Consider the following 55547-nt stretch of genomic DNA (forward strand, 5'->3'; position numbering starts at 1 on the left):
AGGCTTAGTTGCCATGCAACAGACATTCCTGCAGGTCCTGCGCCAATTACAGCTACTTTATGCCCTGTTGGTTCTGCTTTTTTTGGAGGAGGAAGTAAAGCCGAGGCTTTACCAAACTCTTTTACAGAGATTGGCATATCAATTCTGCCACGGGTACATGCCTGCATGCATAGATTTGGACATATCATTCCACATACAGTTGCAGGAAGAGGACTGTATTCAAGCACGAGTTCAAGTGCTTCTTTTATTTTACCGAGTCTGATAAGTGCTGTTCTTTTATGGGTTGGTATGTTTGTTGGACAGCTGTATGCACAGGGTGGTGCATATTTTTCATTTGCCCATACTGGCTTGTATCTACGATATTTGCCAGTTACTATATATGGAATAACAGTGGGTTCATGGTCAATGTATTCAGCAAATATTCCACCCTGACCAACTTCTTTTTCCCAGTAGTTTTTTCTGAATTCTGAGATTTCAATCTTAAACCATCTTCTCCTTCTTCTTTCCTGTGGTGTATACGGAACAAGTTTGTGCCATTGCCCAATATCTTTTGTGAGTTCATCATAGTAATCCATTCTGTCAATGGCAGTAAGAAATGGCTTAAGATTTTCACATAGCCACTGCCAGTCCTGTTCACTGAGTTCAAGAAGTTTTACATCTCTTTCACTGTAACCCTCAATTCTGCCACGGAAATAGATAACTCCTCCAACCATTCCAACGCAGGGTCTGTATCCAAGTACTGTTCTTGGATTTCTCGGGTTTACTCCACAGACAACTGCAATGCCACCAGCTTTAAACTCAGCAAAGGAGTCTCCTACATCCCTAAAATACCAGGACTGAGGGGGATCAAATCTTGGATTGTGTTTTGTCATAGTGTCACATCTTGCACCACCACTTCCTTGAACATAAAGAATACCCTGTGCAGCAGCATTCCATGCTCCATTTGTAGCATCTCCAAGCACTGTGATTTTAGCACCGCAGTTAAGCCATCCCACATCATCGGAAACTCCATTTTTTACCACTATCTCTGTTCCAAACATTCCCATTGAACCACATCTCTGCCCAACAGGTCCTTCAACTGTAATTTTTACAGTTTCACCTCTTGGATATATTCTTCCACCAATTCCATGCTGACCATCAGCATAAATATGCAGATTTCTTGCACCTTCTCTAACAGCCTCCTGAATGTAATCCTCAAGAATTCTTGAAGGTATTCTTCTTCCTTTTACATTTCCATGAATAATCACAGATTTTCCATCAACCCATTTTACCACTTCTTCATACGGGATAAGGGTTTCGTGTAAGCCTATTTTTGGCATTTCTCTTTGTTTTGTTTTCTTAACAGGCATAGCTTATCTCCAACCTTTCTGCCATTGCTTTATCATCTATACTTAATCCATCAGACATTCCGATTGGAAGCTCTGTGCTTCTTCCCATTGGTGCGAATATTTTACGAAGCTCTACATCAGCAGCTTTAAATACTTCCACAAGCCTTTCAGCAACTTTATCAGGATCAAGACGCCTGTAAAGTTTAGGGTCTTGAGTCGTTATTCCTCTTGGGCACTTTCCTGTATTGCATATATTGCAACGGTTGTATTCATCGCCAAGGCAATCAGCAGTTGCCTGCATTATGTATTTTCCAACAGCTACTGCAGAAGCACCAAGCATTATGAGGGCTGCTGCATTTGCTGCGAGATTTCCTTTTTTGCCGATTCCTCCAGCAGCAATAAGTGGAAGCTCATTCTGTTTGCCCTGTTTTACAAGATCAAGATAACATTCTCTGATGTTTGATGCAATGGGATGTCCCATTTTATCAAGAGAAACATTATATGCTGCACCTGTGCCACCGTCTTCTCCATCAATACATAGCGCTGCAGCATAGGGATTTCTTGCAAGATTGTTAAGAACTGCTTTGGCAGTGCGGGTTCCTGAAATTTTAGGATAAACAGGCACTCTGAATCCAAAAGCCATTGACATTGACTGAATCATCTTCATAACAGACTCTTCAATTGAATATTTTGTTTGATGAGTTGGCGGTGAAGGAAGATCTACAAATTGAGGAACTCCTCTTATTTCTGCAATCAATTTTATAACCTTTGGAGCCATTAATAAACCACCATCCCCTGGCTTTGCACCCTGACCATATTTTATTTCTATTGCTGCAGGGTCTTCAGTCATATATGGTAAAGTATGAATTATGCTGTCCCAGCCAAAATAACCTGAGGCAATCTGAAGCACAAAATATTTCACATATCTTGATTTAAGAAGTCTTGGTGGAAATCCTCCTTCACCAGAACACATAACAACTGGAATTCCCTCAACCTCATTTAGATAGGCAACTCCCATGGCAAGTCCTTCCCACATTGTTGGAGAAAGTGCACCAATTGACATGCTTCCAATCATTATAGGAAATATTTCTCTTACTGGCGGAATAAACTTTCCTGAAGATTTATCAACAACAAGTCTGCCGTTTTCAACTTTAAGGGGCAGTTCTTCTGGAGGAAGAATTCTTCCAATATATGAACGAACTCTAAATTCATGTCTTCCAGCATCAAGGGCAGGATCTGTAAGCATTGAGATTCTTGTGAATTTAAGCCTGTCAAGAGTTGAAACACCGGGGTCATTTCTTCTTCCACCTCTTTTGTATCCTTCTCCTCCACGATTTTTATAAAAGAGGAATTTATTCTGAGGATTGTATTCAGGCTCTATAGCATTATTTGGACATACTAGCGAACACATGGCACAGCCAGTGCAATAGTGTTCAATATCATTGACCTGTTCAATTACATGAACTATTCTTCTTACAGGTCTTGGCTTTGGAGTATCTCCACTTGATTCAATAACTCTCATGTATTTAACAGCAGGTCTGATCGCTCCCTGAGGACATACTGCTGTACATTGCCCGCAGCGTTTGCAACGGTCTTCCCTCCAGCGAATTATGTAAGGAAACTCTTTTAGTGTTAATTTATGATTAAAATCTAATCTTAAACCTGTAGCTGGTTCCATATTTTTACCTCCTTTGCACCAGGTGATACAATCACCATGTCATACTTCATTGGATATATATCTTTGGATCTATCTCTTTCAGGAATAACCTTATCAAGTCCACAAAGCTCTGACATAAGTGCATATTTCCCTTTTATGCCTCCAACAACTCCCGGTCTTAGTTTTTTTGCATCCTGAACCATAAAGCATGTTCCATCAGGAGTAAAACCTATAACCATATTAGGACCGTCAATACAAAGAGGGCGAAGGGACATTTTTAAAAGTGATAAAGCTTCTCTATCAGGTCTTTGTTCTATTTCTTCCCATTTTAACGGAGTAATTATATCTTTATAATAAGTAAGTGGAAATCCAAGTTGTCTCATAGAATAATGAAGTATATGGCAAAATACCTCACTATCTGAGTTATATCCAATATATCCGGGAAATCCTCTGCTCATAAGAAACTCTCTTATTGGGACAAAGGCAGTATTTTCACCATTTGTCATTGTACAGTATCCCTGAATAAAGAAAGGATGACAGGCATAAAGATATATCTGATAATTAGTATTCTGCCTTCCCTGAGCAAATATTATTTTCGCTTCAAGGTTATCTTTATCAAGTCCAAAAAATTCAGCAAGTTCAAGAGGATCACCCACTTCTTTAATGGTTATAATATCAGGATAAAAAGAAAAAACAAAAATGGATTCATCGGCTTCGCCCATTTTTCTCAGGGTTAATCTTATATTCATAAGAAGGTCTTCTTTTTCTCTGTCTGATTTATCATTCCAGTCATCAGGATAATCATAAACTCTTGCAAAATAATAATCCCTTCTAATGATACCTTTTACAGGCTTGATCTTAGGTGTCCATTCATGCATTAATTTAAATCCGGATGCTTTCATGTAATCGTCAAGAATCTCTTTACCCTTTCTTGAGCAAATTCCTGAGAGTATAGGATAGTTTTTTAAATCTTTAAACTCTCCTCCAAGGTCCTTAAGCGTAAGCCCAAGCCCTGATCCATCATGCCCTTCTTTCATTGTTTCAAGGGCAAGAATATTCTCCATTGGTGAAAAATATTTAGATGATGTTATAGCTGCTAATCTACACATTAATACTCTCCCGTCGGCAAATGGTTACCTTACATTTTTTAGAATATTACCAAAACTACATTTTTGTCAAATGTTTTTTGATATGCAATTGCCGATAGAGTATATATTTTTTGAAACTGTCCTACTTTTTGCAAGGAGCGAGGGAATTATTCCTAAACACAGACCATCAACTTTGTCTGATACCCATGCAGAGAAACATAAAGAGGAACATGAGCAAAGAAGATGTAAAGGCATTTTATGAGGAATTGTTAATAATAAAGAGAATAGATGATTTTGAAAAGGCAGTTGCAAGATTTGAAGAATTATGTAAGAGATTTGAGAAAAAATATCCAGCCTATATAAGAAACCTTCTTGCAAAGAAGGAGCAATATTTTCAGTATCTAAAATATCCAGAGAAAGTGAGAAAACATATATATACGACAAACATAGTGGAGAACATAAATAATTTTTTGTGTTCATTTTCTGTTCATCTTCCATTTTATAAAATGAAAGCAGAAGTAAAACAAATCAGCAAAGAAAGGAGGTGAAAAGGGATGAAAAAATTTATAACAACAGCATTTGGACTTACCATGGCAGGTTTAATTGGAGCAGGTTTGCTTTTCGCACAGTCACACGATGCAGGAAGCATTCGTCTTGCGAGTGATGACGAGGCTCGGTATGCAACTCTTGCTAAAATCTCAATGGATAATGCAGTAAACGAGGCTCTAAAAGTAGTTCCTGGTAAGGTTATAAAAGCAGAGCTTGAAAATGAAAACGGATACCTTGTTTACGGAGTTGAGATTGTAAAGGCTGACAAGCAGATAGCAGATGTGAAGGTTGATGCTGGTAACGGAAAGATTTTAAAGATAGATTTAGACCATCAGGATAAAGGTCATGATGTGCATGAAGAAAGAGATTCTGAAAATGACAGAGAAGATGAATAGGAAGTAACCTCAGGGGGCGGGAATTATCCCGCCTTTTATTGTTCATTATATTAAAAAAAAGGGTAAAATAAACTATGCGTTTGTTAATTGTTGAAGATGAAAAATCTCTTGCCAATATTATAAAAAAAGGACTTGAGGAAGAAGGATACAGTGTGGATGTAGCATACAACGGAGAAGATGGACTTTTCATGGCTGAAAATGAATCTTATGATCTTATAATTCTTGATATCATGCTACCAGTTATTGATGGGATAACTATTGTTAAAAAAATACGCAAAAAAGAATTAAAAACTCCAGTTCTTATGCTTACTGCCAGAGACAGCATAATGGATAAAGTTTCAGGACTGGATAGCGGAGCAGATGACTATCTTACAAAACCTTTTTCTTTTGAAGAATTACTTGCAAGGATTAGAGCACTTCTTAGAAGGCAAAAAGATATAAAATCTTCAATAATTGAAATTGCAGATTTAGTTATTGATACTGCCTCTCATGAAGTCAAAAGAGGTGGGAAAACAATCAATTTATCATCAAAAGAATATGCTTTACTTGAATACATGGCTTATAATAAAAACAAAGTTCTAACCAAAACAGATTTAATAGAGCATCTCTATGATTATGATTTTGATTGTGACAGCAACATAATTGAGGTATTTGTATATCGTCTGAGGAACAAAATAGATGATGGATTTGATAAGAAATTAATTCATACAATTCGTGGCACAGGATATGTTTTAAGAGAATAAAATGATCTCCTCAATTAAAGCAAAGGTTCTTCTTTTTTATATAAGCATTTTTTTTATCATTTTGCTGATCTCAGGCATAGCTTTATATTTTACGCTGAACAAAATTATAATGAAGAGTATTGATGATGCTCTTCTTTCAAAAGCTCAGGCTTTAGCCACCCTTATTGAAAATGATAGTGAAGGAGGAGATTTCAAATTTTCTGATGAAATAATGTGGGAATACAGCTCTATAAAATCAATAAGCTATTTCCAGATAAGAAAACAGGATGGCACAACAATTGAAAAATCACCCTCTTTATCGCATTTTAATCTTCCCTTCAATAATAGCATTGACAGAACAACCTTTGATACATTTTATTTAAATGATAAACCTGTAAGAGTTGTAAATTTTTATTTTCAAGAAAAATCTCTCATTATTCAGTGTGCTCAGAACATTGCAAAAGAGATAAATCTTCTTAAAAACTATAAAATAGCCCTGTTAATTTTAATTCCTTCAATCATAATGGTTTCAGCAATAGGAGGTTTTTTAATTGTTAAAAAATCAACAGCTCCAATAATAAATTTCTCTAATACTGTAAACAGAATCTCAGAGGAAAATCTTTCTGAAAGGATAGATATAACAGACCTACCTGACGAATTGAGAACTCTTGCCATTTCATTTAACAGAACATTTGAAAGACTTGAAAAAGCTTTTAATATTCAGAAACAATTTATTGCAGATGCAGCTCATCAATTAAGAACTCCTCTTACAGTAATAAGAACTCAATGCGATGTAATGCTCAGAAAAAGAAGACAGCCCGATGAATATGAAAATGCTTTGATAACAATTAAAAATGTTGCAGATACGATGTCCTCAATGGTTAGAAAACTTTTAACTCTGGCAAGGCTAACAAGAAATGAAATAGAATTTAAAAAAGAAGAAGTAAATTTGAATGAAATTATTCAGAATGTTGTAACTATGTTGAGTTTTCTGGCAGAACAGAATGGATTAACAATGACTGTTCATTCAAATAGAGTATTCTGGGTGCATGGTGATAAGGCTTTGCTTACAGAACTTTTTGTGAATCTTGTAGAAAATGCCATCAAGTATAACAAACCTTATGGTAAAATTGATGTTCTGATTTCTTCTGATTCTGAAAATTCTGAATTTATTTCAGTAAAAGTAAAAGATACAGGAGCAGGAATACCTAAAGAAGATATTGAAAAAGTTTTTGAAAGGTTTTACAGAGTTAACAGAACAAGAGCAACGGAGGATGGTAGCAGTGGCTTGGGCTTGAGCATATGTAAAGAAATTGTTAAATTGCACAAAGGTAAGATTTATATAGAAAGCGAGCTGGGAAAAGGAACTACAGTTACAGTTTATTTAAAGCGAAAGCAGGTGAAGACTTAAACTTTCTTACTGTGTTATGAATTTCAATGAGAATTTTGAGAAGACTTTTGAAGTCTTTAAGAGGAAGCATGTTCGGACCATCGCATAAGGCTTTATCAGGTTCTGGATGTACTTCAAAAAATAATCCATCAACTCCGCAGGCAACAGCTGCCCGAGAAAGATATGGAATAAACTCTCTCTGGCCTGATGAGCATGTTCCAGCACCTCCAGGAAGCTGAACTGAGTGTGTGGCATCAAAAACTACAGGCACTCCCATTGAGCGAATTATTGGAAAACTTCTGAAATCAACTACAAGATTGTTATAGCCAAAGCTTGTTCCTCTTTCTGTAATGATTATTTTTTCATTTCCTGTTGATTTAATTTTCTCAATTATATTTTTCACGTCCCATGGTGCAAGAAACTGACCTTTTTTTACATTTACAGGTTTTCCAGTTTTCCCTGCTTCAACAATCATGTCTGTCTGTCTGCATAAAAAGGCAGGGATCTGAATAACATCAAGAACATCTCTGGCAATCTCAATCTCTTCTACAGAATGGACATCGCTTAGAATTGGCAGATTAAATTCTTCTTTCACTTTATTTAATATCTCAAGCCCTTTTTTTATTCCAGGACCTCTGTAAGAATTTATTGATGAGCGATTTGCTTTATCATAGGAAGATTTAAATATGAAAGGAATTTTCAAGTTCTGAGTAATTTCATTTAATTTTTCAGCAGTTTTAAATACTATTTCTTCAGACTCTATAACACATGGACCTGCTATTATGAAAAGTTCGCCTTTTTTTATTTCAATTTTATCAATAGAAAACATTATTTTTTCTGCTGTAATTCAAAAGCCTTTTTAGCTGCTTCTGCAGCCTGTTTAGCTTCTTCAGCAGCTTTTTTAGCCTCTTCAGCAGCTTTTTTAGCCTCTTCTATATCAGTTTCTTTTTTCCCTTCTTTTGTTTCAATTTTTTTAATTATAGACGGAGTTATTGCCAGTTTATAGATTTTTTCATCTGCTGAAGGACTTCCCCAATCACTAATTTTTACAATATAACCAGAATTTCTATCACATATCCATAGTTTTCCATCAATCCATACCATTGCTGAAGGAGATGAAATATAACGAGAATTTGATATTTCCTCAATAACCCTTCCAGTTACAGTATCTAATCTGACAATTTTTACATTATCTGATGAATCAGAGGGAAGGGCAGGATTTATAATTCCAGCGATTATTAAATATTCACCATCCCATGCTAAAGCAGCAGGATAGCTAACAGGTGAGAGATATTCTTCAATTACTGAGCCATCTTCTGTAGTTATTTTAAATATTTTCCCTCTTTTAGAGTCAGCAATCCAGAGATATTTTCCATCAAATGTCATGTCTTCAGGATAGATTTTATTTAGTTGAATAGTTTTAACTATTTCTCCCTGTGCAGTTAATTTAATAACTCTTTTATTTGCTGCATCTGCTGCCCATATGAATCCAGCATCTGCTTTTTTTTGCCATGCAAGTCCTGTGATGTAAGGTGGATTTTCTTTTGATGTTATTGTTATTGGATAGTTATTCAAAAAATAGTGTCCTTCATATCCTGTGAAAGATCCAGCGGTTGCTGTGTCTATGTTTTCTAAAAAAACAATTATACCTTCTTTTGCAATTATAAGATTTTTACCATCCCATGCAATTGCTGATGGAGCTGTGGGAACAGTTTCTCCAACTCCTGCTATATCTGTTTTTACCTGCTGGGTACATCCAAAGGCAAAAATCATAAGTATTGCTAAAAATAATCTACCCATTTCTAACCTCCCAGATCTGAACTAATCCTTATTATACAATCTTTGATTACATCAAGCAACCTTTCAAGATTTTCTTCTGAAATAACAAGTGGAGGCATGATTACTATAACATCACCAAGAGGCCTGAGCCACACCCCATATTTTCTTGCTAATTTAACCACTTTCCAGCCAGTCTGCTCTTTCCATGGAAAAGGCTCTTTTGTTTTTTTATCTCTTACAAGTTCTATTCCAGCAATCATTCCTTTTTGTCTTACATCTCCAACATAGGAAAGCTTTGCTATCTCTGAAAGCTTGTTCTTCAATAATTCAATTTTAGGTGGGAGATTCTCTAATGTACTGTCCTTTTTAAATATCTCAAGATTTGCAATAGCTGCTGCACAGGCTAAGGGATTTCCTGTATAGGAATGCCCGTGATAAAAGGTTTTTCTCTCTTCAATCTCGCCTAAAAAGGCATTAAAGATTCTTTCACTTACTGCGGTAACTGATAGAGGCATATAACCATTTGTTATTCCTTTGCTCAGGCATATTATATCAGGAGTTACCTCTTCATGCTCACAGGCAAACATTTTGCCTGTTCTACCAAAGCCTGTTGCTACTTCATCGGCAATTAAAAGAATTTCATATTTATTGCAGAGCTCTCTGAGTCCCTTTAAGTATCCATGAGGCCATACAATTATTCCACCAGCACACTGAACAAGAGGTTCAACTATTACAGCTACAATTCTTTCATGATTTTGCTTTATTATTTTTTCCATTTCACCAAGGCATGCCAGTCCACAGGATGGAAAGTTCAAATTAAGCTCACATCTGTAGCAGTATGGTGAAGGTGCCTGAATTGATTTGCTTAGCAAAGGTTTATAAACCTCATGAAAAAGCTCAACCCCTCCAACGCTTACTGCACCTATTGTATCTCCATGGTAGCCTTCCTTCAGGCTTACGAAACTATCTTTTCCTTTAATGCCCTGATTAACCCAGTATTGATAGGCGATTTTCATGGCAATCTCAACAGCTGTTGAGCCATTGTCAGAGTAAAATATCTTTGTAAGGGGCTCTCCCCATGGAAGTTTTTCACTTAGTATTTGAGCAAGATTTTTTGCAAGCACTATACTTGGCTCATTACATGCTCCAAGCAGTGTGGAGTGTGCGATTCTGTCAAGTTGTGCTCTGACTGACTCATCAATTTCAGCTCTTCTATGTCCATGGATATTTACCCATAGGGATGATACTCCATCAAGATACCATCTTCCATCAATGTCCTTTAAGAAGCAGTCTCTGCCTTCAATAAATATTGTTGGCTCTTCAGCAAGCCATTGTTTCATCTGTGTAAAAGGATGCCAGATATATTTTTTATCCCATTCAATAAGAGTTTTTTTGTCCATAAATGCTCCTTCCGAGATTTATTCTATTATAAAAAATTTTAAAATTGCCGATTATTTTTCTATTCACTGTATCTTTTCATTAAAAATGAGCCTATGAGAAAAAAACTAACACAGTAAAAAATAATAACAAACAGAGAAACTACTCCTTCCGTATCAATAAAAGTTTTTCTGATTAAAATATTTGTATGTGTCAGGGGCATTATGTAGATTATTGGTTTAAATATCATTGGGATTCTGTCAAGTGAGAAAAATGTTCCACTGAAAAAAGCCATTGGCATTATGAAAAAGTTTGAGTAGGTGGCAGTGTCTTCATGGGATTTTGTTATCATTCCTGTTATTACACCAAGACAGGCAAACATAAAGCAATTAAGTAAAAGGGTTAAAACAAAAATCAGATTTATGGAAAACTTTGAAGGCACCACAAAACCAACAGCAATTATAAGTAAAGAGGCAAACAGTCCCTTTACCATACCAGCCAGCACCTCTCCAATCATTATAGAAAATGGCTTTATAGGTGACTGAATGTAAACCTGAAATGTCTTGAAATAGAGTCTGCTCAGATTAAGAGAGCTTGCAACCCATGAATATGAATTATTCATTGAACTCATTGCTACAAGACCTGGCAGTAAAAATGTTAAATAATCAGTTCCTTCAGAGAGTTTTACTGTTCTTCCCAGCCCGAGCCCGAATGTAACAAGATAAATAATCGGTGCCATCATGGCTGAGAAAATGTATCCCAGCCTAAGAAGCTTTCGCTTGAACTGAAGCATCTCCTTAATGAAAACAGGATACCAGTCTGTCATTGTACTTCCTTAGTCTCCTTAATTCTTTCTCCTGTTAGCTTTACAAAAACATCTTCCAGATTGGATTTCCTTATAACAACTCCATTGCTTCTTTGTTTTGCAATCTCATAAGCCTCTTCTCTGCTATGGCATATCTCACTGAGCAGTCTTCCATCTTTATCAGTAAACTCAACCACGTACTCACCAACATCTTTTTTAAGCTCTGAAGGGCTACCAAGTGCAATTAATTTTCCATGAGATAGAATGCCCACCCTGTCACAGAGTGCTTCGGCTTCTTCAATGTAGTGAGTTGTAAGAAGCACTGTTCTGCCTTCAGACTTTATCTTTCTTATGATCTGCCATAGCTCCCTTCTTATATGAGGGTCAAGACCTATTGATGGCTCATCAAGAAATAAAACCTTTGGCTCAGATAGCAATGCTCTTGCAAGAAGTGTTCTTCGCTGAAGCCCTCCTGAAAGAGTTGATACAACAGAATGCTTTTTTTCTGTAAGCTCCATAGTTTTAAGAATCTCGGAAATCTTAGCCTTAAGCTCTTTTACTCTGTGAAGCATTCCATAGATCAGAAGATTTTCATAAACAGTAAGCTCTCTTTCAAGATTGTTTTCCTGAGGAACAACTCCTATGATTTTTTTTATTTCAAAAGGATTTTTTACCACATCAATTCCGTCAATAAAACATTTTCCTTTGTCTGGCTTTGTAAGTGTTGTGAGTATTTTGACAGTAGTTGTTTTGCCAGCTCCATTTGGACCAAGAAGTCCAAATATCTCACCTTTAAGTATTTCAAAACTAAGAGACTGTAATGCCTTCACATTTCCATAACTTTTTGAGATGTTTTCAAGCTTAATCATACAGCATCGTGAAATTTGGTTACTCTAAGAGACCTTCCTTTTACTTCACAGCATTCTGTAAGATGAGCATCACTTACCTTAAGCAGTGTTCCTCTCTTTGAACCATATCTGAAAATTGTTATTCCCTTGAGTCCTTTTTTATAGGCAAGAATAAATATTTTAGCAATTTCTTCCTTTTTTGTGCTTTGAGGAAGATTAATGGTTTTTGATACTGCATTGTCTGTGTATTTCTGAAATACTGTCTGCATCTCAATATGTTCCTGAGGAGTGATTTCAAGAGCTGTTTTAAAAAGCCTCTTTATTTTTAATGGAACTGCTTTTATGCCTCTTAGTGTTCCCTTTTGTCTGATTTCATTTATGAATTCTTCACTGTAAAATCCCTGTTTTTGAGCAAAATCCACTAAATACTTGTTTATTATCTCAAACTCTGTATCAAGAATTCTCTGTTTGTAAGCAAGCAAAAAATAAGGCTCTATTCCGCTTGAACAGTCAGCAATTATGCTTATTGTTCCTGTTGGAGCAATTGTAGTTGTGGTGGCATTTCTCATCATAATGCCTCTTTTATCCCATACAGAGCCTTTAAAATTTGGGAAAACGCCTCTTTTTTGTGCAAGCTCCTGAGATGCTTCATGGGATTTTTTACTTATAAAATGCATGAGTTTTTCAGCAAGCACAAATGCTTTTTTATGATTATAAGGAATACCGAGTTCCACAAGACAGTCTGCCCAGCCCATTACTCCAAGCCCTATTTTTCTGTTTCCCTTATGCATCCTTTCAACCTCAGGCACAGGATAATGGGTAACATCTATTGCATCATCAAGAAGTCTTGTCGCTACTTTTACATCTTGCTCAAGCATCTGAAAATCAATACTACTATCTTTTACATAGTTTGATAGATTAATTGAACCAAGAATGCATGCTTCATATGGTAAAAGAGGTTGCTCACCACAGGGATTTGTGCTTTCTATCTGTCCTATATGAGGAGTTGGATTGTATTTGTTGATGGTATCTATAAAAATTATTCCAGGGTCTCCTGTTTCCCATGCTGACTCAACAATTTCATTGAAGATTTCCTTTGCTTTAACCTTTTTTACAACCTCACCACTTCTTGGATTTATCAATGGATAGTAATCATCCTTAAAAAGAGCTTCCATAAAAGCATCTGTGACAGCAACGGATATGTTGAAATTGCTTAAACTTTCAAATCTTTTAATTCTTACAAACTCTAAGATATCAGGATGGTCAACCCTCAATATACCCATATTTGCACCTCTTCTCGCACCACCCTGCTTTATAATATCTGAAGCTTTATCAAATATCTTCATGAATGAAACAGGACCGCTTGCAATGCCACCTGTTGAGCGAACAACATCTCCCTTTGGCCTTAATCGGGAAAAACTAAATCCTGTTCCACCACCACTTTGAAGGATTAATGCAGCATCTTTAAGTGTTTTAAATATTGCCTCAATTGAGTCTTCCACAGGCAAAACAAAACAGGCTGCAAGCTGAGCCTTTGGCTTGCCTGCATTCATCAATGCTGGAGAATTAGGAAGAAATCTTAAAGAACTTATAAGTTCATAAAACTTTTCTGCCCATTGAGAGGGATTTTCTTTATAAAACTCTTCTGCCTGAGACACATAGTTAGCAACACGATGAAACATCTGCTCAGGTGTTTCAATGACTTCACCTTTTTCATTTTTAAGTAAATATCTTATTTCAAGAACTGTTTTTGCTCTATCTGTAAAAAGCATAATATAGTGTATCATATTAGTTGCAACTTTAGAAGATGAAAAATTAAAATTAAATCATGAAAATTAAATGTCCTGTATGTGGTAAAACTGTAGAGTATGAAAACAATCCATGGAGACCTTTCTGTTCAAGAAATTGTAAAATTATTGATCTCTGGAACTGGTTTCATGAATACTATTCAATAAAAGTTGGAGAAGTTGATGAAACAATAAATATAGAGGAGGAACAAGATGATAAAAATAACAGTATGTGGCGCAGCAGGAAGAATGGGCAGTAGAATTATTGCCCTTTCAAAGGATTATCAGGAGATACAGGTTGTTGGAGCTGTGGAGTCAAAAAATAATCCAAAATTGGGGATTGATGCTGGAGTAGTTGCAGGATTAGGTGAAATTGGAGTGAAAATCGTTGATGATATTGAAAAAGTAATTGATAATACTGATATTGTCTTACATTTTACAAATCCAGAAGCTACTTTAGAGCATCTTGAAATTGTAAAAAAATATAAAAAATCAATGGTTATTGGAACAACAGGATTTAGCAATGAACAACTCACCATGATTAAGGAAGCAGCAAAAGAAATCCCTGTAGTGCTCTCCCCTAATATGAGTATCGGCGTAAATCTTTTATTTAAGATTCTTAAAGATGTGGCAAAAGTTCTTGGAGATGACTATGATGTGGAAATTGTTGAAGCTCATCACAGAATGAAAAAAGATGCGCCCAGTGGAACAGCTATAAAAATGGCAAAGGTTATTGCTGAAGCATTGGGAAGAGATTTTGATGAAGTTGCTGTTTATGCAAGAAAGGGAATAATTGGAGAGAGAACAAGAAAGGAAATAGGAATTCAGACAGTAAGAGCAGGAGATATTGTTGGAGAACATACTGTAATTTTTGGAGGATTAGGAGAAAGGATTGAAATAGTGCATAAGGCATCAAGCAGGGATACCTTTGCAAGAGGTGCTTTAAGAGCAGTAATCTGGCTTCATGGAAAACCAGCAGGATTATATGACATGGGAGATGTACTTGGGATAAAATAATAAAAAATAGGGAGGGGAATTCCCTCCCACTTTATCCTTCAACAATTGAGAATTCTTTCCACATGAACCAATTACCAGTATCGCTCAAAAAATTATAGGTTTCAGAAAAAATCTTGTGATGTTGCTCTTCCTCATAAATTAGTCTTTCAAAAAGCTTCTTTTCTTTTTCAGTGTTTACTTCTTGTTTTATTTTTTTATAAAATTCTATACCTTCCTTCTCCATCTGCATCGCTATTCTGAATGCTTCAAGGTCATCAGTTTGAGCCTTGATTCTCTCCATCATCTGATTCTTCATTTCTTCAAATATTGTTTTTACTGTTTTAATTGGATTTGCCTCTCTAATTGTAAGTTCAAGTCCTTTAAGAACTTCTTCAATCATCTTAATATGATTCTTCTCATCTTCAGCTATAGTTAAAAACATTTTTTTACCCACAGGATGGGAAACTTTCTCTGCTGCTTCAGCGTAAAACTTTACAGCATCTGTTTCCATCTTTAAGGCAATTTCAATGGATTTCATAATAGCCTCCTCAGCTATTCTTCTGGTTCAAACATATCTTTTGTTGCACCGCAAACAGGACAACTCCATGAATCAGGCAAATTTTCAAAGGCTGTTCCTGCTGGGATCCCGTTATCAGGGTCTCCCTGTGCTGGATCATAAACATAGCCACATACACTGCATTTGTACTTTTTCATAGCTTCCTCCATTTTATAAGAAATTATTTTAAAATTATTTTAAATTATCTTTTTTTAATATGTCAAAGTCAATAACAGTCTCTCCTTTCCGATAACTCAATTTAATAGTCTGCAAATTTACACAAAATTATTGACATATAAAACAAAAAACATTGACAAAATTTTTCATATTGATTATTATATCTCTATATCTATATGGCAACCGTTAGCCGTTTAGAATGAATGGAAAAGTTTTGTATAAATATGGTTAACTATTTTTTGAAAATAGAATTTTAATTAAAGAGGCTTTGCCTCAATAAAAAACTGTTGGAGGATGTTATGACTTACGCAAAACCAAGAGATGAAAAGGATGTTATGAAGCTGGTTAAGGAGATGAATGTTAAGTTTGTAAGACTCTGGTTTACTGATATTCTTGGTCAGCTAAAGAGTTTTGCTATTCCGGTTGAGGAGCTTGAAATGGCTTTTTCAGAAGGTATGGGTTTTGATGGCTCATCAATTCACGGATTTGCAAGAATTGATGAGTCAGACATGATTGCAAGACCTGATCCAACAACCTTTGCGATACTTCCATGGAGACCATCAGAAAGTGCTGTTGCAAGAATGTTCTGTGATATTTATGAGCCTGATGGAACGCCTTACAAAGGAGACCCAAGATATATTCTGAAACTAAATCTTGAAAAAGCTGCTAAAAAAGGTTACACCTTTTATCTTGGACCAGAGCTTGAGTTTTTCTATTTTAAATCAGACAGAAACCCTGAAACTCTTGATGAAGGTGGATATTTTGATTACCCCCTTGATGCTGCAGAAGACTTAAGGAGAGATACTATCTTAGCGCTTGAACAGATGGGTATCAAAGTGGAATACTCACATCATGAAGTGGCGCCTTCTCAGCATGAAATAGACTTAAGGTATGCTGAAGCTCTACAGATGGCTGATATTGTCATGACCTACAGGGTTGTAGTGAAGGAGATTGCCAAGAAACATGGTGTTTATGCCACATTCATGCCAAAGCCTCTTTTTGGAGAAAACGGAAGTGGAATGCATACCCATCAGTCTCTATTCAAGGGTGACAAAAATGCCTTTTTTGATGCAAAGGACAAGTACTATCTTTCAGATGTTGCTAAAAGCTATATAGCAGGAGTTTTAACTCACATAAAGGAAATTACTCTTGTTTTAAATCAATGGGTTAACTCATACAAGAGACTTGTTCCTGGATATGAAGCTCCTGTTTATATCTGCTGGGCAAGAAGAAACAGGTCTGCACTTATAAGAGTTCCACTTTACAAACCCGGGAAAGAAAAGGCAACAAGAATTGAATTACGCAGTCCTGACCCTGCATGCAATCCCTATTTAGCCTTTGCATGTATGCTAAATGCTGGACTGACAGGAGTAGAAAAGAAGTATAAACTGCCTGAGCCAGTTGAAAAGGATGTTTATCATCTTGATCCAGATGAAAGAAAAGCTCTTGGCATAGATAATCTTCCTGGTAGCTTGATTGAAGCCATTGAATATGCTGAAAAAAGTGAATTACTTAGAGAAACTCTCGGAGACCATATATTCACAAATCTCATTGAAAGTAAGAAAAAAGAATGGGATGACTATCGTATAAGAATATTTCCCTATGAAATTGAAAGATATTTACCGATTCTTTAAATTTAGAGGGCAGATTTCTGCCCTCTTCTTATCTTAATAAATGAACATTTCCAATGGAAACATTTTTTAAGCCTGCACTTAAAGCAGCTTCATAACATTCATTGGCTAATTTTTTAGAAGTCAAAGGAAGATCATCCATATAAAAATGAGGATAAAATCCGAGTAAACGGTAGGGAATCTCAGGATTCAAGAAAGCAATAAACTTAGCTATACTGCTTACTTCTTCACTATCTATATATCCAGGGACTAAAAGAGTACTTGCAATAAGAAATGGCGGAATGGGTCTTTTTTCAAAAAACTTTGCTACATAGGCGAAATTTTCTAATGTTCTTTTATTTGAAACTCCTGTTAATGCAATGTGCAGAGACTCATTCCATGCTTTCAGATCAAACTTAATACAGCCTCCTGAGTGAAAACTCAATTCAATCATTTTTTCAAGATAGGCTTTATTCATTGAACCATTGGTCTCCCAGCATATTCTCAATATTTTTGCCTTTTTTTCTTTAATTACTCTGCGTGATGCCTCAATGGCAAAAATTATCTGAGGCGAAGGGTCACCTCCAAAATAACATATACAGGAGACATGAGATGTAATGCTTTTTAGTAGTTCATCAACATTTCTTGTTTTTGATTTAAAGGTTTCTTCTCTAAAATGCCAGTTTTGACAGTAAAGACAGTTAAAGGAACAGGCGTGAAAAAATACTGCAAGATTGTAGTATCCGTATTCAGGTCCATTGGTATAGGCAAAATCTGGATATCCAGAACCTGTTCCAGCAGGACATACCCAGTCTGCAACACAGTTTGTTGGAAGAGGATCAAGATACCAGCTAAGTTTTCCATGATTGTGTTGAAGAGTAATTAATCTTCCTCCTTCATTTTTTCTTAATCCACAATATCCATACTGCCCTTCCGGAATTCTGCATTCATTTGCACAAATTTTACACTGAACTGCATCTTCAGCTTTTGGAGGACAAGGAGGTAATCCATAAGCAAGTCTACTTTCTCTATGGGATTGTAAAGCCACGGTAATGGCTTGAGATGATTTTTTTCTTATACAGTCAAGACAAACTCCAGGATGTTTTGCAATGTAAGGAGAGAAATTATTGCATACTTTGCAAACTGCCATATTTTAATTATAAAAATCTTCCCCAGGCACAGTAGTAATCAAAATGGTCATCGTATATACGGAGTCTTTTTTTGATTACAAAAACTCTGTGTAAAATAATTCCGAACAGAAATCCTCCTACATGTGCCCACCAGGCAACTCCTCCCACATCTGCCGGGCTAAGAAGGGAGCCAAGTCCTGAGAAAAGTTGAATAAAAAACCACATGAGAATATAGAAAAATGCAGGAAGAGCAAAAAAGAAAGGAAAAAACAAAATCGGCAAAAGAGTTATAACCCTTGCATGGGGAAACATTACCATATAGGCGCCTAAGACACCTGAAATTGCACCAGAAGCTCCCACTGTAGGTATTGTTGAAGCTGGATTTATAAGGCAGTGAATCCAGTTTGCTCCAAATCCGCAAATAAGATAAAAAATTAAAAATCTGAAAGAACCCATCTTGTCTTCTACATTGTCTGCAAAAATCCACATTACCCACATGTTGCTTATAAGGTGAAACCATCCTCCATGAAGAAACATGCTCGTTAAAAATGGAAGATAATAAAAAGGATCAAAGGGAAGAGATGTTACAAGCATATATTTTGCAGGAACAACACCAAATATGTGAAATAGATAATCTAAGTCTTCTTTTGGGAACATAAGTTCAAAAATGAAGATAACTGAATTTAACGCAATAATAAGCCATGTCATGTAAGGAGTATATCTTCTTGGAAGGCAATCTCTTATTGGTATCATTTTATTTTACTCCTTTTTTGAGTTTTTGAACTTTGAATCACTTAACGTAGCTGAATCGCCTGTAAAATGTACTGATATTGCTTTGATAATGCTTGGTATTACTGAGACTATGATGATGCCCAAAATGAACATTGAAAAATTTTCCTTTACTACCGGAAGATTTCCAAAGAGATATCCTGCTCCAATAAAAGAGCTGCTCCAGAGAAAACTGCTAAAAATATTGTATATCTGAAACTTAGCATAATTCATTCTTCCAATTCCTGCCACAAAAGGAGCAAAAGTTCTTAAAATCGGTAAAAATCTTGCAATAATAATTGTTTTTGCACCATGTTTTTCATAAAAAACTGCTGTTGTATAAAGATGCTTTTTGTTGAAAAGTAAGGAGTTTTCTTTTGAGAAAATTTTTGGACCAACAAATTTTCCAATATGATAGTTTACAGTGTTTCCCAATGTAGCAGCGATACTTAAAACCATAAATGAGCTCCATAAGCAGAGTAGCTGCCTTGAAGATAAAGCTCCCACAGTAAACAATAGAGAATCTCCTGGTAAAAAGGGTGTTACAACAAATCCAGTTTCTGAGAAAACTATAAAAAATAGAACAACATAAATCCAGTTGCCAATCTCACTCAGAAGGCTTTCAAGATAAACATCAATATGAAGAAGAATATCAATTAAATCAAACATTTCCGAATATGAATAAATTCATAAGTTTGTAGCCATCTTCTATATGAATATCAGGAGAAGCAAGAATTTCCTCTGAAAACTTTTTATTTTTCTTTTCAATATGGTTGCTATCATAAATTACAAATGGAACTGCCTCAGCAGTATGGGTTTTTATTTTTATTGGAGTTGGATGGTCTGGGAGAAGGAGAATTTTAAACTCTTTGAATCTTTCTGGTGCTTCTTCAAGAATTTTCTTAACAACAATACTATCAATGTCTTCAATTGCCTTAATTTTTAGTTTGTAATCGCTCTGATGACCTGCTTCATCAGGTGCTTCAATATGAAGATATACAAAATCAACTCTTTCAAGAGCATTTAAGGCATACTGAGCTTTACCTTCATAGTTTGTATCTATCCAGCCTGTTGCTCCTGGAACATTTATTATATGAAATCCTGCTAAAATACCAAGTCCTTTTGTAAGATCCACTGCTGAAATAAGAGCACCTGAAATTCCGTATTTTTCCTGAAATTTTGGCAGTATCGGAGTCCGTCCCTGTCCCCATAGCCATATGCTGTTTGCAGGTTTTTTGCCTTGAGAGACTCTTTTTTTATTGATAGGATGGTCTTTAAGAATATCTATTGAGTTGAAAATAAGCTCTTTTAGCATTTTAGCACTTTTTCCTATGGGAAGATACATTGAGATTTCCTTTCCTGTAATGTCATGAGGTGGAGTGCATTCTACATCTTCTGAGCCATTTTTCCATAACATTATATGACGATAGCTTACGCCAGGATAAAATTTTAAAGTATCACTTCCAAGTTTTTTATCTATCTCTTCAATAAGAATTTTTGCCTCTTCAGAAGAGATATGACCTGCTGAGTAATCATCCATAAAAATTCTTTGTTTATCTGAAAATTTAAGTGTAACAAGATTACATCTGTATGCCACATCATTTTTTGATAAATTCAATCCCATGCTAACAGCTTCAAGTGGTGCTCTTCCTGTGTAATAAACTCTTGGATCATAACCAAGAATGCTCAGATTTGCCACATCGCTTCCAGGAGGAAACCCCTGAGGAATATTTTTAACAGAACCTGTTAATCCATGACAAGCAAGCCAGTCCATATTTGGAGTTCTGGCAGCCTGAAGAGGTGTAAGACCGCCGAGTTCTTCCAGTGGATAGTCTGCTGCGCCATCAGGAACAATGACAATGTATTTCATAAAATCTTCTCCACAAAGGCTTTAACACTATCAAGGCTTGCAGGCAAAACATGAGGTTCATCAGCTACCTTAAAAACAGTATCAGGATCTTTGAGTCCATTACCTGTAAGTGTGCAAACAACAGTGGAGCCTTTTTTAAAATATCCCTGACTGTAAAGCTTTATAACTCCAGCAACAGAAGCTGCAGAAGCTGGCTCACAGAATATACCTTCATAGGATGCTATCATTTTGTAAGCTTTAAGGATTTCTTCATCTGTTACCATATCAATTTTTCCACAGGATTCATCTCTTGCCTGAACAGCAGTTTTCCAGCTTGCAGGATTTCCTATTCTTATAGCTGTTGCAATTGTTTCAGGCTTTTCAACAGGTTTACCGAGAACAATTGGTGCTGCTCCTGCTGCCTGAAATCCGAGCATTTTGGGAAGTGCTGAAATTTTTCCTTTTTCTTTGTATTCCTTATATCCCTTCCAGTATGCTGAAATATTTCCTGCATTTCCAACAGGCAAAGCATGATAATCAGGAACTCTTCCAAGCTGATCACACACTTCAAATGCTGCTGATTTCTGCCCTTCAATCCTGTAAGGATTTATTGAATTAACAAGGGTAATGGGATACTCTTTTACAATGGCTCTTACAATGTTTAAAGCCTGATCAAAATTTCCTTTAATCTGAATAACAACTGCCCCATGAATCATTGCCTGAACAAGTTTTCCAGTGGCAATCTTACCTTCTGGAATAAGGACAATTGCCTTGATTCCAGCTCTTGCAGCATAGGCTGATGCAGAGGCTGAAGTATTTCCTGTAGAAGCACATATGACTGCTCTGGAGCCTTCCTCTAAAGCCTTTGAGATAGCAAGTGTCATTCCTCTGTCTTTAAATGAACCTGTTGGATTTGCTCCATCAAATTTGAGATAAAGCTCTATATCCATATTTAATTTCTTTGTAAGATTATTAACCCTTACAAGAGGAGTATTGCCTTCTAATAAAGTGACTATAGGAGTTTTTTCAGTTACCGGGAAAAATTCATAATATTCTTTTATAATTCCTCTCCATGGTGATTTTGTATTCATGGCTATTCAATTATATCTCCTTCTATTAATTCCACTACAACTCCCTGCTGTCTGAGAGAGTTAATGCCTTCATTAAGATTTTCTTCAATTCCTTCAAGCTCAAGTATCATCTCTCCAAATGTATCAGTGACTCTTGCCCTGCGAATGTTTGGCATCACATCGTATTTTTTTGCCATTCTGAAAAGCACAGGCTCTTTTATTAATTCCTGAGGGAAGGTGAGTCTTACCCTTAATTTTTTAATCTCACCCATAAAATCCTCCTTCCTTATTTGCCTCCTGCAATTGCAGGAACAATTGAAACTTCGTCACCATCTTTCACCAGAGTTTCTTCTCCTTGAAGGAATCTCACATCTTCTTCGTTCACATAAACATTTATAAACCTTCTTATCTTACCATCCTGAAATAGCCTTTCTGCAAGCCCTGGATATTGTTTATCAAGTGCATTGATTATATCTATGATTTTTCCAGCTGGTGCTTCTACCACATCTTTACCACCTGTTAATTTCTGAAGCGGTGTTGGTATTAAAACTTTTACTGCCATTTTTACCTCCCTTTTTCATTAATTTTTTTCAAAGCTTCTTCAAAGGAAGCAAGATTTGGTTTTATATTGTAAACCTCTGCTGTTCTGCCGTTTAAGACCTCTGCTGTCTTAAGCCCATTTCCTGTAATACAAAGCACTGTTGTGTCTTTTCTGTCAATTTTCCCTTCTTTCAACAGCTTAATGTAACAGGCTAAAGTAACACCTCCTGCTGTCTCTGTAAAGATTCCTTCAGTTCTTGCAAGAAGCTTTATTGCTTCCACTATTTCTTCGTCAGATACATCCTCCATAGCACCACCGCTTTCTTTTACAGCTTGCAAAGCATAATATCCATCAGCAGGATTTCCAATTGCAAGGGATTTTGCAACTGTGTTTGGTTTAACAGGTCTTATAACATCTGTTCCCTGTTTAAATGCTGTAGAAATGGGAGAACATCCAGTTGCCTGAGCACCGTATATTTTTGTTTCAAGCTCCTTTAAAATGCCAAGCTCTTTGAATTCTTTTAATGCCTTCCACACTTTTGTAAGAAGTGAACCACTTGCACAGGGCACAACAATGCTGTCTGGTGCTTTCCAGCCAAGTTGTTCAACTATTTCAAATCCTATTGTTTTTGATCCCTCTGCATAAAAAGGTCTTATATTTATGTTTACAAAAGCCCATCTGTATTTGTTTGCTATTTCACTGCAAAGTCTATTTACATCATCATAATTGCCATCCACTGCAACAAGATTTGGCTCATAAACAATGGAAGCAACAATCTTGCTTTGTTCAAGGGTAGCAGGAATAAATATAAATCTTTTAAATCCAGCTTTTGCACCGTGTGCTGAGACAGCATGGGCAAGATTTCCTGTAGAAGCACAGGCAACAGTATCAAAACCAAATTCCTTTGCTTTTGTAAGTGCTACTGCAACAACTCTATCTTTAAATGAAAGGGTGGGATGGGCAACTGTATCATCTTTTATGTAAAGTTCTTTTACGCCAAGATATTTTGCGAGATTTTTAGCTTCCACCAGAGGTGTAAAACCAGAGTTAAGTCCAGCCTGTGGTTCTCCATCTATTGGTAAAAGCTCTTTATATCTCCATAATGTTTTAGGTCTTTTTTCTATTATTCTTCTTGAAAGAGCTTTCTTTATTTTTGCATAGTCATAAACTGCTTCAAGAGGACCAAAGCAGAATTCACATACATATATAGGCTCCACAGGATACTCTCTTCCACACTCTCTGCATTTAAGTCCTTTTACATATTTCATTTTCCACCTCCTATTCCATTAATTAATTTTTTATTTTAACATTAATTTAGTTAAATTGCCGATAGGCAATTTTATTTCGCTGAAGCATTTGATTTTGATGCATTCATGACATAATTTTATCGGCAAACTTAAGATATTGATATAATTTAACTCAATATGTTAAACTGATCTCATGGAACGTAAAGATTACTATAAAATTCTTGGTGTAAGCAAGAATGCCACCCAGGAAGAGATTAAGAAGGCTTATCGAAAGCTTGCAAGAAAGTATCATCCTGATTTAAATCCCGGGAATAAGGAGGCGGAGGAGAAGTTTAAGGAGATAAATGAGGCATATGCAGTGCTGAGCGATCCAGAGAAAAGGGCTGAGTATGATAGGGGTGAAACCTTTGATTTTAAAGGTTTTGACTTTGGTGGCTTTGACTTCACAAGAGGCTTTGATCTGGGAGATATTTTTGGAGATATATTTGGTGAAACATTTAGTGCAACAAGAACTGCCTATGTAAAAGGCGAAGATATAATTATTCCTGTTACATTAACCTTTGAAGAATCCTATAAAGGCACAGTAAAGCCAGTTACCTATCAAAGATACATTGAGTGCCAGAGTTGTCGTGGAAGTGGTGCTGATAAACTGGACATATGCTCAAGATGTGGCGGAACAGGAAGAATTCAAACCTCAAGAGGATTTATGAGAGTAAGTCAAACCTGCCCTAATTGTGGTGGAACTGGAAGGACTGCATCATCAAAGTGTAAAAACTGTGATGGAACAGGAAGAATTTTAATTACTGAAACAGTTAAGGCAAAAATTCCAGCAGGAGTTGATAATGGCTCAACTGTAAGGGTTAAAGGATATGGAAATGCTGGAAGAGGCGGTGCACCTTATGGTGATCTGATATTAGAGGTTAATGTTTCTGCACATCCTTTTTTCACCAGAAAAGGAGATGACATATACATTGAGCTTCCTGTAACATTTGTTGAAGCTGCCTTAGGGGCTAAGGTTGATGTTCCAACAGCAGATGGAAATACAGTTACAATGAAAATTCCAGAGGGAACTCAGGGTGGACAGAAATTCAGAATTTCAGGGAAAGGATTTCCTTCTCCAAAAGAAGGCAAAAAAGGAAGCCTGTATGTGGTTATAAAAATAGTAGTTCCCAGAGGATTAACAGCTTCTGAAAAGGAAGAAATCAGAAAAATTGAACGCCTTTACAGAGAAAACCCAAGAGAATTCATGTTGAGGAGGTAAGCATGAGACAGGATGAGAGATTCTATATGATAAGCATGGTATGCAGACTCCTTAATGTTCATCCACAGACGCTGAGGATTTATGAAAGAGAAGGTTTTATAAAACCAAGGAGAATTAAAAGACAGAGAGTTTATACAGATGAGGACATTGAAAGACTTAACTTTGTAATAAAACTTACAAAGGAATTTGGAGTTAACAGGGCTGGAGTGGATATTATTCTCAGAATGCGAGAAAGAATGCAGATGATGGAACAATTCATACAGGAAGTACTTCGCTATGTTGATGAAGACATAAAACAGCAGATTGAAAAGAGAATTAAAAAAATTTTTGAAGAAATTTAAGGAGGAAAACCATGAGATTTGATAGACTTACCTATAAGACACAGGAAGCAATAAGAGAGGCTCAGAGAGTTGCATCACAGTATGGTAACCAGCAGATAGATGTGGAGCATCTGGTTTATGCTTTAATTGAAGACAGTGAAGGGCTTGTTCCCCGTATTTTAAAGGAATGTGGAGCAGACTTAAACACAATAAAAGCAGATTTAAAGAAAGCCATTGATAGAATTCCAAAGGTTTATGGTGCTCAACCCCTTGAACAAATTTATATTACTCCAAGACTAAATCAGCTTTTTGAGAAAGCTTATGAGGAAGCCGAGCATCTTAAAGATGAATACATAAGTGTGGAGCATCTTCTTATAGCTTTATTTGATGTGGGTGGTCCTGCTCTTGATGCCATAAAAAAGCAGGCAGTAACAAGGCAAAAACTGCTTGATGCAATGAAGAAAATAAGAGGAGTTCATCAGGTAACTGATCCCAATCCAGAAGAAAAATATCAGGCAGTGGTTAGATATGGTAAAAATCTCACAGAGTTAGCCCGCAAAGGCAAGCTTGATCCTGTTATTGGAAGGGATGAGGAGATAAGAAGAGTTATTCAGGTTTTAAGCAGAAGAACAAAGAATAATCCGGTGCTGATTGGAGACCCTGGTGTTGGTAAAACTGCAATAGTTGAAGGTCTTGCTCAGAGAATTGTGGCAGGCGATGTTCCTGAATCTCTGAGAGACAAAGAGCTCATAGCTCTTGATATAGGATCACTTCTTGCAGGTGCAAAATACCGTGGAGAGTTTGAGGAAAGACTCAAGGCAGTGCTTAAGGAGATTACTCAGTCAGATGGAAGAATTATAACATTCATAGATGAGCTTCACACCCTTGTAGGTGCAGGTGCTGCAGAAGGAGCTGTTGATGCTGCAAATATGCTTAAGCCAGCTCTGGCAAGAGGAGAGCTAAGATGCATAGGTGCAACAACAGTCAATGAATACAGAAAATACATTGAAAAAGACCCTGCACTGGAAAGAAGATTTCAGCCCATTTTAGTTAAGGAGCCTTCTGTTGAGGATACAATATCAATTTTAAGAGGACTAAAGGAAAGATATGAAGTTCATCATGGTGTGAAGATAAAGGATTCAGCACTGGTTGCTGCTGCGGTTCTTTCAGCAAGATATATAACGGACAGATACCTTCCTGATAAAGCCATTGACCTAATTGATGAGGCTGCAGCAAAGCTTAGAATGGAGATTGACAGCATGCCAATTGAACTTGATGAGATTGAAAGAAAACTTCGTCAGCTTGAGATAGAAAGACAGGCATTGAGCAAGGAACCAACTGAGGATGCAAAGGAAAAGATAGAAAAGATTTCCCAGGAGATAGAGCAACTGCTTGCTAAAAAAGAGGAATTAAGCAGGCAGTGGCAGGCTGAAAAGGAAATTATTTTAAAAATTAGACAGATAAAGGCAGAGATTGAGCAGACCCGTATTGCTTCCGAACAAGCAGAGCGTCAGGGAGATCTTACCAGAGCAGCAGAACTCAGATATGGTAGACTTATTGAGCTTCAGAAAGCCCTTGATGAGGCAAATGCCCGTCTGAAGGAGCTTCAAAAGACAAGACAGATGCTCAAGGAAGAAGTTGATGAGGAGGACATTGCAGAGGTTGTTGCTAAATGGACAGGAATTCCTGTTAAAAAATTGCTTGAGAGCGAAACCCAGAAGTTAATTAAAATGGAAGAGCGCCTTCATGAGAGAGTTGTTGGACAGGATGAGGCAATTATTGCTGTTTCAAATGCCATAAGAAGGGCAAGAGCAGGGCTTCAGGATCCGAATCGTCCAATTGGCTCATTTATGTTTCTTGGTCCTACAGGTGTTGGTAAAACAGAGCTTGCAAAGGCTTTGGCAGAGTTTCTCTTTGATGATGAAAATGCAATGATTAGAATTGATATGTCTGAGTATCAGGAGCGTCATACAGTATCCAGGTTGATTGGTGCACCTCCTGGATATGTTGGTTATGAGGAAGGAGGGCAGCTCACAGAGGCAGTAAGAAGGCGTCCATATAGTGTCGTGCTTTTTGATGAAGTTGAAAAAGCTCATCCCGAAGTCTTTAATGTTTTGCTTCAGGTTCTTGATGATGGTCGTCTAACTGATGGACATGGAAGAACCGTTGATTTCAGAAACACTATTATCATTATGACATCAAATATAGGAAGTGCCCATATTCAGGAGTTTCTTGAAAATGCAGGCTCTGAGCACTGGCAGGATTTGAAAAAGGACTTAAAAACAAGAATTATGAATGATTTAAGAGCTTTCTTCAGACCTGAGTTTCTTAACAGAATTGATGAGATAATCATATTCAACCCACTAAGCAGGGAAGTAATGAAAGAGATTATAGAAATTCAGATTAAGAGAATAAAACAGTATCTCAAGCATAGAAAGATAGATATTACTCTTACAGAAGAGGCAAAAGAATACATTGCAAAAATTGGCTATGATCCTGTATATGGAGCAAGACCTTTGAGAAGGGTATTACAGAAAGAGATACTTGACCCACTTGCAATAAAACTTATTGAAGGAACATTTAAAGAGGGAGATGTTGTGGAAGTTGATTTTAAAGATGGTAAAATTATATTTGATAAAGTTGTTTTAGCAGAAGCAGCCTAAAAATTTAGGAGGTGTAAAATGGCTATTGTAAAATGGAGTCCTTTAAAAGAGATTGAAGAGATAAGAAAGGAGATGGACAGGCTTTTTGAAGAGTTTCTTTCACCTGTTCGAAGAAAAAGGTCTGTTAGCAGTGAAGGTATTATTTCTCCCAATGTGGATATTTTTGAGAGAGGAAATGAGCTGATTATTCAGGTAGAAATTCCAGGAGTTGATAAACAGGATATAGATTTAACCATTACTGATGACAGACTCATAATCAAAGGAGAAATTAAAAAACCTGAAGGTGTTTCTGAAGAAGACTATATTTTAAATGAAAGAAGCTACGGTCCTTTTTCAAGAACTGTTAATTTGCCAGCAGATGTTGATAAATCTTCAGTTAAGGCGAATTTAAAGAATGGTCTTCTTGAAATAGCTATTTTAAGAAAAGAGGAAGCAAAGCCAAGAGAGATAAAAATTCCACTGGAATAAATTTCTAAATATTCATGACTATCCTGAGCTTGCTCACTGGCAGGCTCAGGAGTTTTAATTATGTAAATTTGGTAGGAGTCTTCAAGATTGACAAATTAATAAAGAAAAATTTATTTTAAAAAAGTTGTTTACAAAATCTCTGTGGAGGTAAAAATGGCTGAAGGTATTTTAGAACTTACAAGTGCTAAATGGGACTCAGAAGTTTTAAACTCAAAAGGTGTAGTAATGGTAGATTTCTGGGCACCATGGTGTGGTCCCTGCAGAATAATTGCACCAACAATAGAGGAGCTTGCCAGAGAATATGCAGGAAAAATTAAGGTAGGAAAACTTAATACAGATGAAAATCCAGATATTGCAACACGTTATGGAATCATGGGTATTCCGACAATAATGTTTTTCAAAGATGGTCAGAGAGTTGATCAGATCGTTGGAGTTGTTCCAAAATCCATATTAAAAAGCAAACTGGATAGCCTTCTCAGTAGTTAATTCGTGAAAAAATTTTTAATTTTAATTCTTATATTGTTAATTCCACAGGTAGGGCAGAGTGCACTTAAAAAAAGTGATTCTGCCCCGAATTTTTTCTTAATTGATATAAATAATAAGCCTGTGGAGCTTTATCAAATTAAAGGTAGGGTTATAATTGTAGAGTTTCTTTCAAATAAATGTTTTGCCTGCGATTATGTAATTCCAGATTTAAACAAACTTTATGAGAAATTCAAAAATAAAAATGTTCAAATAATTGGAGTTATATTCAATGACGAAATAAAGGAAACTCAAAAACTTTTTGAGTTCGCAAAAGATAGAGGAATTCAATACCCTTTATATATAGCTAATGCAAAAATAAAAAAAATATACAATATTTACGGTTTTCCGAATTTTTTTATTTTAAATGAGAAAAAAATTATAGTTCAGATATACAGAGGAATAACAAATGATACTTTTGGATTGTTAAATAAGGAAATTGAAAATCTTCTGAGAGAGGTAAGATAAATGTTTGAGGCACTAACAGATAAACTTGAAGCAATATTTAAAAAGCTCAAAGGCAAAGGAATTCTGAAAGAAGAAGATGTTGATGCAGCCTTAAAAGAAATAAGAATTGCTCTTCTTGAAGCAGATGTTAATTTTAAGGTTGTAAAATCTTTTATTGAAAGAGTTCGTCAGAAAGCAGTTGGCAAAGAAATCCTTGAAAGTCTCTCTCCAGCTCAACAGGTAATAAAAATTGTTTATGATGAATTGTGCGAGCTTTTAGGAGGAAGCAGTTCTAAGATTCAGTTAAGCCCAAATCCTCCTACTGTTTTTATGATGGTTGGGCTGCACGGTTCTGGAAAAACTACCACTTCAGCAAAGCTTGCAAGAATTTTTAAGAAACAGGGACGGCGTCCAATGCTTGTGGCAGCAGATCTACAAAGACCTGCAGCAATTGATCAGCTTGTTACACTTGGTAAACAAATTGATATTCCTGTGTTTTATTCTTATGAAACTAAGGATCCACGAAGCCTCTGCAAAGAGGCTTTAAAGAAAGCGGTAATTGATAGAATGGATCCAGTAATTGTTGATACTGCTGGAAGAATGCATGTTGATGAAGAGTTGATGCAGGAGTTACAGGATGTAAAGGAGATTCTAAATCCTCATGAAGTTCTTTTTGTTGCCGATGCAATGACAGGACAGGATGCAGTAAACATTGCAAAAAGCTTTAATGAAAAAATTGGAATTACAGGAGTTATTCTCACAAAGATGGATGGAGATGCCCGTGGCGGTGCAGCACTTTCAATAAAAGAAGTAACAGGCAAGCCCATAAAACTTATCGGAACAGGAGAAAAGCTTGATGCTCTTGAGGAGTTTTATCCAGACAGAATGGCAAATAGAATTCTTGGCATGGGTGATGTGCTCACTCTTATTGAGCAAGCTCAAAAAGCCTATGATGAGAAAGAGGCAGAAAAACTAAAGAAAAAAATTGAAAAAGAAGAGTTTACCTTTGATGATTTAAGAGAGCAAATAAGAAAAATGAGAAAGATGGGTCCTCTTGAAAATATTCTTTCAATGCTTCCCGGAGCTAATAAAATATTAAAGGAAATAAAAATTGATGAAAAAGAGTTTGTGAAAGTTGAAGCTATAATTAATTCTATGACACCAGAAGAAAGAAGAAATCCTAAAATTCTTAATGCAAGTAGAAGGATTCGCATTGCAAAAGGAAGTGGAACAACAGTTACAGATGTTAACAGGCTTATCAAACAATTCAATGAGATGAAAAAAATGATGAAACAGCTAAAACATGGAAAAGGCTTTAAGCTGCCTAAGATATTTCCTTTTTAAACATTCTTTAAGAGTTTTTCTATAAAATCCTGAGCCCCTTTTAATGCAGATTTTACTGTATCAACTCTTCTTAAGACTCCTCTGTAGCAACCTCCAATGTGTAATTCATCATAAATAGCATCAAACATCCTGACAAGTTTTCCATTATGAATATCTGCATATTTTTTTAATGCTTTTTCGTATTCCTGTGCTTTTTTAGGAAGCTTTTCTTTTGGAACACCTTTACTTAATAAGTAATCATCTATTGCCCTTAAAACTCCAAGATAGGCACATCCAAGAGCTGTTTTAACATACTTAATGTCTTTGTAGTAATTTTCTTCTATTTCTGACTTTTTAAGGATTTCTTTTGCATTTTCTATGTATCTTAAAGCATCACTTTTTTTCATAATCTAAAAATTACATTTAAAGATAAATTTTGTCAACCAATAATCCTGCCTTCTTCAAGAAAATAAACTTTATCAGTTGCCTTTTCTATAAAATCCCTATCGTGAGAAACGATAAGGTAGGTCTTTGCATTGCCTGTTAGATATTGAAGAAGTCTTTCTGTTGTTTTCTCATCAAGACCATTTGAAGGTTCATCAAAGAGGTAGCAGACTGGCTTCATAGCTATTACTGTTGCCAGTGCTACAAGTCTTTTTTCTCCTCCAGAAAGCTTATAGGTTAATCTGTCTTCAAAACCCTTTAACCCCAGAATTTCACAGGTCTCTTTTACAATTTTTAATGCCTCTTCCTTTGTTTTTCCAAGATTGAGCGGGCCAAATGCTATGTCTTCTTTTACTGTTGGACAGAAAAGCTGAGTTTCTGAATCCTGAAATAAAAGCCCTATCTTCTGCCTTACTTCAATGAAGTCTTTTTCTTTTTGTCTTACCTTTCCAAAAATCTCAACTATACCTGAAGATGGCTTAAGAAGCCCCATTATAATGTAAAGAAGGGTAGTTTTCCCAGAACCATTAGGTCCCATAAGACCGATTCTTTCGCCTTCATAAATATCAAGGCTAAGGTTATTTAAAACAACCCTATCATCATAATGGAAGGAGATGTTTCTAAGCCTTATAATTGGTTGCTCCAAATTTTAACTCCCGTTGCAGTTTCAAAGATTAATTTTATATTATATATCAAAAATGAAAATTAACTTTACCAAACATGCTCTTTTAAAAATTGAACTATTAAAAAAGCACGGATTTATCCTGAAAATTCCAATGATTGAAAATGATGAAATCTATGTAATAACAATATATCCTGGCAGGAGACAGAGATATGAGAAAAATTAAGTACAGCAAAGATGTGGATGCTTTATTAATTGAAATTTCTGATAAAGACATTGATTACGCAGAAGAGCAGGGACAGATAATTGTTCATTTTTCAAAGGAAGGAGAACCAGTTTTAATAGAAATTCTTGATGCTAAAGAGTTCCTGTTAAAAACATTAACCAGTATTGTTGGAGAAAAAGAAGTTACATACTAATTTTTCCATAATAAAATAAACACAAAGATTGAGACAATACTGAATATTACATCAATTTTTCTCATATGAAAATGTTCAAAAAGTGGAAAATACCCTTGAAAGCCTCTACAGAGCATTGCCTTATAAATCTCCTCTGCTCTTTCATAGCTTTTAATAAGCATTCCTCCAACAATGTAAGCATAGGTTCTGTAAGTATGAATGCTTGTTTTTGGAACAAAACCCCTGGCAATAACAGCTCTTTTTATTTTTAAATATTCATCATGGATAACTGTAATGTAGCGATAAAAAAGGAAAAACACTGTAACAAGCTTTTTAGGTGCTTTTAGGTGAAGCATTGCATGAGCTAAAGCATTGATAGAGGAGGTACTAAGAAGTGTTATTGTGGCAATAATAATTGCATTGGCTTTCAGTGTAATTGATAGTGCATAAAGCAGTCCTTCATGGCTTATCTTTAATCCGACAAATGATATATAAGGATTGCCTGGATAACTGATAGGGACAAAAATCCAGATGAAAAGAATGAAAAAGTTTGCCACACTGAGTCTTGAAAAAAAAGGCCTTATTCTTAATCGAGCAATGAAAATAGAAAAAACAGAGTAAATTAAAAATAAAGACGGAGTTTTCAATCCAGTAGCAGTTGCGCAGAGAATGCTGAATATGGAAAAAACTATGATTTTTAATCTCGGATCCGCTTTGTGTAAAAAAGAGTTTCCTTCTGAAAATTCTTCAAGATGCATTTTTCTTTCTCTTGATAAACATTATTATGCCCCAGACTCCCAAGATATATCCAATTCCTCCAATTATATCTCTTATGCTTATTTTATCCATCTGTTTTCTTAAATCCATTAGCTCACTTCTTAATCCCTGAAGCTTTGCATCCATTGCTTCATCAATAATCTGTTTGATCTCCTCTCTGTTGATTGATCCTTGAGGAAGCTCGTGTTTCTGAGTTTCTTTAACAGTTTCCTGCTTTTTTACTTCCTTTTTTTCAGGCTTTTTAACTGCTTCAAGGGTGTATTCTGCTCTGTGTCCTTCTCCAGCAGGAATTACTATTTTTAATTCTCCTGTTTCTGAGGTTTTAAAATTAAATCTTCCTTTTTCATCAGTGGTGGTCTCTGTAATTTTTTTACCCCTGCTGTCATAAACCTCAACCTTAGAGTTTTTGCATGGTGAGCCATCAACAAAGTAGCATTCACCAATTATCTTGTCACCTTCCCTGTATGCATAGGCACTTACTTTATGAGCATAGGAATCATTTGAATAAATGAGAAGCTGAATGAGAACGAGCAGCATAAAAAATAAAGCTAAATTGAGCAACTTTTTCATCCTAATGCCTCCGGTTTTACTTTTTTAAGATATAACACAACAAAACCTGTGATAATTCCCTCTACTGCAGCAATTGGAAGATGCATTGTAAAAAGAGTTACTGCAACTCCCATAAAGCTTTTTTCAGTTTCAAGCAAAGCAAGACTGATGAATAATGTGCCAATAAGCACTGCAGAAGCTCCTCCAAGAGCTCCTCCAATAAAAGCAGTATTTTTACCTTTATGTAGTAAGGTTCTAAAAACATAATATGATAATACTGCTGGCATTGCCATTGCAAAAGTGTTTACACCAAGTGTTGTCAATCCTCCAAACTGAAAAAGCAAAGCCTGAAGCAAAAGTCCTACAAAAATAGCAGGAAAGGCTGCCCATCCAAGAAGCATTCCAACAAGCCCATTTAAAACAAGATGAGCAGAGGTAGGACCTATTGGAATATGAATTAATGATGCTACAAAAAAAGCAGAAGAAAGGACAGCAACCTTTGGAATATCTTCATTTTTAATTTTTCTAAGCCCAAGAGTAAGACCTGTTAAAGATAAAACAGCGCCGGTAAGCAGTACCGGCGCAGAAAGCACTCCTTCAGATATATGCATTATTTCATCTCCCTTGCCTTAACCCAGATAATTCCACCAATTTCAACAGGATATTCTTTACCATCTTTTTTAATCTTATAAGGAGCATCAGTCAATGCTGCAAATCCCCACCATCCAGCCTTTGGAATTGCATAGGTAAATACACCATTTGCATCAGCTTTTATAACCTGTGTTACATAGGGCTCCTTTGGTGCTTTAACCTTACCACCTTCATTAAAGTATTCAACCTCAACATCTGCAAAAGGCAAAGGCTTTCCATTAACTTTTACAATTCCCTGAAATACATTACCAACCCATAGTCCGTAAGGTCTTGTAAGGGGAACTATCTCAATTGGAAGACCCACTTCCTTATCCCATCCTTCTTCCTTTCCAAGAGCCTGAACAACAACTTTTGGATAGTGAGCTATGAATTTTTCCTCAGCAGGCTCCCAGTAGGGCTGTGGCTCAAGATAAAAAATATGGTCTCCAGGACGTTTGATTGTAAAGGTAGTCTCCCATGCATTTTTACCTTTTACCTTTTTGTTAACAAGACTGCCTAACAAATCAGTTTTTTCATCACCGAGCATCACACCAAAAGTTTTTGGTTTTTCCATGTTAAGCCATTCCTGTTCAAAGGGATGCATGAAGTAAACTTTAAGCGTAATTTTCTTTTGGTCTTTTTCGCCAACAATGTCATCAGAAGGCATTATAACTCCAAAATGTGCCACTGCTGTGCCTGTAAGAAATAATACCGCAATGATGCTGATTAAAAACATTTTAAAATTCTTCATCTTAAACCTCCTCCTTAAAAGTTAATATTAAACCTAACACCATATACATGTCCTGCCTTTGTATTGTCAGACTCACGGGCAGTGTCACGAATATATTGATAATCAAAGGTTATATCTGAGCTTAGAAATTTGTATGAAAATAGCTTAAACTTTACATAGGACTCAAATACCTGACTGTGCTTGAGCTCGCTTTTTGATGGACTTTTAAGATAAGCATAGCCCGCTCCTATTTCATCATCCTTTCTTCCCCATACACTTCCATTGAGATTTAATCCCAGTGAAATCATTCTGTTATAATCTATCTTTGCTGAGTCATCCTGCCATCCTGCACGGAGGAATGCTCCAAGTGTGTCTTTCACCAATTGCTGGTCAAAGGATACTCCAACTCCTTTCAATGCTTTGTATGCATCTGCATCCCAGTTTTCAAATCTCTTGTTTGTTGTGTAACCATAAAGCCTGTAGTTTCCTTCACCAAGAGAGGTTTCAAGCTTGTAACCAATCTGTGCTCCTATCCAGTTGTATTTTTTTACATCCATTGTCTCATTTTCATTTTTTGAACGCATTCCTACTACTCTTATATGAAATTTACCAGCTTCAAACTCTGCTGCAACTCCAGCATCATAGCTTGGAAGATTTGCAAGTGGATTATTAACAAAAGCTTCATTCATGAACTGGGATATCTCATTATTAGCATAGGCATTGTCATCAATAAAAGCTGTTGAATCAATTATTCCTGCTGTAAGCTTGAGAGATATCTCTTTTTCAATTGTAAATCTGTGAGAATACCATAACTCCTGAAGATGATCTCTTGGATGCCCATTGATATTATGAAGGTCTACAAAAAGGTCATCTGCATTTGACTTAAGTGTAAAAGGATAATTTGCACTTTCTGAATGAAATCCACTTCCTTTTGCAAAGCTTGCTCTTAAGAAAAATTCATCATTTTCAGTAGGTTTAAGAGATACATTAAAATCAATTACTGCTGAACCTCTGTCTTTTGTTTTGTCCTTTGTCTCAGAGTCTACATACCCCTTTGTCATGTGTAACCATTGATAAACTCCTGTAGCTGTTCCTGATACTGAGAGCCAGTCTGTTACATCAGCAGCAAAAACGGAACAAGGAAATAATAAAACTGTGAAAAAGATAAGGCATTTCTTCATGTTCTCTCCCCCTTTTTAGAATAAATAAAAAAGCCACGAAAGCTTAAGTTTAGCTCTTCTGAGCTTATTAAGCCTTCGTGGCTTGAAAGAATTTTATCATAATAGGAGAGAGGATTGCAAGAAAAATTTACTACTGATTTGACAAATAATTCATTTTTTATTTAGAATTATTTTAATGAAACCAAAAATAAAATGGACACCACAAAGGCTTGCAATTATAAATTATCTTGATGGAAATAAAGAGCATCCATCAGCAGAGGAGATTTATAAAGCATTATCAAAGGATTTCCCCACAATGTCAGTTGCAACTGTTTATAATGTTTTAGAGTTTCTAAAGAGAACAAACAGGGTTAAAGAGATTCATATTGATCCTGAGAAAAGAAGATTTGACCCTGATACAACTGAGCACCATCATGCAATATGTGTAAGATGTAAGAAAGTTTTTGATATTTATCAAAAAGTTGAGCTTCCTGATTTACATCAGTATCTTCCTCAGTTTGATATTATTGATACTCAATTAACAGTACATGTTTTATGTCCAGAATGTAAAAAGAAAAAAGATATTAAAGTGGGATCAAAAGAATATAAATGTTCTAAATGTGGTTCAATCAGAACAGCAAAGCATAAACCTCAGAAATGTCCTTCCTGTGGAAGCAGAGGCACTTTAAAAGAGTTTAAACATCAAAATCAATAAACCAATTTATCAAAAATGGAGGTATTTTATGATAAGCAATGAGCTAATGAGTAAACTACAAAAAGCAGTTGCAAGAGAGCTTCAGGTAAGCATTCAGTATATGTGGCAACATGTTCTTGCAAAAGGTATTAAAGCAGAACCTGTTGGTGCGCTTTTCAGACAGTTTGCAATTAATGAAATGCTTCATGCTGAAAAGATTGCAGAAAGAATAGCTTTTTATGGAGGTGTTCCCACAACACAGCCAGATCCAATAACAATTGGCAAAAACTTAACGGAGATGCTTCAGCTTGACAAAAAAGCAGAGGAAGAAGCAGTAGCTTTATACAAGGAGATCATAAAGCTTGCTGAGAAAGAAGAAGACTATGTAACAAGAAAACTCTTTGAGCAGATTCTTGAAGAGGAAGAGATTCATCTTGATAAATTCAGTTCTCTTCTTGAGGAATAAAAAATGAAGCCAGTGGAGCTGAAAAACGATATTTACTGGGTGGGTGTTGTTGACTGGGCAATAAGAGATTTTCACGGTTATGAAACACCTCATGGAACGAGTTATAATAACTATCTCATTGTTGATGACGAACCAGTATTGCTTGATGCAGTTCATCATGATTTTGCACATATTTCAATTGAAAACATATCAAGAATCATTGAGCCCCAAAAAATAAGACATATCGTAATAAATCACATTGAAAATGACCATGCTACAGGACTGGAAAAGATTTTAGAGATTGTTCCCGAGTCAAATCTTTACATGACAGAAAGAGGCAAAAAAGGATTAAGCAGATTTATGGATTTATCCAGATACAAAGTCAATGTTGTAAAATCAGGGGATAGCCTTAAGATTGGCAAAAGAACCTTGCATTTCATTGAAACACCCATGATGCACTGGCCTGACTCTATGTTTACCTATATTAAAGAGGAAAAAGTTCTCATAAGTCAGGATGCCTTTGGTCAGCACATTGCCACTGTAGAGAGATTTGATGATGAGTTCGTTCAAAGCCGTTCAATGGAAGAGCTTGAAGATGCGGTTATTGATTACTATGCAAACATTCTTATGCCATACGGAAATGTTATTAAAGCGAAAATTGAGGAAATTAAAAAGCTTGGCATTGAGATTGAAATGATAGCTCCAGACCATGGAGTTATATGGCGTTCTCATATAGACAAGGTATTAACTCTTTATTCGGATATGGTTGATGCAAAAGCAAAACTAAGTGCAGTTATAGTCTATGATACAATGTGGCACAGCACTGAGCAGATGGTCTTTCCAATTGCAAAGGGGCTTGAAGATGAGGGAGTTCCTGTAAAAATAATTAAACTCAGAGCAACACCAAAATCAGTGGCAGTAAAGGAGGCATGGAAGTCAAGAGGAATTATTGTTGGTTCTCCCACATTAAATAATGGAGTTTTTCCATCAGTTGCTGAGTTTTTAAGTTATTTAAAAGGTCTAAGACCTAAAAACAGGCTATTTGCTGCATTCGGAAGTTATGGCTGGTCTGGTGAGGCAGTAAAGGACATGTATGAAACAGCTAAAGCAATGAAACTTGAAGTTTTTGAACCGGGTATAAGAGTTTTATACAAACCATCAGAGGAGGATCTAACTAAATGCTATGAGTTTGGCTTAGCCTTTGGAAAGGCTTTAAAAGAATATCATGCAAAAATGGAGGTGTAAAAATGGAAAAAACTCTTAAGAATTTGATGGAAGCCTTTGCAGGAGAGTCTCAGGCAAACAGAAAATATCTTGCCTTTGCAAAGAAAGCAGAGGAGGAGGGATATCCTGCAGTTGCAAAGCTTTTCAAAGCTGCTGCTGAGGCAGAAACAGTTCATGCAATGAATCACCTTAAAGCTGCCAATGGAGTAAAAAGCACAAAAGAAAATCTTGAAGCTGCCATTAGTGGAGAAACTTATGAATTTGAAAGCATGTATCCACCAATGATTAAAGATGCAGAAGCAGAGGGTGCTACTCAAGCTAAAAGAAGCTTTTACTATGCCAATGAAGTGGAAAAAGTGCATGCAGAGTTATTCAAAAAAGCTCTTGAAAATCTTGATAAAAAACTGGATACTGATTATTATGTCTGTCAGGTATGTGGGCATACAGTAGAAGGTGAACCACCAGATAAATGTCCTGTTTGTGGTTCTCCAAAGAAGATGTATAAAAAAATTGAATAAAACTTAAGCTCCCTCTATTATGGAGGGAGCTTTTCCATAAAAATGAAAATTCTTGCCATATTAGGCTCGCCAAGAAAGGGAAACTCTGAAATACTGCTCAATGAAGCAATAAAGTTCTGTAGTGGAAAAAATCATGAGATAAGCTTCATAAAAGCATGCGATTTAAACATCTCAGGCTGTACTGCCTGTGATGCATGTAAAGATACTGGTGAGTGCATTATTTCTGATGATATGAATAGAGTATATTCTTTACTCAGAGAGGCAAACAGAATTATAATTGCATCACCTATATTCTTTTTTGGTGTTCCAGCCCAGTTAAAGCTTATTATTGATAGATGTCAGTGCCTCTGGTATGAAAAATATGTTTTAAAAAGACCGATTTTAGAGAAAGAGTTTAAAAGGAAAGCTTTCATTATACTTGTTGGAGGAATGAAAAAAGGGCAAATTGGAGTTACCTGTGCAGAGGCAACACTGAAAGCCTTTCTCAGAACAATCAATGTGAATGAACACCTTACAGTCTCTTATCTTGGATATGAAGAACCTGGAGCTATATTGAAAAATCCAGATATAATCAATGATTTAGAAAATGCTATGACAGAACTATTGAAAAATGATTGAATATATCCAGTTTTTTCCCACATTAAGATGCAATAAAAACTGCGAATTCTGTTTTAACAGAAAAAGTCGCTCTTCTGCATCTTTAGATTTTCCTGAAGAAAAAATTGAAGAGCTGGTAAATATCTTGAAAAGAAACAATATTCTGCACCTTGATATCCTGGGTGGTGAGCCTTTTCTTTATGAAGCCCTTGAAGAGTTGGTAAAATCAGCCATTGATAATGAAATAAAAGTAACCATCAGCACAAATGGAAGTTTTGAGGAGAAAATAGAAAAGCTGTTAAAACTTGATAAAAACTCCATGCTACAAATCGGAGTATCTATCAATTATGAGGCAAATCAAAGTCTTCTTGATTTGATAAAAAAACATAAACTCTGGATTAAAAGCATTATAACAAGAAAACAGACTCCTCACAGAGAAATTATAGAATTTGCAAAAAACAATGGAATCAATTATTATTTAATTTACATGGATGCTGTAACAGAAGAAGATTTAAAGCTATCAATGCCTTTTTATGAATTTATGAAATTAATCAAAGAATGGCAAAATCAATACTCAGGTATTCAGCCTGTGTATTGTAAAGGATTTACTGGAGGAGATAAGAAATATCGTTGCCCAGCAGGAACGGAAAAAATAACTGTTATGCCAGATGGAGCAGTTTATCCCTGTTATCTTTTATCAAGATTTGATGACTTCCGCATTGGCTATATTTTTCAAAATTCTCTTAAGGACATTCTAATGTCTCAAAAACTTAAAATTTTTAAAACTTCATTTAACAATTCATGCCATAATAAATTATGTAACTTAAAAGAAAAATGCAGAGGAGGTTGTGTTGCTCACAGTATTATTCACTATAATGATTCCAGTAAATCAGATCCAAGATGCAATAAGAGAAATTATAGAGGATTATGAAGAATGATACAATATTTAACACAAAGGAGGGCAACTATGGGAGAGATGCTAAAAGTAAAAAATCTTCATGTTTCTGTTGAAGGCAGAAAAGTTCTTGAGGATATTAATTTTTCCCTTGATTATGGAGAAATTGCAGTTCTTTTTGGTCCAAATGGTGCTGGCAAAACAACATTTATAATGACATTAATGGGATTCCCAAAATATAAGATAGAAAAGGGGAAAATAATCTTTAAAGGTGTAGACATTACACACATGGATGTTTCTGAAAGGGCAAAACTGGGAATGGGAATATCCTTTCAAAGACCTCCTGTTGTAAGAGGTGTAAGTTTAAGAAAGCTTCTTAAAATTGTGAGTAATGGCAAAAATACAGACGGGGTCCCCAAAAACTCGTCGAGTTTTTGGGGTGCCCCAGACGATGAAATTCTAAAATATGCTGAAAAACTTAATCTTACAGCTCATTTAGACAGAGATGTAAATGATGGTTTTTCAGGTGGTGAGGTTAAAAGATCAGAGTTATTACAACTACTCATGCAGAAGCCAGAAGTTGTGTTTATTGATGAGCCAGAAAGTGGAGTTGATCTTGAAAACATCGTATTAATTGGAGAAATGACAAACCATCTTCTTGGAAGAGACCAAAGAGTTAAAGATGTAAAAAGGAGCGCAATTGTAATAACCCATACAGGATATATACTGGACTACATTAATGCTGACAGAGGATACATACTTTTCAATGGGAAGCTCATGTGCAAGGGTAATCCAAGAGATATACTTTCTGAAATAAAGAAAAATGGCTACAGGAGGTGCGCCACATGCCAGTAAGCAAAAAATATTTAGAGGAGATCCGTAAAAGAGCAGAAAAAGCCTTAAACAAACCAGCAATTTATGGAGAGGATATAGATTTAACAAAATTTCAAAAATATATTGAAAGAGGGAAAATTGAATCTCTTGAGCTTCTTCCAGAGCTTGCAAAAGAAGCAGCTTTAATGGCAGGTGTTGATGTTGAAGAAAAAGAGCGTTCAGGCTCTTATGTGCAGATGGATCATTCTGTTGTCTATAAGAAATTAAGCAAGCTTTATGAAGGAAAAGTTGAACTGATGAGCACAAATGAAGCAGTTGAAACCTATGACTGGCTTGAAGATTACTTCTGGAGAATTGTTCAGCCTGATACTGATAAATACACTGCTTGGGTTGCATTAAATCCAACTCATGGATACTTTATAAGAATACTGCCAGGGCAGAAGCTTGATTACCCGCTTCAGACATGTTTAATGATTGCTGAGGGATACATAAGCCAGAATGTTCACAATATAATTATTGTTGAAGAAGGAGCAGAGCTTCATGTAATCACAGGTTGCACCCTTTCAAGGTCTGATGCAACAGGAATACATCTTGGGATTTCAGAGTTTTATGTTAAAAAAGGTGGTAAACTCTTTTTTACAATGATACATAACTGGGCTGAAAACTTTTATGTTCGTCCAAGAACAGCAGTTTTAGTTGAAGAAGACGGAGTTTATGTAAACAATTATGCTCTGCTAAAACCTGTAAAATCCATTCAGTCATTCCCTGTAGTTTATTTAAAAGGAGACAGAGCTTCAGCAAGGTTTAATACAGTAATTTACGGGCTTAAAGATTCATACATTGACCTGGGATCTAAAATAATCTTTGAGGGAAAAGATACCAAAGGAGAATCTCTTGCAAGAACAATTGCTGACCATAAAAGCGTTATATATTCAAGAGGTGACCTTATTGCAAAAACCCATGACTACTGTATGGGAAGACTTGACTGTCGTGGAATAATATTTTCAAAAGATGCATCCATATATGCAATACCTCAACTTATTTCGTATGGAGCAGACAGAGCAGACCTTTCCCATGAAGCATCAATAGGTCCTATATCTGAGGAACAGGTTGAGTATCTTATGTCAAGAGGAATGACAAAGGATGAAGCAACAAGCCTTATTACAAGCGGATTTCTAAATCTTGATATACCATTCTTGCCTGAAATAATAGACAGACATATAAAAGAAGTAATCCAGATAACATCAAAAGAATCAATGTAAGGGGTCCCCAAAAACTCAACGAGTTTTTGGGGTGCTCCAAAAGCATCGCACAAGATGTCCAGGAATTACTTCACGAAGGGAAGGAGGCTCAATCATGCACTCCTTCCTTTTATACTTACATCTTGGATGAAATACACATCCAGAAGGCAGCTTTCTAAGGTCTGGCACATTACCTGGAATTCCTTCTATTTTCTTTCCTTCTACTGGCACGCAATTTAGAAGAGCTATGGTATAAGGGTGCAAGGGATTTTTAAAGATTTCCTTCACATGCCCCATCTCCATAATTCTACCTGCATACATAACCATCAATCTATCAGCATATTCACCGAGAATGTTCATATCATGAGTTATTAAAATCATGGCTTTTTGTTTTTCTTTAATTAAAAAATAAAGAAGATCAAGAATTTCTTCCTGCACAGTTACATCCAATGCAGTAGTTGGTTCATCAGCTATTATAAGCTCAGGCTCACATGCTATTGCCATTGCTATCATGACTCTCTGACGCATTCCTCCTGAAAGCTGATGAGGATAGTTATTTATTATATGGGCTATTTTAAGTTCGTTAAATATTTTTTCAGTTTTTTTTATAGCTTCCTTCTCAGGCATATTAAAATGATGAATAAACATCTCTGTAACCTGATAGCCTGCTTTTAAAACAGGATTTAAGGAGACCATCGGATCTTGAAATATAAAGGAAATCTGTTTGCCCCGTATTTTTCTTATCTGAGAAGAATCAAGAGCAAGAATATCTGTATTTTTAAATATTAGCTTACCAGTAACTCTGAAATAATCTGGTAAAAGATTGATTATTGAAAGTCCTGTTAGAGTTTTTCCACTGCCACTTTCGCCAACAATAGAAAATATCTCACCCTTTTCCACATGAAAATTGATATCATCTATGATAGCAGAATTTTTATAAAATATCCTTAAATTTTGAGCCTGCAGTAGCACTTCACTTATTTAAAGCTTCCCGCAGAGCTTTACTCATTTTAAAATGTATTGCTCTTTGCGCTGGAATTTTGATCTGCTGTCCTGTCTTTGGATTTCTTGCAATTCTTTCAGGTCTTTGTTTAACTTTAAAATTGGCAAATCCTCTTATTTCAATCTTTTCCCCCTTTGAGAGAGTCTCTGTCATGCAATCAAAAATCATATCTATTATTGTCTCAACCTGTTTTTTTGTTAGAATATCAATTTTTTGAGAAACCCTGTCAATTAGTTCTGATTTTTTCATAGTCTGTCCTCCCTGTAAGTTTTAATTTTGAAATGCTGGTGAATATAAGTAATACACCTGTATATAAGGCAAAATCTTTTTTATCAATGATTCAGTATCACCCCTTAAAATTTCTATTAAAAGTGTTGATTTTTTCGTTACAATTTCTGGTTCACCTTTTATTTTAGCAAGCTGCGCTGCTACTTTTATTGCATAATCAAGATCACCTATGTCATCTACAAGCCCGAGTTCTTTTGCTTTTAGTCCTGTGAACACTCTTCCATCCGCTATTTTTCTAACTTTTTCTACTGGAATTTTCCTTCCTTCAGCTACAGCTTTAATAAATTGTTCATGTACATCATCTATCAATTTTTGTAATATTTCTTTTTCATCATTTTGTAAAGGCTTGAAAGGAGATGTAATGTCTTTGTATCTGCCACTTTTTATAATTTCTGCCTTAACTCCAATCTTATCAAGCAAACCTTTTATATTTGGTATCTCTATTAATACTCCAATTGAGCCTGTAAGTGTTCCTGGATTGGCAATTATTTTTGTAGCAGGGCATGAAATATAATATCCTCCTGAAGCAGCCACAGAACCCATAGAAACAACAACAGGTTTTACAGAAATTGTTCTTTTTATTTCCTCATATATTTCCTGTGATGGAACCACAGCACCACCAGGGCTATCCACCCGTATTACAATAGCTTTTATTGAAGGGTCCTTTCTGTATTGTTTTATTGCATCAATTGATTGCCTGGAGTCTACGATAACACCTTTAATATTAACAAGAGCCACTTTACCAGTAGAAAGCCCGATCTGCATAGTGGTTATGATGAAGCTCAGCAAAACCAGAATCCCAATAATGATAAACAGCATTTTAAGCTTTTTATTCCTCATTTTCACTTATCTTTTTCATGCTTAATCCAATTTTTCTTTTATCCCTATCTACTTTTACAACCACTACCTTTATTTCATCTCCCTCTTTTACAGGTTTATTTTTATCAATTTCAGAGTTATAAACCAGTCCTTCAACAATTCCTTCAATATCAACAAATAATCCATGTTCAGTTTTTTTAATCACTCTGGCATTGTAAACTTCTCCAACTTTAAATCTTTCAGGGATTTCTTTAATCCACGGATCTTCAGTAAGCTGCTTTATACCCAGTGAGAGTTTTTCCTTTTCAGGTTCTAAATGTAAAATTACAGCCTCAACCTTTTGCCCTTTTTTAAAAAATTGAGAAGGATGGTCAACATGTTTTGTCCATGAGATATCAGATATATGAATGAGTCCGTCAACTCCTTCTGGCAGTCTCACAAATACTCCAAAATCTGTTATTGTTTTTACCCTTCCTATAATCCTATCCCCCACTTTGTATTTTTTAGCAACCACTTCCCATGGTTTAGGTTTTAGTTGTTTAAGACTTAAAGAGATTCTTCTGTTTTCTTTATCAATATCAAGAACTTTTACATTTATCCATTCATCCACTTCTGCATAATATGTGGGATGCTTTGGAGATGTCCAGTCAAGTTCACTTACATGAATCAGTCCTTCAACTCCTTCTTCAAGTTCAACGAAAATACCAAAATCCTCAATTCTTGTTACCTTCCCTCTAACTTTCATACCTGATAAGTATTTTTTATCAATATTTTCCCATGGATCTGGCTTTTTTTGCTTATATCCAAGTGTTATTCTTTCAGTCTCTGATTCAACTTTTAATACAATAAATTCATACTCCTTACCTATTTCAAAAAACTGAGAAGGATGTTTAACTTTACTCCAGGATATATCAGAAATATGAAGAAAACCATCCATTCCACCAAGATCAACAAAAACTCCATAGTTTGTTATATTTTTCACAATACCTTTTATTTTCAGCCCTTCTTTTATTTTTTCAGATATTTCCTTTTTGAGTTTTTCCCTTTCTTCCTGTAAATAAGCCTTCCTTGAAAAAATTAAAGAAGTCTTAAGATTTCTCCACTGTCCATAAAGATTTTTTGGGGGTTCAATTTTTTCTATTTTTACCTTAAGAGTTTTTCCTGCATATTCATCAAGATTTTTTGGCTTTCTGAGTTCAAGCAATGAAGCAGGTATAAAACCATTTATACCATAAAAGCGTGTTAAAACGCCTCCTTTTGTTTTTCCTGTAACCTTTACTTCAACAGGGATTCCTCTTTCATAGGCATCCATAAGAATTTCCCAGCCCCTTATTTTTAATGCTCTGTCTCTTGATAAAGAGATTAATCCCTGAGCATCATCTATTTTTTCAATAAACACTTCTATCTCATCTGCTTCTTTAATGCTCTTCAGCTCTTCTTCTGAAAATTCATTAAGTGGAATAATTCCTTCAAATTTATATCCCACATCCACTATTACTCCATCATTTCTTACTCCCATTATTTTGCCTTTTATGATTTCTCCTCTTTCTACATGAGAAAGCGAACTCTCATAGAGACTTTCCAATTCTTGTTTTTCACTGATCTCACTCTGCATGTCCCTGTTCCTCCTTAATTTGTAAACTTTTTATTTTATCAATAACTTCATCAATTATCCATTGAGGAGCTGATGCTCCTGCTGTAACACCAATTTTTTTAGCATATTCAAACATGTCTCTATCAATCTCCTGAGCATCCTCTATATGATATGTTTTTACACCCAAGGCTTTACAGAGATTAGCAAGCTGGGTTGTATTTGCGCTGTTTTTGCCTCCAACAACAATCATTACATCAACTTCTTTTGCCACTTTCTGAGTTGCCTCCAGCCTTCTGGATGTAAAATTACATAAAGTGTTAAAAATTCTTATCTCTTCAAATTCATTGTGAGATTTTATGATTTTGTTTACTATCTCCTTAACCTTTGAGATTGGCTGGGTAGTCTGCTGGATTATACCAATTTTTTTATTTAAAATAGGAATTTCATCAGAGCTTACTACAAAAGCATTTTCTCCAGCATAACTGAAAATTCCTTTAACTTCAGGATGTTCCCTGTCTCCTATAATAAGAACCTGATAACCTTCAGAAGCTAATTTTGCAGCAAGATTTTGAGCTTTTTTTACAAAAGGGCATGTAGCATCAATAACTTCAATCCCAAATTGTTTAATCTCTTCAAATTTTTCCTTTGGAATTCCATGAGCCCTTATTATTAAAGTTTTTATATTTTTTTCATGAAAATCCTCTATAGGATGAACTCCTAAATCTTTTAGTTTTTCAATAACCTGAGGATTGTGAATTATAGGACCAAATGTGAAAACGCCATCTTTATGTTTCCTGGCAACATCAAAGGCTATGTCAATAGCTCTTTTTACACCAAAACAAAAACCTGCGCCTTCTACAAGAACAATTTCTTTTAACATACTGTTTTTGATAATACATTATATCAGTCATCCTCTGCAACTTTTTTTAATATAATTGAGATAACTTCTTGAGCTGTAAGCCTTGATGTATCAATATAAAAAGCATCTTCACTGATTCTTAAAGGAGCGTCTTTACGAGAGGAGTCTCTTCTGTCTCTTTCTATAACATCCTTTAATGCTTCTTCAAAGGTTATTTTTTTACCTGATTGTATGAGTTGCTCAAATCTTCTGCGAGCTCTTACTTCTAAGGATGCATCAAGATAAAACTTCTTCCATGCATCAGGAAAAACAACTGTTGTCATGTCTCTTCCTTCAGCAACAAGATTCATCTTTTCTGCAAAGCTTCTCTGAAGAGGGAGTAAAAAATCTCTTATAGTCTTTTTAGCGGAAAGTTCTGATGTAACAGCGCCAACTTTCGGATCCCTGATTAATTCTGAAACATCCTCATCAAATAAGAAAACTCTGCCATTTTCATAGTAAATCTTTATATTTGAAAGTTCTCTTTCTATTTCATGCTCTTTTAACAGAGAAATAACAGTATGCTTAAAATTCCTGAAAAAATAGTATGCCACTGCTCTGTATAAAGCACCTGTGTCAAGATATTGAAATCCCAGGATTTTAGCTACTTCCCTTGAAACAGTGCTTTTACCAGCACCAGAAGGTCCATCAATTGCTATTACTTTTTTCATCTCTGAAGCATCTCAAGCAGATTATAAAACTCAGGGAATGATATGTCAACACACTCTGTGTGTTTTATCACGGTTTCAGCCTCTGCAATAAGTGCTGCTATGCTTAATGCCATTGCAATTCTATGGTCTTTGTAAGAGTAAACTTCTGCACTTTTAAGCCTGCATGGACCTTTTATCTCAACTCCATCTTCAAACTCTTTTATTAAAACACCCATTTTACTGAGCTCTGTAGTCATTGCTTTGATTCTGTCTGATTCCTTTGCTCTTAAATCTTTAGCATCCTTAATTACTGTAGTTCCTTCAGCCTGTGTAGCTACAATGCATAAAACTGGAAATTCATCAATAAGTCTTGGAATAATCTCACCCTGAACAGTAACAGCTTTAAGAGCACTAACAGTTTTTACTAAGATATCTCCCACAGGTTCTCTAGCCTGTTCTCTTAAATTAAAGATTTCTATATTCGCATTCATTGATTTTAAAACTTCAATAAAGCCTGTTCTTGTTTCATTCAGGCAGACATTTCTGATTATTACTTCAGAGTCTGGCACAAGCAAGGCTCCTGCAATGAAAAAAGCTGCTGAAGAGAAATCATTTGGTATGGTTATATCAAAAGGTTTAAGAGGATGCCGCGGTGGAGTTATTTTTATTGTATTATTGTTTATTTTAAGTTCTACACCCATGCTTTTAAGCATTTTCTCAGTATGATCCCTGCTTTTATAAGGTTCTGTAACAGAACTCTCACCTTCTGCAAAAAGTCCTGCAAGCAGGATAGCGCTTTTAACCTGTGCAGAAGCAATGGGCATATTATAGTTTATTCCTTTTAGAGAACCTCCTTTTATCACAAGAGGTGGAAGTTTGTTTTCTGCTCTTCCCATAATGTTTGCTCCCATGAGCCTTAGAGGCTCAATAATTCGTCTCATTGGTCTCTGTCTGAGAGAGTCATCACCTGTAAGAATGCTTAAAAATGGCTGCCCTGCGAGGATTCCGCTAAGTAGTCTTATTGTAGTGCCTGAATTACCACAATCAATAACATTTTCAGGCTCTTTCAGTGAATGTAAACCCATACCATTAACAATGATCTCTTTTGACTTTGTTATCTGAATATCCGCTCCAAGTGATCTCATAGCAGTGAGACTGCTAATAGGGTCTTTTGCCCATAAAAAGTTTTTTATTCTTGACTGTCCATTTGCAAGACAGGCAAACATAACTGCTCTGTGAGATATAGATTTATCAGCAGGTGGTGTTATTTCACCTTTAAGTGCTTTTGCTTTTCTAATTACTCTATCCATAAAGTTTTATTATACCAGAAAAATTTAGTGTTTTAGACAAACCAGAAATATAAACACAAGTTTTTCTCAAGGAGCTTAAAGGCAAAGTTTTGATAAATCTGTTTTTTAAGTTCAAGCCATTTAGCGCCGAGAGTGTTTAAATCAATCATTTTTCTAAATAATATTTATCTAATTCCCATTTTAAAGGGTTATTGATAATATATTCACGGATTTCGTTTAATTCTTGTTCATTACGAATAATGTGTTCATAATAATTTCTTTGCTAAATATCATAGAGATCTGTATTTTGGCGAAACAATTTCGTGACACCGATTTTGAATCCACGGATAATAGAACCAATTGATTTGGGTATAATTTTTTGGTAACGATTTTGTAGGGGTTCAAAATTTTGAACCCCTACATTTGTTTTTTTATTGTTTATAAAAATGATACCATGTATATGGTTTGGCATTATCACAAATTCATCTAATATCATATTGGGATAATGGTCTGGAATTTCTAACCAACATTTTTGGGCAATCTGTCCTGTATCATTTAGCACCATTACCCCATCTAAAATTTCTCCAAAGAAACATTTACGGTTTTTGTGCAGATTGTAATAAAATATGCTCCAGGCTGGGAATAATCATATCCTTTTAATAGTATGGAACACCGATGATGTGCAGTCGGGTCAAATTTCATTCCTTTCACATACTCCTTGCTTTTTCTAATCTGGTTTGGATAAGTTCGGCAACTGATGAGTAGACTTATTTTGCTGTTCTTCGGTTAAGCCAAGGGCGATAAAAATAATACCATTCTTCATCAGAGTATCCAGCAGTTTCTCTTGCCCATTTTATGATTTCAGGATTAATGTCAACTCTAAGTGCCTTGGCCATTTCCTTCTCCTTCAATTATTACAATCTCCTCTTCTGTCAAATCATAAAGATCATACACAAGCTGGTCTATTTGTTTTTCAAGGTCTTTGACTTGGGCTTGTTTTTGTGGGTCTGTTGTAGCACAGACATTCTTGTCTGTGTTTTTGCTTTCACACATGGGAGTATAGTTTATCTCCACAGGCAGGAATGCCTGTGTTACCTCCACAGGCAGGAGTGTCTGTGTTACACTGGGTTAGGGTTAAAATTTTTTCCTCAAAGCAACGAAAATTTTTTACACTGAATTTTTTATAGATTTTGAATATTCCCTCCTTCAATTGTTCTGATCTTCTTTTCTGTTGAATTATACAAGTGATAAGCCAAGTAGTCAATTTTGTTTTCAAGTTCCTTAACTTAAGGCTTTTTGTGGGGCTGTGTCTTGGTCTTGGGTCAGGGTGTGAAGCTTAAAAAAGAGTATGTAACAAAAGAAGCCTTACATAGCCATAAGCTTGAGTGCAAACTCCTTGGGCTTGTTACCTTTTCTCCAACCCTTGGCAAAGGCATAGCCCTGTGCGTCATAGATGTAGGCTTACGAAAGGAAGATCTGGAAGTTGAAGTAGAAGTAAGAGGCAAAAAACAAAAGGCTTTTTTAGAAAATATCCTTTTGTTGAAAAATCAGGGAATTAACTCTTTGCATGAAAGCATCCCTTTGTAGGAAAGAAAGAATTGATATATAAGTGCTATAATTACAAAAATTTCCTGAGATATTCCTCAATTTTATCATCGGACCATCCCGTTGTTTCCTTTAAACCCTGCCTAATTACATTAAGATATTCTTCTGAAGGTTTATTGATTTCAGTTTTCCAACAACCAGTGATAGTTTTTATTATAAAGCCGTCCTTTTCTCCCAATTCTAATTCTACATCATACCATCGTCCTTCTTGTTTCTTAATGTCTTCAAACTGTTGCTGCGATACCTTCCAAAGCCTGACAACCGCATGAAAACTACTATCTTTTTCCTTTTCACAACTTAAAAATGCTACTCCTTTGTTGCCCCATTTTGAGGAGCTTTTAGCAAAATATAATCTATGCGGAACATACATCCACCCTAAATCTTGAGGTTCAGTTTTGTCTTTGCTTCCCGAGTATTCCCAGCCACGATACATTCCACCTTTTATATAAACCATAAACCTTTCTTTTAAAAAGTTTGAACCATACGCCGCATAAATTAGATAACTCATTCTATTTTACCTCCTTCAATTATTTTAACCTCTTCCTCTGTTAAATTATAAAGCTTATACACAAGGTGGTCTATTTGTTTTTCAAGGTCTTTGACTTGGGCTTGTTTTAGTGGGTCTGTTGTAGCACAGACATTCTTGTCTGTGTTTTCACTTTCACACATAGGAGTGCATTTTACCTCCACAGGCAAGATTGCCTGTGTTACTTTCATACATGAATATGTATTACTTCCACAGGCAGAAATGCCTGTGTTACATTGGGCAAGAGAGAGGATTTGATTTACAAGTTTTTCTATTTGCTGGACAATAGGTTGGTTTTGAGGATAGATTTCGAATAAATTCATTGTATTCATTCTTTAAAAATATTTACACTTTCATTTTTACTCAAGGGGGTCCCAGATTTTATATGATATTTTATATCATTCTTTTTGCAAAACTCAATTACTTTTTGAGCCATTTCTCTATAGAATTCTTCATTATTTTTCCAGGCACAATAAGAATTATTATATTCTGCCAACCTTCTATAATTTAGTTTTCCAAAGATTATTTTTTTTACAAAACTAACTTTATTTAAGATTCTCTCAATATCTGCAGATTGAGGATCTAAAGCAGGAACTGGATAGGGTTCAATACTTACCCATGTTTTTAATCCATTATCAGCAAGTTTTTTTAAAGCTGCTATCCTTTCCTCATATGGTGCAGAATAAGGTTCAAATTTATTTTTAAAATCATCATTTAAGGAAACAAGTGTTATCCCATATTCATTAGTTTCCAGAAATTTTCTTTTATTTAACAAGTCTTCAGGATAAATTCCTTTCGTTAAAGTTGTTACTCTTATACCCTCTTTATTTAATCTTTCAATAATATTTAATGTTAACTCTTTTATTTCTGGTATTATCATTTTCGTTTTATAATCATACATGAAAGGGTCAGTCATAAAACACAGGTGAACAAAGTCAATGTAATTTTTATATTTCGGTATTTCTTTCTCAAGAAGTTCTAAAGCATTCGCTACAATCTTTGGATTTCTCCAATCTTCATAATCTTTAACCCAACCAAATTTTTTTGCCATCATCATCGCATAACACGGAAACTTACAACCATGTTTGCAACCAACAATATGATTTATCGTCCAGTCGCCATATTCAACATTAGTTTGATATAAAAGACTTTTTCTATTAATAGTCTTTATTTTTGAAGGAATCTCCAAAAGAGCTTCTTTATAAAAATTTTTACCGCCAAACAATGTTTCCCCTAAAATTCTTTCCTTCTGCTGTGCATAAACATCTTTAACAATTTTGGTCACATTAGGTTTTTTGCATGCATAAAGAAGATAATACAAAGTATCATTACGGTCTGGATATTTGATATCATACCCCACAACATGAAGCCCTTTAGAGGTAAAAACAGAGCCAACAAAATCTTCTAACATTTTTTGGTCATCTCCTATTAAATTAATATCATCCCCAATAAATTCTTTTAGAGTATTTATAGTCTTAATCTCTTTTTCTGTTAATTCGGTTCCTGATCTTCTCTTTTTTGCTACACCACTGGTGCGACGAACACCTTCCAAAATATAATTGAACATGATATCTTTCGGGTTATTTAATTTAACCATTAAATCAACAGTCTTTCTCTTAATTTGTAAACCCGTTGGGTCTATTAAAACAAAAAGAGGATTTTTTGGAGTGTTATTAATCTGTCTTATTATTTCAGGTATTTTTTCATTACAATCTCCAATATAGACTTGAGATTCAACTACTTTATTTGTCTCTGGATTTTTATTAAGAAATTCTTCAATGTTTTCTTTTAGACAAGCAAAGTTATCTTTATTCAGTTCTATAAAAAAGCATTTAATTTTGATATTTTCTCTCAATTTTTTGTCTATTCTTTTTTTTAAAATTTTATCAAGAAAAATAAGTGGTGAACCATAAGTTCCATCATTATACTTACCTCTACCAGCAAATAAATCTATGATATACCATTCATTTGATGCCCATTTTTGATTATTCCAAATGGTCAGCCATACATCAAAAATCTTTTCTAAAATTTCAAGTTTTGTTTTCGTTGAAAGTCTATTACTTAAATTCCATAAATCTTGTTTATCTGCCATTATTTTTCTCCTTAAATTATTTTAATCTCCTCCTCTGTTAAATTATAAAGCTTATACACAAGGTGGTCTATTTGTTTTTCAAGGTCTTTAACTTTGGCTTGTTTTTGTGGGTCTGTGATGTTCAACAATTTATTTCTACTCATACTTTAATCCCATATAATTCTAATACCAACTCATCTAATTCTTTTTGTATCTCTTCTAATTTTTCTTCTGCTTCGCTTTCTGTTAGTTCACCTGCAAATTTTCTCTTTTGAATTGACATAGCACGGTCGCATATATCTTCAAAAGTTTTTAACTGGTCAGGAGTGGGGATTATAATTGGTAATTGGCGGGCATCATTGATTTGAAAATGAACCGTTGTATTTACAAAAGCATTTAAATATATAGACATAAAACGAGAATTTAACAAAACTACAATATATTTAGAATTTACTAAAGTTATATTAGGAAATAACGACATACTAAGCACATCATGTATGCTTTTTTCCTTTATTCTGCAACGAATATCATAACTAACATCTGTCCAACAAAAACCTTCTCTGAAGTAGAATTGAGGATTACGAACAACTGGCATACCTTCCCCCTTTTTCCCAGAATTTTCTTTTAAAAATTTCACGTTCTCTCTACTCCAATCAATGTAGTAAGGTGTTGGAGCATACCAACGATTGCCTTCTTTATCTCCTTTATCGTAAGGAACAAAGGTTCTGGTGCCTTTTATACCATTTAGTTTTTCATCTTCTGTTAAAGAATTCACATCCGCTATCTCTTCCTTGCTTACAATCCTATAAAGCCAGCCTTGACCAAATATATCTCTACCATATTTTTCTTTCAAATCATCAAAAAGTTTACGAATTTCCTTTTCATCAAATTTGTTTAAAAATGCCTCTGCATCTTTTTTGTTTTTTATACCATTTTTTCTACAAAACTCTTCCGCTTTTAATAGTTTTTCTGGACGCTCTTTGTAAACCTTTTCAGCCCATTTTGTGCCTTCTAATACACCTATATATTTCCCATTGTTTCCTGTTTGAATACCTACTCCACCTTCTGCAATAAGCCCAAGTAATGTAATATCACCTGATTTTAAAGAATTACGGTATTCTTCAAGTATTTTTTCGTATTTTTTAATATTTTTACTGGTATTGATAAAATTCCACCATTGGTTTAGTAGTTCATTAACCTTTTTACCAAATTTTTGATAAATTTCTTTATTAAAATCTGTTGGTATAAATATAACTTTGTTCGGAGCATTTTTATAGTCTTCTTGATGTATGGTATATCTTTTTGGTTGTTGAATACTCTCTTTACCATCTAAAAATATTATCTGATGAGATGGGCTTGGTGGTAATTTTTTTACGATGATTACACTTGTATCTACCATAGCATTTTCAAAAGGATTAGCTGTATCAAAAATTGTAAGTATAGTATTGTTTAGTAGTAAATCACGAAGATTTTTCTTGGTTTGGATTGTCCAGTAAGTTTTTGAACTAATATAAGCAAGTATTCCTTTATCTTTTAATATTTCTAATCCTTTAAAAAAGAAATGATTATAGGAATCATCGGCAAATCCATAATATTTTTCTAATATAGGTTTAAGTTTTTCATCAACTCCTTTTGTAGAGATATACGGTGGATTTGCAATCACTATATCAAAGCCACCTTTTTGATGAAATACCTCTGAGAAATAAACCTCAAAATCAAATTCTTTATGACCGTTGGTTATTTCGTAAATCAGTTTATCAATTTCATTTTTAAGTTCCTGTTTTTTAGTTGGATTTGTTTCATTAAAGTATAGATTTTTTAATCCTTCAAGCTTTTTAAATGCCTCTTGATTAAACAAATCTTTTTCAACTCCTAAAAGTGAATCTCCACGGACAACCTTATAATCAAGGTTAGGAAGGGGTTTTAAGTTGTAAAAATCTTCTTCATCCACAATCATTGAAAGCCAGAATCTTAACTTACAAATCTCAACTGCTCCTGGGTCAATATCTACTCCGTAAAGAGAATTTTCTATACAATGGCGCTTTAAGTCATAAGGTAGCACAGACATTCTTGTCTGTGTTTTCACAGGCAGGAATGCCTGTGCTACTTTCACAGGCAGGAATGCCTGTGTTACCTCCACAGGCAGGAATGCCTGTGTTACCTCCACAGACAGGAATGCCTGTGTTACCTCCACAGACAGGAGTGTCTGTGCTACATAAAGATAATATTTATCTTCAGGCAAATTGACTTTAGTTGGATTTTCTTTAATATATTGGATAAAATGAAAATATTCTTTTTCACTTCTAACAATATGATCATATGATTCTTCCATCCAAACTTTTTTCCCACTGGTATTTAGAAGTTTGTTAATAT

At 35.3% G+C, this 55547-nt stretch carries 63 protein-coding genes and 3 pseudogenes (2 of these 66 running past the window's edge); 25 read left to right on the forward strand and 41 right to left on the reverse strand.

The features are described 5' to 3' along the window. The 3 genes in view from ACYQ3X_RS09255 to ACYQ3X_RS09265 are tightly spaced (each overlapping or abutting the next) and all read right to left on the reverse strand, a layout consistent with a single transcriptional unit that may run on beyond the window. Positions 1-1349, reverse strand: partial view of an FAD-dependent oxidoreductase gene (locus ACYQ3X_RS09255; protein WP_460181525.1) — the 5' portion only. 1069 nt of this gene lie to the left of the window's left edge; the window shows 1349 of its 2418 coding nt (coding positions 1-1349); its start codon is at positions 1347-1349; its stop codon lies beyond the left edge, outside the window. Beyond that, complete coding sequence (locus tag ACYQ3X_RS09260; RefSeq protein WP_460181526.1) at positions 1339-3006, reverse strand: glutamate synthase-related protein; 1668 nt, start codon at positions 3004-3006, stop codon at positions 1339-1341. The genes ACYQ3X_RS09255 and ACYQ3X_RS09260 overlap by 11 nt, the downstream gene beginning before the upstream one ends. Beyond that, positions 2985-4094: a class II glutamine amidotransferase domain-containing protein gene (locus ACYQ3X_RS09265; protein WP_460181527.1), complete on the reverse strand. Its 1110-nt coding sequence runs from the start codon at positions 4092-4094 to the stop codon at positions 2985-2987. Before ACYQ3X_RS09265 ends, ACYQ3X_RS09260 begins: the two co-directional genes overlap by 22 nt. 146 nt (positions 4095-4240) lie before the next feature. Here ACYQ3X_RS09265 and ACYQ3X_RS09270 point away from each other — a divergent pair. From ACYQ3X_RS09270 to ACYQ3X_RS09285, 4 genes and pseudogenes are all read left to right on the forward strand, one after another. Next, positions 4241-4540: pseudogene (locus tag ACYQ3X_RS09270) on the forward strand (transposase); the annotation flags it as partial. Between the two features lie 87 nt (positions 4541-4627). Further along, positions 4628-5017, forward strand: coding sequence for a PepSY domain-containing protein (locus ACYQ3X_RS09275; protein WP_460181528.1), 390 nt, complete (start codon positions 4628-4630; stop codon positions 5015-5017). Positions 5018-5091: 74 nt separating this feature from the next. Further along, positions 5092-5760, forward strand: coding sequence for a heavy metal response regulator transcription factor (locus ACYQ3X_RS09280; RefSeq protein WP_460181529.1), 669 nt, complete (start codon positions 5092-5094; stop codon positions 5758-5760). Between the two features lies 1 nt (position 5761). Then, entirely contained in the window at positions 5762-7150 is a 1389-nt protein-coding gene (locus ACYQ3X_RS09285) for a sensor histidine kinase (protein WP_460181530.1), read from the forward strand. Here ACYQ3X_RS09285 and kdsA read toward each other — a convergent pair. The 6 genes from kdsA to ACYQ3X_RS09315 are packed head-to-tail and all read right to left on the reverse strand — an operon-like array spanning position 7113 to position 13725. Further along, positions 7113-7958 carry a 3-deoxy-8-phosphooctulonate synthase gene (gene kdsA / locus ACYQ3X_RS09290; RefSeq protein ID WP_460181531.1) on the reverse strand — a complete coding sequence of 282 codons (846 nt, stop codon included), beginning with the start codon at positions 7956-7958 and terminating at the stop codon, positions 7113-7115. The two genes, ACYQ3X_RS09285 and kdsA, sit on opposite strands and share 38 nt — an antisense overlap. After that, positions 7958-8929 carry a hypothetical protein gene (locus ACYQ3X_RS09295; protein WP_460181532.1) on the reverse strand — a complete coding sequence of 324 codons (972 nt, stop codon included), beginning with the start codon at positions 8927-8929 and terminating at the stop codon, positions 7958-7960. The genes kdsA and ACYQ3X_RS09295 overlap by 1 nt, the downstream gene beginning before the upstream one ends. 2 nt (positions 8930-8931) lie before the next feature. After that, positions 8932-10308, reverse strand: a complete 1377-nt coding sequence (gene bioA / locus ACYQ3X_RS09300) for an adenosylmethionine--8-amino-7-oxononanoate transaminase (protein WP_460181533.1) — start codon at positions 10306-10308, stop codon at positions 8932-8934. A gap of 59 nt (positions 10309-10367) precedes the next feature. Continuing rightward, complete coding sequence (locus tag ACYQ3X_RS09305) at positions 10368-11111, reverse strand: ABC transporter permease (RefSeq protein WP_460181534.1); 744 nt, start codon at positions 11109-11111, stop codon at positions 10368-10370. Then, a complete protein-coding gene (locus tag ACYQ3X_RS09310) occupies positions 11108-11959 on the reverse strand; it encodes an ABC transporter ATP-binding protein (RefSeq protein ID WP_460181535.1) in 852 nt (283 codons plus the stop codon). Before ACYQ3X_RS09310 ends, ACYQ3X_RS09305 begins: the two co-directional genes overlap by 4 nt. Beyond that, positions 11956-13725, reverse strand: a complete 1770-nt coding sequence (locus ACYQ3X_RS09315; RefSeq protein WP_460181536.1) for an adenosylcobalamin-dependent ribonucleoside-diphosphate reductase — start codon at positions 13723-13725, stop codon at positions 11956-11958. Before ACYQ3X_RS09315 ends, ACYQ3X_RS09310 begins: the two co-directional genes overlap by 4 nt. A 41-nt stretch (positions 13726-13766) precedes the next feature. On the opposite strand from ACYQ3X_RS09315, the gene ACYQ3X_RS09320 reads away from it, so the two are divergent. Further along, positions 13767-13985: a DNA gyrase inhibitor YacG gene (locus ACYQ3X_RS09320; protein ID WP_460181537.1), complete on the forward strand. Its 219-nt coding sequence runs from the start codon at positions 13767-13769 to the stop codon at positions 13983-13985. Beyond that, complete coding sequence (dapB, locus tag ACYQ3X_RS09325) at positions 13939-14742, forward strand: 4-hydroxy-tetrahydrodipicolinate reductase (protein WP_460181538.1); 804 nt, start codon at positions 13939-13941, stop codon at positions 14740-14742. Before ACYQ3X_RS09320 ends, dapB begins: the two co-directional genes overlap by 47 nt. Positions 14743-14773: 31 nt before the next feature. Here dapB and ACYQ3X_RS09330 read toward each other — a convergent pair whose 3' ends face one another. Then, positions 14774-15259 (reverse strand): ferritin family protein, encoded by a 486-nt coding sequence (locus tag ACYQ3X_RS09330; protein WP_460181539.1) that lies wholly within the window; start codon positions 15257-15259, stop codon positions 14774-14776. Between the two features lie 14 nt (positions 15260-15273). Next, the gene (rd, locus tag ACYQ3X_RS09335; protein WP_460181540.1) at positions 15274-15435 is read right to left on the reverse strand and encodes a rubredoxin; all 162 of its coding nucleotides are present in this window, start codon (positions 15433-15435) and stop codon (positions 15274-15276) included. Positions 15436-15753: 318 nt separating this feature from the next. Here rd and glnA point away from each other — a divergent pair, with 318 nt between their 5' ends. Further along, on the forward strand, positions 15754-17088 hold the full coding sequence (gene glnA, locus ACYQ3X_RS09340) for a type I glutamate--ammonia ligase (RefSeq protein WP_460181541.1): 1335 nt from the start codon (positions 15754-15756) through the stop codon (positions 17086-17088). A gap of 28 nt (positions 17089-17116) precedes the next feature. On the opposite strand, the gene ACYQ3X_RS09345 is transcribed toward glnA, so the two are convergent. From ACYQ3X_RS09345 to thrC (ACYQ3X_RS09380), 8 genes are read right to left on the reverse strand one after another with little or no spacing between them, the layout of a single operon-like run. Next, entirely contained in the window at positions 17117-18214 is a 1098-nt protein-coding gene (locus tag ACYQ3X_RS09345; protein WP_460181542.1) for a radical SAM protein, read from the reverse strand. Between the two features lie 7 nt (positions 18215-18221). Next, positions 18222-18947, reverse strand: coding sequence for a rhomboid family intramembrane serine protease (locus tag ACYQ3X_RS09350; RefSeq protein ID WP_460181543.1), 726 nt, complete (start codon positions 18945-18947; stop codon positions 18222-18224). A gap of 6 nt (positions 18948-18953) precedes the next feature. Beyond that, positions 18954-19631 (reverse strand): DedA family protein, encoded by a 678-nt coding sequence (locus ACYQ3X_RS09355; RefSeq protein ID WP_460181544.1) that lies wholly within the window; start codon positions 19629-19631, stop codon positions 18954-18956. Beyond that, positions 19624-20832, reverse strand: a complete 1209-nt coding sequence (locus tag ACYQ3X_RS09360; RefSeq protein ID WP_460181545.1) for a cofactor-independent phosphoglycerate mutase — start codon at positions 20830-20832, stop codon at positions 19624-19626. The genes ACYQ3X_RS09355 and ACYQ3X_RS09360 overlap by 8 nt, the downstream gene beginning before the upstream one ends. Next, complete coding sequence (gene thrC, locus ACYQ3X_RS09365) at positions 20829-21902, reverse strand: threonine synthase (protein WP_460181546.1); 1074 nt, start codon at positions 21900-21902, stop codon at positions 20829-20831. Before thrC (ACYQ3X_RS09365) ends, ACYQ3X_RS09360 begins: the two co-directional genes overlap by 4 nt. A 2-nt stretch (positions 21903-21904) precedes the next feature. Then, the gene (locus ACYQ3X_RS09370; RefSeq protein WP_460181547.1) at positions 21905-22153 is read right to left on the reverse strand and encodes an NIL domain-containing protein; all 249 of its coding nucleotides are present in this window, start codon (positions 22151-22153) and stop codon (positions 21905-21907) included. A 14-nt stretch (positions 22154-22167) separates the two neighbouring features. Continuing rightward, a complete protein-coding gene (locus ACYQ3X_RS09375; RefSeq protein ID WP_460181548.1) occupies positions 22168-22443 on the reverse strand; it encodes a MoaD/ThiS family protein in 276 nt (91 codons plus the stop codon). 2 nt (positions 22444-22445) lie between these two features. Next, complete coding sequence (gene thrC / locus ACYQ3X_RS09380; RefSeq protein WP_460181549.1) at positions 22446-23690, reverse strand: threonine synthase; 1245 nt, start codon at positions 23688-23690, stop codon at positions 22446-22448. A gap of 172 nt (positions 23691-23862) precedes the next feature. Here thrC (ACYQ3X_RS09380) and dnaJ point away from each other — a divergent pair, with 172 nt between their 5' ends. The 7 genes from dnaJ to ffh all read left to right on the forward strand — a co-directional run bounded on the left by dnaJ (position 23863) and on the right by ffh (position 30694). After that, on the forward strand, positions 23863-24930 hold the full coding sequence (gene dnaJ, locus ACYQ3X_RS09385; RefSeq protein ID WP_460181550.1) for a molecular chaperone DnaJ: 1068 nt from the start codon (positions 23863-23865) through the stop codon (positions 24928-24930). A gap of 2 nt (positions 24931-24932) precedes the next feature. Beyond that, complete coding sequence (locus ACYQ3X_RS09390; RefSeq protein ID WP_460181551.1) at positions 24933-25271, forward strand: MerR family transcriptional regulator; 339 nt, start codon at positions 24933-24935, stop codon at positions 25269-25271. Between the two features lie 11 nt (positions 25272-25282). Continuing rightward, on the forward strand, positions 25283-27913 hold the full coding sequence (clpB, locus tag ACYQ3X_RS09395) for an ATP-dependent chaperone ClpB (RefSeq protein WP_460181552.1): 2631 nt from the start codon (positions 25283-25285) through the stop codon (positions 27911-27913). An 18-nt stretch (positions 27914-27931) separates the two neighbouring features. Further along, entirely contained in the window at positions 27932-28381 is a 450-nt protein-coding gene (locus ACYQ3X_RS09400) for an Hsp20/alpha crystallin family protein (protein ID WP_460181553.1), read from the forward strand. Positions 28382-28534: 153 nt separating this feature from the next. Further along, entirely contained in the window at positions 28535-28867 is a 333-nt protein-coding gene (gene trxA / locus ACYQ3X_RS09405; RefSeq protein WP_460181554.1) for a thioredoxin, read from the forward strand. 3 nt (positions 28868-28870) lie between these two features. Then, a complete protein-coding gene (locus ACYQ3X_RS09410) occupies positions 28871-29371 on the forward strand; it encodes a peroxiredoxin family protein (RefSeq protein ID WP_460181555.1) in 501 nt (166 codons plus the stop codon). Further along, the gene (ffh, locus tag ACYQ3X_RS09415; protein WP_460181556.1) at positions 29372-30694 is read left to right on the forward strand and encodes a signal recognition particle protein; all 1323 of its coding nucleotides are present in this window, start codon (positions 29372-29374) and stop codon (positions 30692-30694) included. It abuts the gene before it with no gap. On the opposite strand, the gene ACYQ3X_RS09420 is transcribed toward ffh, so the two are convergent. Together ACYQ3X_RS09420 and ACYQ3X_RS09425 are read right to left on the reverse strand one after the other, a co-directional pair. Beyond that, complete coding sequence (locus ACYQ3X_RS09420) at positions 30691-31080, reverse strand: DUF5618 family protein (protein WP_460181557.1); 390 nt, start codon at positions 31078-31080, stop codon at positions 30691-30693. The genes ffh and ACYQ3X_RS09420 overlap by 4 nt on opposite strands. A 32-nt stretch (positions 31081-31112) precedes the next feature. After that, positions 31113-31763, reverse strand: coding sequence for an energy-coupling factor ABC transporter ATP-binding protein (locus ACYQ3X_RS09425; protein WP_460181558.1), 651 nt, complete (start codon positions 31761-31763; stop codon positions 31113-31115). A 52-nt stretch (positions 31764-31815) separates the two neighbouring features. Between ACYQ3X_RS09425 and ACYQ3X_RS09430 the strand changes: the two genes are divergently transcribed. Next, entirely contained in the window at positions 31816-31965 is a 150-nt protein-coding gene (locus tag ACYQ3X_RS09430) for a hypothetical protein (RefSeq protein WP_460181559.1), read from the forward strand. After that, positions 31952-32158 carry a DUF2283 domain-containing protein gene (locus tag ACYQ3X_RS09435; RefSeq protein ID WP_460181560.1) on the forward strand — a complete coding sequence of 69 codons (207 nt, stop codon included), beginning with the start codon at positions 31952-31954 and terminating at the stop codon, positions 32156-32158. Before ACYQ3X_RS09430 ends, ACYQ3X_RS09435 begins: the two co-directional genes overlap by 14 nt. On the opposite strand, the gene cbiQ is transcribed toward ACYQ3X_RS09435, so the two are convergent. The 5 genes from cbiQ to ACYQ3X_RS09460 are packed head-to-tail and all read right to left on the reverse strand — an operon-like array spanning position 32155 to position 36004. Then, positions 32155-32895: a cobalt ECF transporter T component CbiQ gene (gene cbiQ / locus ACYQ3X_RS09440; RefSeq protein WP_460181561.1), complete on the reverse strand. Its 741-nt coding sequence runs from the start codon at positions 32893-32895 to the stop codon at positions 32155-32157. The two genes, ACYQ3X_RS09435 and cbiQ, sit on opposite strands and share 4 nt — an antisense overlap. Beyond that, positions 32885-33484 carry a hypothetical protein gene (locus ACYQ3X_RS09445; protein WP_460181562.1) on the reverse strand — a complete coding sequence of 200 codons (600 nt, stop codon included), beginning with the start codon at positions 33482-33484 and terminating at the stop codon, positions 32885-32887. Before ACYQ3X_RS09445 ends, cbiQ begins: the two co-directional genes overlap by 11 nt. Further along, complete coding sequence (gene cbiM / locus ACYQ3X_RS09450) at positions 33481-34074, reverse strand: cobalt transporter CbiM (RefSeq protein WP_460181563.1); 594 nt, start codon at positions 34072-34074, stop codon at positions 33481-33483. The genes ACYQ3X_RS09445 and cbiM overlap by 4 nt, the downstream gene beginning before the upstream one ends. Further along, positions 34074-34844, reverse strand: coding sequence for a DUF4198 domain-containing protein (locus ACYQ3X_RS09455; protein WP_460181564.1), 771 nt, complete (start codon positions 34842-34844; stop codon positions 34074-34076). The genes cbiM and ACYQ3X_RS09455 overlap by 1 nt, the downstream gene beginning before the upstream one ends. 14 nt (positions 34845-34858) lie before the next feature. Continuing rightward, on the reverse strand, positions 34859-36004 hold the full coding sequence (locus ACYQ3X_RS09460; RefSeq protein ID WP_460181565.1) for a carbohydrate porin: 1146 nt from the start codon (positions 36002-36004) through the stop codon (positions 34859-34861). A 175-nt stretch (positions 36005-36179) separates the two neighbouring features. On the opposite strand from ACYQ3X_RS09460, the gene ACYQ3X_RS09465 reads away from it, so the two are divergent. The 8 genes from ACYQ3X_RS09465 to ACYQ3X_RS09500 are packed head-to-tail and all read left to right on the forward strand — an operon-like array spanning position 36180 to position 42452. Continuing rightward, the gene (locus ACYQ3X_RS09465; protein WP_460181566.1) at positions 36180-36698 is read left to right on the forward strand and encodes a transcriptional repressor; all 519 of its coding nucleotides are present in this window, start codon (positions 36180-36182) and stop codon (positions 36696-36698) included. 28 nt (positions 36699-36726) lie between these two features. After that, entirely contained in the window at positions 36727-37143 is a 417-nt protein-coding gene (locus tag ACYQ3X_RS09470) for a ferritin-like domain-containing protein (protein ID WP_460181567.1), read from the forward strand. Between the two features lie 3 nt (positions 37144-37146). Continuing rightward, positions 37147-38367, forward strand: coding sequence for an FprA family A-type flavoprotein (locus tag ACYQ3X_RS09475; protein ID WP_460181568.1), 1221 nt, complete (start codon positions 37147-37149; stop codon positions 38365-38367). A 2-nt stretch (positions 38368-38369) separates the two neighbouring features. Then, entirely contained in the window at positions 38370-38864 is a 495-nt protein-coding gene (locus ACYQ3X_RS09480; protein ID WP_460181569.1) for a rubrerythrin family protein, read from the forward strand. 42 nt (positions 38865-38906) lie between these two features. Beyond that, positions 38907-39482 (forward strand): flavodoxin family protein, encoded by a 576-nt coding sequence (locus ACYQ3X_RS09485; protein ID WP_460181570.1) that lies wholly within the window; start codon positions 38907-38909, stop codon positions 39480-39482. After that, positions 39475-40392: a radical SAM protein gene (locus tag ACYQ3X_RS09490; protein ID WP_460181571.1), complete on the forward strand. Its 918-nt coding sequence runs from the start codon at positions 39475-39477 to the stop codon at positions 40390-40392. Before ACYQ3X_RS09485 ends, ACYQ3X_RS09490 begins: the two co-directional genes overlap by 8 nt. A gap of 45 nt (positions 40393-40437) precedes the next feature. Beyond that, positions 40438-41211, forward strand: a complete 774-nt coding sequence (locus ACYQ3X_RS09495) for an ATP-binding cassette domain-containing protein (RefSeq protein WP_460181708.1) — start codon at positions 40438-40440, stop codon at positions 41209-41211. Further along, positions 41202-42452, forward strand: a complete 1251-nt coding sequence (locus ACYQ3X_RS09500; protein ID WP_460181572.1) for a SufB/SufD family protein — start codon at positions 41202-41204, stop codon at positions 42450-42452. Before ACYQ3X_RS09495 ends, ACYQ3X_RS09500 begins: the two co-directional genes overlap by 10 nt. A 15-nt stretch (positions 42453-42467) precedes the next feature. Here the strand turns inward: ACYQ3X_RS09500 and ACYQ3X_RS09505 are convergent, their stop codons facing one another. The 10 genes and pseudogenes from ACYQ3X_RS09505 to ACYQ3X_RS09550 form a co-directional block, all read right to left on the reverse strand. Next, positions 42468-43403, reverse strand: coding sequence for an ABC transporter ATP-binding protein (locus ACYQ3X_RS09505; protein ID WP_460181573.1), 936 nt, complete (start codon positions 43401-43403; stop codon positions 42468-42470). Between the two features lies 1 nt (position 43404). Then, complete coding sequence (locus tag ACYQ3X_RS09510; RefSeq protein WP_460181574.1) at positions 43405-43683, reverse strand: HU family DNA-binding protein; 279 nt, start codon at positions 43681-43683, stop codon at positions 43405-43407. Positions 43684-43704: 21 nt separating this feature from the next. Then, on the reverse strand, positions 43705-44541 hold the full coding sequence (gene sppA / locus ACYQ3X_RS09515; RefSeq protein WP_460181575.1) for a signal peptide peptidase SppA: 837 nt from the start codon (positions 44539-44541) through the stop codon (positions 43705-43707). 10 nt (positions 44542-44551) lie between these two features. Beyond that, positions 44552-46156 (reverse strand): 30S ribosomal protein S1, encoded by a 1605-nt coding sequence (locus ACYQ3X_RS09520; protein WP_460181576.1) that lies wholly within the window; start codon positions 46154-46156, stop codon positions 44552-44554. Then, positions 46146-47015: a 4-hydroxy-3-methylbut-2-enyl diphosphate reductase gene (gene ispH, locus ACYQ3X_RS09525; RefSeq protein ID WP_460181577.1), complete on the reverse strand. Its 870-nt coding sequence runs from the start codon at positions 47013-47015 to the stop codon at positions 46146-46148. Before ispH ends, ACYQ3X_RS09520 begins: the two co-directional genes overlap by 11 nt. A 23-nt stretch (positions 47016-47038) precedes the next feature. Beyond that, positions 47039-47704, reverse strand: a complete 666-nt coding sequence (cmk, locus tag ACYQ3X_RS09530; RefSeq protein WP_460181578.1) for a (d)CMP kinase — start codon at positions 47702-47704, stop codon at positions 47039-47041. Then, the gene (gene aroA / locus ACYQ3X_RS09535) at positions 47701-48993 is read right to left on the reverse strand and encodes a 3-phosphoshikimate 1-carboxyvinyltransferase (RefSeq protein WP_460181579.1); all 1293 of its coding nucleotides are present in this window, start codon (positions 48991-48993) and stop codon (positions 47701-47703) included. Before aroA ends, cmk begins: the two co-directional genes overlap by 4 nt. A gap of 145 nt (positions 48994-49138) precedes the next feature. Further along, positions 49139-49674 (reverse strand): annotated as a pseudogene (locus tag ACYQ3X_RS09540) (transposase). A gap of 65 nt (positions 49675-49739) precedes the next feature. Beyond that, positions 49740-49868, reverse strand: coding sequence for a hypothetical protein (locus ACYQ3X_RS09545; protein ID WP_460181580.1), 129 nt, complete (start codon positions 49866-49868; stop codon positions 49740-49742). Continuing rightward, positions 49852-50025 (reverse strand): hypothetical protein, encoded by a 174-nt coding sequence (locus ACYQ3X_RS09550; RefSeq protein ID WP_460181710.1) that lies wholly within the window; start codon positions 50023-50025, stop codon positions 49852-49854. The genes ACYQ3X_RS09545 and ACYQ3X_RS09550 overlap by 17 nt, the downstream gene beginning before the upstream one ends. A gap of 276 nt (positions 50026-50301) precedes the next feature. On the opposite strand from ACYQ3X_RS09550, the gene ACYQ3X_RS09555 reads away from it, so the two are divergent. Then, entirely contained in the window at positions 50302-50559 is a 258-nt protein-coding gene (locus ACYQ3X_RS09555) for a glycine cleavage T C-terminal barrel domain-containing protein (RefSeq protein ID WP_460181581.1), read from the forward strand. 31 nt (positions 50560-50590) lie between these two features. Here the strand turns inward: ACYQ3X_RS09555 and ACYQ3X_RS09560 are convergent, their stop codons facing one another. From ACYQ3X_RS09560 to ACYQ3X_RS09580, 5 genes and pseudogenes are all read right to left on the reverse strand, one after another. Beyond that, complete coding sequence (locus ACYQ3X_RS09560) at positions 50591-51085, reverse strand: hypothetical protein (protein ID WP_460181582.1); 495 nt, start codon at positions 51083-51085, stop codon at positions 50591-50593. Continuing rightward, a pseudogene (locus ACYQ3X_RS09565) lies at positions 51082-51171 on the reverse strand (class I SAM-dependent DNA methyltransferase); the annotation flags it as partial. The gene ACYQ3X_RS09560 and the pseudogene ACYQ3X_RS09565, both read right to left, overlap by 4 nt. A 260-nt stretch (positions 51172-51431) precedes the next feature. Then, positions 51432-53195, reverse strand: coding sequence for a three-Cys-motif partner protein TcmP (gene tcmP, locus ACYQ3X_RS09570; RefSeq protein ID WP_460181583.1), 1764 nt, complete (start codon positions 53193-53195; stop codon positions 51432-51434). Positions 53196-53206: 11 nt separating this feature from the next. Continuing rightward, entirely contained in the window at positions 53207-53338 is a 132-nt protein-coding gene (locus tag ACYQ3X_RS09575; protein ID WP_460181711.1) for a hypothetical protein, read from the reverse strand. Further along, a protein-coding gene (locus ACYQ3X_RS09580; protein ID WP_460181584.1) for an Eco57I restriction-modification methylase domain-containing protein crosses the window boundary here: on the reverse strand, positions 53335-55547 show its 3' portion. The gene runs 2197 nt beyond the window's last position; 2213 of the gene's 4410 nt are visible here — the last part of the coding sequence; the start codon falls outside the window, past its right edge; its stop codon occupies positions 53335-53337. The genes ACYQ3X_RS09575 and ACYQ3X_RS09580 overlap by 4 nt, the downstream gene beginning before the upstream one ends.

The organism is Thermodesulfovibrio sp. TK110 (assembly GCF_054658355.1).

Bases quoted from the DNA above. Each gene is read 5' to 3' on its own strand.
- ACYQ3X_RS09420 (WP_460181557.1), bottom strand. From the start codon at position 31,080: ATGAAAAAAAGTGATGCTTTAAGATACATAGAAAATGCAAAAGAAATC.
- aroA (WP_460181579.1), bottom strand. From the start codon at position 48,993: ATGGATAGAGTAATTAGAAAAGCAAAAGCACTTAAAGGTGAAATAACA.
- ACYQ3X_RS09285 (WP_460181530.1), top strand. From the start codon at position 5,762: ATGATCTCCTCAATTAAAGCAAAGGTTCTTCTTTTTTATATAAGCATT.
- ACYQ3X_RS09445 (WP_460181562.1), bottom strand. From the start codon at position 33,484: ATGAAAAAGTTGCTCAATTTAGCTTTATTTTTTATGCTGCTCGTTCTC.
- thrC (WP_460181549.1), bottom strand. From the start codon at position 23,690: ATGAAATATGTAAAAGGACTTAAATGCAGAGAGTGTGGAAGAGAGTAT.
- ACYQ3X_RS09275 (WP_460181528.1), top strand. From the start codon at position 4,628: ATGAAAAAATTTATAACAACAGCATTTGGACTTACCATGGCAGGTTTA.
- ACYQ3X_RS09545 (WP_460181580.1), bottom strand. From the start codon at position 49,868: ATGGCCAAGGCACTTAGAGTTGACATTAATCCTGAAATCATAAAATGG.
- ACYQ3X_RS09310 (WP_460181535.1), bottom strand. From the start codon at position 11,959: ATGATTAAGCTTGAAAACATCTCAAAAAGTTATGGAAATGTGAAGGCA.
- ACYQ3X_RS09455 (WP_460181564.1), bottom strand. From the start codon at position 34,844: ATGAAGAATTTTAAAATGTTTTTAATCAGCATCATTGCGGTATTATTT.
- ACYQ3X_RS09495 (WP_460181708.1), top strand. From the start codon at position 40,438: ATGCTAAAAGTAAAAAATCTTCATGTTTCTGTTGAAGGCAGAAAAGTT.
- bioA (WP_460181533.1), bottom strand. From the start codon at position 10,308: ATGGACAAAAAAACTCTTATTGAATGGGATAAAAAATATATCTGGCAT.
- tcmP (WP_460181583.1), bottom strand. From the start codon at position 53,195: ATGGCAGATAAACAAGATTTATGGAATTTAAGTAATAGACTTTCAACG.
- ACYQ3X_RS09280 (WP_460181529.1), top strand. From the start codon at position 5,092: ATGCGTTTGTTAATTGTTGAAGATGAAAAATCTCTTGCCAATATTATA.
- cbiM (WP_460181563.1), bottom strand. From the start codon at position 34,074: ATGCATATATCTGAAGGAGTGCTTTCTGCGCCGGTACTGCTTACCGGC.
- ACYQ3X_RS09430 (WP_460181559.1), top strand. From the start codon at position 31,816: ATGAAAATTAACTTTACCAAACATGCTCTTTTAAAAATTGAACTATTA.
- ACYQ3X_RS09510 (WP_460181574.1), bottom strand. From the start codon at position 43,683: ATGAAAAAATCAGAACTAATTGACAGGGTTTCTCAAAAAATTGATATT.
- ACYQ3X_RS09485 (WP_460181570.1), top strand. From the start codon at position 38,907: ATGAAAATTCTTGCCATATTAGGCTCGCCAAGAAAGGGAAACTCTGAA.
- ACYQ3X_RS09375 (WP_460181548.1), bottom strand. From the start codon at position 22,443: ATGGCAGTAAAAGTTTTAATACCAACACCGCTTCAGAAATTAACAGGT.
- ACYQ3X_RS09355 (WP_460181544.1), bottom strand. From the start codon at position 19,631: ATGTTTGATTTAATTGATATTCTTCTTCATATTGATGTTTATCTTGAA.
- ACYQ3X_RS09295 (WP_460181532.1), bottom strand. From the start codon at position 8,929: ATGGGTAGATTATTTTTAGCAATACTTATGATTTTTGCCTTTGGATGT.
- rd (WP_460181540.1), bottom strand. From the start codon at position 15,435: ATGAAAAAGTACAAATGCAGTGTATGTGGCTATGTTTATGATCCAGCA.
- clpB (WP_460181552.1), top strand. From the start codon at position 25,283: ATGAGATTTGATAGACTTACCTATAAGACACAGGAAGCAATAAGAGAG.
- ACYQ3X_RS09470 (WP_460181567.1), top strand. From the start codon at position 36,727: ATGATAAGCAATGAGCTAATGAGTAAACTACAAAAAGCAGTTGCAAGA.
- ACYQ3X_RS09480 (WP_460181569.1), top strand. From the start codon at position 38,370: ATGGAAAAAACTCTTAAGAATTTGATGGAAGCCTTTGCAGGAGAGTCT.
- cmk (WP_460181578.1), bottom strand. From the start codon at position 47,704: ATGAAAAAAGTAATAGCAATTGATGGACCTTCTGGTGCTGGTAAAAGC.
- trxA (WP_460181554.1), top strand. From the start codon at position 28,535: ATGGCTGAAGGTATTTTAGAACTTACAAGTGCTAAATGGGACTCAGAA.
- ACYQ3X_RS09460 (WP_460181565.1), bottom strand. From the start codon at position 36,004: ATGAAGAAATGCCTTATCTTTTTCACAGTTTTATTATTTCCTTGTTCC.
- ACYQ3X_RS09465 (WP_460181566.1), top strand. From the start codon at position 36,180: ATGAAACCAAAAATAAAATGGACACCACAAAGGCTTGCAATTATAAAT.
- ACYQ3X_RS09390 (WP_460181551.1), top strand. From the start codon at position 24,933: ATGAGACAGGATGAGAGATTCTATATGATAAGCATGGTATGCAGACTC.
- sppA (WP_460181575.1), bottom strand. From the start codon at position 44,541: ATGCTGTTTATCATTATTGGGATTCTGGTTTTGCTGAGCTTCATCATA.
- ACYQ3X_RS09260 (WP_460181526.1), bottom strand. From the start codon at position 3,006: ATGGAACCAGCTACAGGTTTAAGATTAGATTTTAATCATAAATTAACA.
- ACYQ3X_RS09315 (WP_460181536.1), bottom strand. From the start codon at position 13,725: ATGATACACTATATTATGCTTTTTACAGATAGAGCAAAAACAGTTCTT.
- ACYQ3X_RS09435 (WP_460181560.1), top strand. From the start codon at position 31,952: ATGAGAAAAATTAAGTACAGCAAAGATGTGGATGCTTTATTAATTGAA.
- ACYQ3X_RS09350 (WP_460181543.1), bottom strand. From the start codon at position 18,947: ATGATACCAATAAGAGATTGCCTTCCAAGAAGATATACTCCTTACATG.
- dnaJ (WP_460181550.1), top strand. From the start codon at position 23,863: ATGGAACGTAAAGATTACTATAAAATTCTTGGTGTAAGCAAGAATGCC.
- ACYQ3X_RS09475 (WP_460181568.1), top strand. From the start codon at position 37,147: ATGAAGCCAGTGGAGCTGAAAAACGATATTTACTGGGTGGGTGTTGTT.
- ACYQ3X_RS09550 (WP_460181710.1), bottom strand. From the start codon at position 50,025: ATGTGTGAAAGCAAAAACACAGACAAGAATGTCTGTGCTACAACAGAC.
- ACYQ3X_RS09520 (WP_460181576.1), bottom strand. From the start codon at position 46,156: ATGCAGAGTGAGATCAGTGAAAAACAAGAATTGGAAAGTCTCTATGAG.
- kdsA (WP_460181531.1), bottom strand. From the start codon at position 7,958: ATGTTTTCTATTGATAAAATTGAAATAAAAAAAGGCGAACTTTTCATA.
- ACYQ3X_RS09560 (WP_460181582.1), bottom strand. From the start codon at position 51,085: ATGAGTTATCTAATTTATGCGGCGTATGGTTCAAACTTTTTAAAAGAA.
- ACYQ3X_RS09265 (WP_460181527.1), bottom strand. From the start codon at position 4,094: ATGTGTAGATTAGCAGCTATAACATCATCTAAATATTTTTCACCAATG.
- ACYQ3X_RS09400 (WP_460181553.1), top strand. From the start codon at position 27,932: ATGGCTATTGTAAAATGGAGTCCTTTAAAAGAGATTGAAGAGATAAGA.
- ACYQ3X_RS09575 (WP_460181711.1), bottom strand. From the start codon at position 53,338: ATGAGTAGAAATAAATTGTTGAACATCACAGACCCACAAAAACAAGCC.
- glnA (WP_460181541.1), top strand. From the start codon at position 15,754: ATGACTTACGCAAAACCAAGAGATGAAAAGGATGTTATGAAGCTGGTT.
- cbiQ (WP_460181561.1), bottom strand. From the start codon at position 32,895: ATGCATCTTGAAGAATTTTCAGAAGGAAACTCTTTTTTACACAAAGCG.
- ACYQ3X_RS09370 (WP_460181547.1), bottom strand. From the start codon at position 22,153: ATGGGTGAGATTAAAAAATTAAGGGTAAGACTCACCTTCCCTCAGGAA.
- ACYQ3X_RS09360 (WP_460181545.1), bottom strand. From the start codon at position 20,832: ATGAAATACATTGTCATTGTTCCTGATGGCGCAGCAGACTATCCACTG.
- thrC (WP_460181546.1), bottom strand. From the start codon at position 21,902: ATGAATACAAAATCACCATGGAGAGGAATTATAAAAGAATATTATGAA.
- ACYQ3X_RS09500 (WP_460181572.1), top strand. From the start codon at position 41,202: ATGCCAGTAAGCAAAAAATATTTAGAGGAGATCCGTAAAAGAGCAGAA.
- ACYQ3X_RS09320 (WP_460181537.1), top strand. From the start codon at position 13,767: ATGAAAATTAAATGTCCTGTATGTGGTAAAACTGTAGAGTATGAAAAC.
- ACYQ3X_RS09330 (WP_460181539.1), bottom strand. From the start codon at position 15,259: ATGAAATCCATTGAAATTGCCTTAAAGATGGAAACAGATGCTGTAAAG.
- dapB (WP_460181538.1), top strand. From the start codon at position 13,939: ATGATAAAAATAACAGTATGTGGCGCAGCAGGAAGAATGGGCAGTAGA.
- ispH (WP_460181577.1), bottom strand. From the start codon at position 47,015: ATGTTAAAAGAAATTGTTCTTGTAGAAGGCGCAGGTTTTTGTTTTGGT.
- ffh (WP_460181556.1), top strand. From the start codon at position 29,372: ATGTTTGAGGCACTAACAGATAAACTTGAAGCAATATTTAAAAAGCTC.
- ACYQ3X_RS09490 (WP_460181571.1), top strand. From the start codon at position 39,475: ATGATTGAATATATCCAGTTTTTTCCCACATTAAGATGCAATAAAAAC.
- ACYQ3X_RS09345 (WP_460181542.1), bottom strand. From the start codon at position 18,214: ATGGCAGTTTGCAAAGTATGCAATAATTTCTCTCCTTACATTGCAAAA.
- ACYQ3X_RS09305 (WP_460181534.1), bottom strand. From the start codon at position 11,111: ATGACAGACTGGTATCCTGTTTTCATTAAGGAGATGCTTCAGTTCAAG.